Raw genomic sequence first — 57,671 nt, 5'->3', positions numbered from 1 at the left:
GATACGCTTTTCGCTTTTGACGTTCGGCTTTATCGCTCACGGCTTGTCATCCTCCAGCAGCGAACGATCGTTAGCCAGCTCCTGGCGCGTGTGGCGCAGGAAGGTAGACCTGCGTGCTTTACGCATTGTCCAGATGCCGCCAATCAATGCCGCAACCAGTAACACCACCGTGGTGGCGATCATCGCGTTAAGACGATACTGCGGGTCGATAGCCCAGATGATTAATACCATCAGGCTCATCAGACCGAACGCGGCGAAGAGCATGGTGAGCCCGAGCATGAGCAGCATCTGGAAGAGATTGGCTTTCTCCTCTTCCAGTTCAACCACTGCCAGCCGGACGCGCGTTTCGGCAATGCCGACCAGCGTGGTTAATATACGCTGGCCGATACCGAGGACGTTATTAGCAGGCCCTTGTGCGTGACGAGGATCTTCCATAATCAACGACGCGTCAGCAGGACACCCAGCACTACACCAACGGCAGCGCCAATACCCACACCCGTCCACGGATTGTCGCGAACATATTCGTCAGCGCGCGCGGCGGCTTCACGGGTCTGTTTAGCTAACGCATCGCCGGTTTCACCGAGGCGATAACGGCTCTCTTTCAGCGCCTGCTCCGCTTTGCTGCGAAGTTTGCTGACCTCTTCTTTCGACTTATCGGCAGAAGAGCTAAGTACCTCTTCCAGGGTGTCCGCCAGTGATTTCAGTTCAGCGCGCAGGTTTTCTGACGTAGTATCTTTTGACATGATTCTCTCCTGTTGAGATTTCCGTTAACTCAATAATCGCGAGCTTCCAGCGCTTTCAGGTCGTCCTGCGCTTCTTTCAACTTCTTCTCGCGCTTGGCAATTTTTTCCGCATCCCCTTTCTCTTTCGCTTCCTGAAGGTCTTGACGGCGCTCGGCTATCTCGTCCTTCTGTTCAGCGATTTTTTTCTGGTGATCGGCACGCAGCTTGCTGTCGGAACAGTTGGCTTTCACTTCGCTTAACGCTTTCTTCAGGCCATCAACGCGGTGCTGATTATTATGCTTTTCGGCATAACCGATCTCGCGCTGAATATCCTGTTCTTTCTCCTGACAGAGAGAGGTGGCGTATGAAGCTGTGCTTAAAGACAAAAGGGCCAGAGCCAGGGTAATGCGGAATTTCATTATCGAAACCTTCCATTGTGTTACGGCGTGAGCCGTGATCCAGAACTATGCGGAGAACATCTGAGGGGTGCTCCGCGTACTTAAGCATAGTAAGTAAACGGCGTAATCACCAAAGTGAGTGAAAAGATTCGGAATCCTGGTAATTAACCAAACCGATGCGACGTATCGCGTAGCAGCGACATCCAGGAGGCAACATGGCTGTCGTCTTCCTGCTGCGCAATGATATAACCCTGCGGCAGCGTTCTGTCGAGCACGGCTTTTGCCGCTGCACTCTGCGCGCTGGAGTCAAATTTTATCAGCAGCACGTCGTCTTGCGGCGTAATGCTTTTAAAGCGGATCCCGTTGGCGTCCAGATGATGCCAGATGGAAAAACCATCCGGCACGCTGGCGCCCTGATTCACCGGACGTATTGCCAGCGTCGATTCCTGATGCTGCAGCGCAGCCCATGCCAGGATCAGGACGCTGAACATCATCAGCGCGATCATGGCGTAAGAGACGCGACGCAGGGCGAGCGGGGAGATAACCATGGTTAACCTCTGGCGCCGTATTTCTTTTTCCACAGGACAACCAGCGAGCCCACCAGGCCAAAGACCAGCAGGACCACCGGTAACAGCATCAGGCAGGACATCAACTGATCTTCATACTTCATGAAGACCGGGGTTTTGCCCAGCGCGTAGCCCAACGTGGTGAGGATCAGTACCCATAACAGGCCGCTCATCCAGTTAAAGAACTGGAAGCGAGTACTGCTCAGACCGGACAGCCCGGCGATGGTGGGCAGCAGAGTACGGACAAAAGCGATAAAACGGCCCATCAGCAGCGCCGAAAGCCCGTGCTTATGGAAAAGATGGTGCGCGCGCTGGTGGTAATGCGCCGGAAGATGCGAAAGCCAGTTTTGTACGATCCGCGTGTTGCCCAGCCATCGCCCCTGAATGTAGCTCACCCAGCAGCCCAGGCTGGCCGCAATGGTTAACAGCAATACGGTTTGCGGGAAGGCCATCGCCCCTTTCGCACAGAGTACGCCGACCAGCACCAGCAGACTGTCGCCCGGTAAAAAGGCGGCAGGAAGAAGTCCGTTCTCAAGGAACAGAATCATAAAGAGGACAAAATAAAGCATGCCAATCATGGAAGGGTTGGCCAGCGTTTCGAAATCCTGAGCCCACAGGGCATTCAGTAGTTGGGTCAAAAGTTCCATTCAGTGTTCCTGGAAATCGGTTAACGTCACGCCTGTAATCCGGGAAAAACAGCACGGCGACATTGTTGTGATTTCATTATGGTCGCTCGCGGACACATTGGTGTGTGGCCAACACTGTTCCCTGTTAATTGGCTGGTTAGCAAGCACTAACTTACAAAATAACGAAGTGAATCCAATTGTAACAAAGCCCGACGTTCTGCGTCACAGAATTTGCAGGGGTGAAGTGATTTTGGCGTAAGGCCTGGAAGGGAGCGAGGGATTTTACAAAGGCTGACACTATATATGTTTTGCTTACCCCAGTTCGCCATCAGGCGCAGCGAAGCGCCTGCCAGCAGAAAGGGAGACTATTTTGCCTGACTGGATGCGGTATCGAGGTGAACCACGGGATTATCGGCAAAAAGATAGCGGTCAGCGTTAAATTCGAAGTCGTCGCTGGTCTCGTTGAACAACATCAGTTTGGTGTTTTCCAGGTGCTGCCACATCGCCAGTTTTGCCGCATGCGGATCTTTGCGAATCAGTGCCTTAAGGATTTGATCGTGATCGTCGCACCAGTTATCCACGGTGCGCGAATCGATATGATCGTGCAGTTTCTTCCAGTACGGGTTATGAACGCGCTGAGTCCACATTTTTTCCACGATTGCGGCCAGCGCCGTATTCTGCGTAGCCAGCGCCACCTGGACGTGGAACTGAAGATCCCATTCTGAATCGCGGAAACATTTTTCTTTACGCGCGTTTTCCTGTATCTCCATCAGCTTCATGATGTCCTGCTTGGTGACCTGCGTAGCGGCGAATTCGGCAATATTACTCTCGATCAACTGGCGAGCCTGGAGCAGCTCAAACGGACCGTAGCTGGCAAACTCCAGATTTTCGTCCGGTGCCGGGGAGTGTTTTGCCTGGTTGGAGATCACATGAATGCCGGAGCCTTTGCGTACCTCAACGTAGCCTTCCACTTCCAGCATGATGATGGCTTCGCGTACGACCGTACGGCTCACGCTCTTTTCATCCGCAATAAAGCGCTCAGCGGGAAGTTTATCACCGACAAGATAGACGCCTTGCTCGATGCGATCTTTCAGCTCGGCAGCAAGTTGTTGATATAAACGACGTGGTTCGGTGATTTCCATATGCGCTCCAGGCAGGGTACGGCGGATGATTTGTTATACCACTTTTGCGAGCCAGTCTCCAGATTTCGCCATGAAAAAAGCCGCCCGGAGGCGGCTTTTGAGAAGATTTTGCCGGGTGGCGCTGCGCTTACCCGGCCTACGATTTTATTGGGTTTTGTAGGCCGGGTCAGGCGAAGCCGCCACCCGGCTCCCGGCACAACAATGCTAACTCTGCGTAGCCGGTCCCCCAAGGGACTCTTTCGCCAGTTCGTCTGCGGATTTACTTTTCAGCACCGTCCAGATAACCACCGCACCCATCAGGTCGAAGATAGCCAGCACCGCGAACAGCGGGCTAAAGCCAATGGTATCTGCCAGGGCACCGACCACCAGCGCAAACATGGTGCTAGCGGTCCATGCCGCCATACCGGTCAGGCCGTTGGCCGTTGCCACTTCGTTACGACCGAAGACGTCAGACGAGAGCGTAATCAGCGCGCCGGACAGGGACTGGTGCGCAAAGCCACCAATACACAGCAGGGCGATAGCCACATATGGGCTGGTGAACAGGCCGATCATGCCTGGGCCGATCATCAGCAGGGCGCCCATGGTGACGACCATTTTACGGGAGACAATCAGGTTCACCCCAAACCAGCGCTGGAACAGCGGTGGCAGGTAGCCGCCCACGATACAGCCCAGGTCTGCGAACAGCATTGGCATCCAGGCGAACATCGCGATCTCTTTCAGGTTAAAGCCGTACACTTTAAACATGAACAGCGGGATCCAGGCGTTGAAGGTACCCCAGGCCGGTTCTGCCAGGAAGCGCGGCAGGGCGATACCCCAGAACTGACGAGTGCCCAGGATCTGCCAGACGGTCATTTTTTTGCCGTTGTTGGTCTGATGCTGAGATTCCTGACCACCAATGATGTATTCACGTTCTTCTTCAGAGAGTTTTTTCTGGTCGCGCGGGTGTTTATAGAACACCAGCCACGCCATTGCCCATGCAAAGCTCAGTACGCCAGAGATAATGAACGCCATCTGCCAGCTGTGCATCACGATGGCCCAGACCACCAGCGGCGGCGCAATCATCGCGCCGATAGACGAGCCGACGTTGAAGTAACCTACAGCGATGGAACGCTCTTTTGCCGGGAACCATTCGGAGCTTGCCTTCAGGCCCGCCGGGATCATGGCGGCTTCAGCCGCACCGACCGCACCACGCGCCAGCGCCAGGCCGCCCCAGCTGCCTGCCAGTGCGGTTGCACCGCAGAAAATCGCCCATGCTACGGCGAAAAAGGCATAGCCGATTTTGGTACCCAGAATATCCAGAACATAGCCTGCAACAGGCTGCATGATGGTATAAGCCGCGGAATAAGCCGCAATGATGTAGGAGTATTGCTGCGTGGTGATGTGCAACTCTTCCATCAACGTTGGAGCCGCTGCTGCCACTGTGTTACGCGTCAGGTAGCCCAGCACGGTGCCGAGCGTCACCAGTGCGATCATATACCAACGTAACCCTTTAATTTTACGCATGTAAAACCTCATCGTTATGTTATTTCCGTGCCAGCACACGGTAACAACTCAACCGTTGCCGGGAGTTGTTCAGTAACGGGAGGGGCATAACCGGGAGATGTCCCGGAACGGCCCGAACCTTGCCATAAGTCATCGTGCATAAGTCGGTTTCCGTACCGTTAAATCTGATGTTCTTGACACCAGCAATGCATTCCGTCGGCGTAGTGTTTGCGACGGCGAAACGATAACTTGTCATACAACTTTAAAAGGTGAGTGACATCACAAATGTGTGAATCTTTGTAGGGATATTCCGCGGTGCGAGCAAAGCCAGCATTGGCGCGGTCTGTGAGAGGGTTTACTCCATTTGGGGTAATTTTTTTGTCGACGTTTATTGATCTGACTCACGAAAAAAACTTCGGTGGGTGGAAATTGGTGTGATAACTTTGCAGCATATGAACATACGCTTTCTGACGCTCCCGTAATGAGGAAGACGATAATGACGCCGTTTATGACCGACGATTTTCTGTTAGATACCGAATTTGCTCGCCGCCTGTACCACGACTACGCAAAAGACCAGCCGATTTTCGACTACCACTGCCATTTACCGCCGCAGCAGGTTGCCGAAAATTACCGATTCAAAAACCTGTATGATATCTGGCTGAAGGGTGACCACTATAAATGGCGCGCGATGCGCACCAACGGCGTCGCTGAGCGCCTGTGCACCGGCGATGCCACCGATCGCGAGAAGTTTGACGCCTGGGCGGCCACCGTTCCGCATACCATCGGCAACCCGCTATACCACTGGACGCATCTTGAACTGCGTCGTCCGTTTGGCATCACCGGTAAACTGCTTTCTCCCGCGACTGCGGATGAAATCTGGGATCAATGCAACGCGCTGCTGGCGCAGGAACAGTTCTCCGCACGCGGCATCATGAAGCAGATGAACGTGAAGATGGTCGGCACCACCGACGATCCTGTCGATTCGCTCGAGCACCACGCCGTCGTTGCGAAAGACACCTCTTTCGACATTAAAGTGCTGCCAAGCTGGCGTCCGGATAAAGCCTTCAACATTGAGCAGTCCACCTTCACTGACTACATGGCGAAGCTGGCGGAAGTGTCCGATACCGATATTCGTCGTTTTGCTGACCTGCAAACCGCGCTGACCAAACGCCTGGATCACTTTGCGGCGCACGGCTGTAAAGTCTCTGACCACGCGCTGGACGTGGTGCTGTTTGCGGAGTCAAACGAAGCCGAGCTGGACAGCATTCTGGCGCGTCGTCTCTCCGGCGAAGACTTGAGCGAGCACGAAGTGGCGCAGTTTAAAACGGCGGTGCTGGTGTTCCTCGGCGCGGAATACGCCCGTCGCGGCTGGGTACAGCAGTACCATATCGGCGCGCTGCGCAATAACAACCAGCGCCAGTTCAAACTGATCGGTGCGGATGTGGGCTTCGACTCCATCAACGACCGTCCGCTGGCGGAAGAGCTGTCCAAACTGCTGAGCAAACAGAACGAGCAAAATCTGCTGCCAAAAACCATCCTCTACTGCCTGAACCCGCGCGATAACGAAGTGCTGGGTACCATGGTCGGCAACTTCCAGGGCGAAGGGATGCCGGGCAAGATGCAGTTCGGCTCCGGCTGGTGGTTCAACGATCAGAAAGACGGCATGGAGCGTCAAATGACGCAGCTGGCGCAGCTTGGCCTGCTGAGCCGCTTTGTCGGCATGCTGACCGACAGCCGCAGCTTCCTGTCCTATACCCGCCATGAATACTTCCGCCGCATTCTGTGCCAGATGATTGGCCGCTGGGTGCACGCGGGCGAAGCGCCAGCGGATATCCAGCTGCTGGGCGAAATGGTGAAAAACATCTGCTTTAACAATGCGCGTGACTACTTCGCCATTGAACTGAACTAAGGCCGTCTGAGGTTGATATGCAATACATCAAAATCCATTCGCTGGATAACGTGGCCGTCGCGCTGGCGGATTTGACCGAAGGAACGAACGTCACGTTCGACGGTCAGTCGGTCACGTTGTGCCAGGCCATTGGGCGTGGACACAAGTTTGCCCTGATCCCCATTGCGAAAGGGGAGAACGTGGTGAAGTACGGTTTGCCCATCGGTCATGCGCTGGCGGATATTGCACCGGGTGAATATATTCACTCCCACAATACCCGCACCAATCTGAGCGATCTGGACGAGTACAGCTATCAACCTGATTTCCAGGCGGAAGCCGGACAGGCGGCAGATCGTGACGTGCAGATCTTCCGTCGCGCCAGCGGCGAGGTGGGGATCCGCAACGAGCTGTGGATCCTCCCGACCGTCGGCTGCGTGAACGGGATTGCGCGTCAAATTCAGACGCGCTTCCTGAAAGAGACCAACGATGCCGAAGGCACTGACGGTGTGCATTTGTTCAGCCACACCTACGGCTGCTCTCAGCTGGGTGACGACCACATTAACACCCGCACCATGCTGCAAAACATGGTGCGTCACCCGAACGCGGGGGCGGTGCTGGTGATTGGCCTTGGCTGCGAGAACAATCAGGTTGACGCTTTCCGCGACACGCTGGGGGAATTCGACCCTGAGCGCGTGCATTTTATGGTGTGCCAGCATCAGGACGACGAAGTGGAAGCGGGCGTGGAGCAGCTTCATCAGTTGTATGACGTCATGCGCCATGACAAGCGCGAGCCGGGCAAGCTGAGCGAGCTGAAGTTTGGTCTGGAGTGCGGCGGATCTGATGGTCTTTCCGGCATTACCGCTAACCCGATGCTCGGACGTTTCTCCGACTACGTCATCGCTAACGGCGGCACCACGGTGCTGACCGAAGTGCCGGAAATGTTCGGCGCGGAGCGTATTCTGATGAGCCACTGCCGCGACGAAGAGACGTTTGAGAAAACCGTCACCATGGTGAACGACTTCAAACAGTACTTCATCGCCCATAATCAGCCGATTTATGAGAACCCGTCGCCGGGCAACAAGGCGGGGGGGATCACCACGCTGGAAGAGAAATCCCTCGGCTGCACCCAGAAAGCGGGCGCGAGCCAGGTGGTGGACGTGCTGCGCTACGGCGAGCGCCTGAAAACGCACGGGCTGAACCTGCTCAGCGCACCGGGCAACGATGCGGTCGCCACCAGCGCGCTGGCGGGTGCGGGTTGTCATATGGTGCTGTTCAGTACCGGTCGCGGTACGCCGTACGGCGGGTTTGTGCCGACGGTGAAAATCGCCACCAACAGCGAGCTGGCGACGAAGAAAAAACACTGGATCGACTTTGATGCGGGCCAGCTGATTCACGGCAAAGCGATGCCTGAATTGCTGATGGAGTTTGTGGACACTATCGTGGAATTTGCCAACGGTAAGCAGACCTGCAACGAGAAGAACGACTTCCGCGAGCTGGCGATCTTTAAGAGTGGTGTGACGCTGTAAGTTCTTTGTCGGGTGGCGGCTACGCCTTACCCGACCTACTAAACCCTGTAGGCCCGGTAAGGCGTAGCCGCCACCGGGCTTTTTTTTACCCGCGCAATGCGTTCTTCGCTAAACGCGCGTCTTCCGCCTGACAGGCCGCTGCGGTGAACAGCACGTCGGTAGAGGAGTTCAGCGCGGTTTCGCAGGAGTCCTGCAGCACGCCGATGATAAAGCCAACGGCTACCACCTGCATCGCGATCTCGTTCGGGATACCGAACATATTACACGCCAGCGGGATCAGCAGCAGCGAACCGCCCGCCACGCCCGATGCGCCACAGGCACACAGCGACGCCACCACGCTCAGCAGCAGTGCGGTCGGCAGATCCACCGGAATACCCAGCGTATGTACCGCCGCCAGGGTCAGCACGGTGATGGTGATTGCTGCGCCCGCCATGTTCACGGTTGCACCCAGCGGGATCGACACGGAATACGTATCGCGGTCCAGGTTCAGCTTCTCCGCCAGCGCCATGTTGACCGGAATGTTCGCCGCCGAACTGCGGGTGAAGAAGGCGTACACGCCGCTCTCGCGCAGGCAGGTCAGCACCAGCGGATACGGGTTGCGGCGGATCTGCCAGAACACCAGCAGTGGGTTAATGACCAGCGCGACCAGCAGCATACAACCGACCAGAACAACCAGCAGTTGCGCGTAGCCCCACAGCGCGTCGAAACCGGTGGTTGCCAGCGTCGAAGAAACGAGACCAAAGATCCCGATAGGCGCAAAGCGAATCACCAGTTTCACCATAAAGGTCACGGCGTTCGACAAATCGTTGACCAGGTGTCTCGTGGTGTCGTTACCGTGGCGCAGCGCGAAGCCCAGACCAATCGCCCAGACCAGGATGCCGATGTAGTTTCCGTTCATCAACGCCGTGACAGGGTTAGAAACCATGCTCATCAGCAGGCCGCGCAGAACTTCCACAATGCCGGATGGCGGCGTGATATCACCGGCCGCGCTGGTCAGGTGCAGCGTGGACGGGAACAGGAAGCTAAACACCACGGCCGTTAAGGCAGCAGAGAAGGTTCCCAGCAGATACAGGAAGAGAATAGGGCGAATGTTGGTTTTTTGTCCGTGCTGGTGGTTAGCGATTGACGCCATCACCAGCATCAGAACCAGTACCGGTGCGACGGCCTTCAGTGCGCCCACGAACAGCGTCCCGAGCAGTCCCGTGGCTTCCGCAGCGGGTTTTGACACCATCGCCAGCAGAATACCCAGTACCAACCCGACCAGAATTTGTTTTACAAGACTGCCCTGCGCCAGGCGCGCGAACAGACCGCGTGATTGTGTGCTCATACGTTATTCCTGAGTGAAATTGCGTTCCATCCTGGATGTGCTCTAAGTCACATTTGTGTCCGGATGTAAGTATTTGTTTGCCTGGTTGAGTATCAGGGAAAGCAGCGAAAGGCGGAAGCGTAAAATGCTGGATTTTACGTGTTGCGTCATGTTTTTTAACTATTGGTTAACGAAAATGCCGGGTGGCGCTGCGCTTACCCGGCCTACGGAGTGACGTTGTAGGCCCGGTAAGCGCAGCGCCACCGGGCAAAACGCATTAAGCCTGCTGCTTCTTATCGTGCTGGCGGTTAACCCAGGTATTGATAATCAGCGTCACGATCAGAATGCCGAACACCACGCCGAGCGAAATGGCGATCGGGATATGGTAGAAATCGACGATCAGCATCTTGATACCGATAAACACCAGGATCACCGACAGACCGTACTTCAGCATCGAGAAGCGCTCCGCCGCGCCCGCCAGCAGGAAGTACATCGCACGCAGGCCGAGAATGGCGAACAGGTTAGAGGTCAGCACGATGAACGGGTCGGTAGTGACCGCAAAGATAGCCGGGATGCTGTCCACCGCAAAAATCACGTCGCTAAGCTCAACCAGGATCAGCACCAGCAGCAGCGGGGTGGCAAACAGCAGGCCGTTTTTGCGCACGAAGAAGTGCTCGCTCTCAATCTTGTCCGTCATGCGCAGATGGCCGCGGATCCACTTCACCAGCGGCTTATCGCCGATACCGGTATCGTCTTCTTTCGCCAGCGCCATTTTGATACCGGTGAACAGCAGGAACGCGCCGAAGACATACAGCAGCCATTCGAACTGGGTAATCAGCCAGCTGCCGGCGAAGATCATGACGGTACGAAGGACAATGGCACCCAGCACGCCGTACACCAGCACGCGACGCTGCAGGGCTGCAGGCACGGCAAAGTAGCTGAACAGCATCAGCCAGACGAAGACGTTATCAACCGCCAGGGCTTTTTCAATCAGATAGCCGGTGAGGAAGGCGAGCGCCTGAGGATCGGCCACCGCGCGGCCTTCGGTCGAGGCCAGATACCACCAAAAAGCGGCGCAGAAGAGGAGTGAGAGGGTAACCCAGACCAGCGACCAGACGGCGGCCTGCTTAACGCTCATGCCGTGCTCGCCACGACGACCCTGCAAAAAGAGGTCGATCGCCAGCATGATGAGCACGACAACCGCGAATCCGCCCCACAGCATTGGAGTGCCGACAGAATGCATACTATTTTCCTTACACATAAAAAACAAAAACGGCCATGGTCAGAAGACGATAGCCGTTAGCTTTTTATGCATAGACCTCGCCTTCCGGCAAGGTCTCACTTACAACCACGAGGGTTGCCCGGCGACCGGATGCGTGTTTAACGCATCGTAATGACGATCCACCGGCGAAGAAGTTACTCCCCTTTGCAGGTAACAAAATATGTCAGACCATTGGTTTCGTCAATGGTCTGCACGGTTTCATTACACAGTTTTACGCGATAGCTTCCGCGCTCACGTCGTCTGCCGGAAACACCACGCCGGTCTGACGGCGGATCTCCGTTTGCAGTTTCGCCGTGGTGCGGCTCACCGCGAGGCCCGGGTGATTCACTTCGTTGTCTTCCACCAGACGGGCGAAGACCTCTGCCTCATAGAGCATAGTGTTAATATGCTGAGGCTGCGTCAGCTCCTGCGCTTTACCGCCGCGCGGCACAAAGCTCACCTTCTGGCACTCGGAGATCTTCTCGATAACCAGCGAGCCCGCTTCGCCCTGAATTTCGCTCGGCAGCACCGAATCGCTCACCTTGGAGTGCTGCAGCGTCACGCTGAAATCGCCGTAGTCCAGCACCGCTAAACCGTGCGCATCCACGCCGCTTTCCAGCAGGCTGGCGGTGGCCGTTACGCCATGCGGCTCGCCCCACAGCGCCACGGCGGAGGCCAGACAATAGAAACCGATATCCATAATCGAGCCGTTAGAGAAGGCCGGGTTAAAGGTGTTCGGGTTCTCGCCGTCCAGGTAGCGCTGGTAGCGCGACGAGTACTGGCAGTAGTTGATAAAGGCTTTACGCACTTTGCCAATTTTCGGCAGGGACTGCTGCAGCAGCAGGAAATTCGGCAGGCTGGCGGTTTTAAACGCTTCGAACAGCACCACCTGGTTTTCGCGGGCAAGCGCAATGGCCGCTTCCACTTCCTGAATATTCGATGCCAGCGGCTTCTCGCAAATCACATGCTTTTTATGGCTGAGGAACAGCTTCGTTTGCGGGAAGTGCAGGGAGTTCGGGCTGGCAATATAGACCGCGTCAATGGCGTCGCTTTGCGCCATCTCGTCGAGCGAGGTGAAGAGATGCTCAACGAGGTAGTCGTTAGCAAAACTCTGCGCCTGCTCGAGGCTGCGGGAATAGACCGCGGTAAGCTTATATTTGCCGGTTTCGTGGGCGGCGTCGACGAACTGGCGCGTGATCCAGTTCGTTCCAATGACTGCGAAACGTATCATAAACGTTTACGTACTCCGTAGCGGGGAACCTTTAGCCACTGTAGCACGTCATCATGACAATTCGCGTGCGCTATTCCGCATTACTATTTAACGATAAATGCGTAAGCCATAGCCGGGTATCAAACTCCAGCTGGTGGTACTGCGGCTCCATGTGGCAGCACAGGGAATAGAACGCTTTGTCGTGCTCTTTCTCTTTCAGATGCGCCAGCTCATGGACGACGATCATCCGCAGAAAGGCTTCCGGCGCGTTACGGAAAACCGTCGCGACGCGGATTTCGGCCTTCGCCTTCAGCTTGCCGCCCTGCACGCGGGAGATGGCGGTGTGCAGGCCGAGCGCGTTTTTCAGCACGTGGATCTTGTTGTCGTACATCACCTTGTTGATCGGCGGCGCGCTCTTGAGATAACGGCTTTTCAGATCCTGCGTATACTGCCAGAGGGCTTTATCGGTCGCGAAATCGTGCGTGCCGGGATAGCGTTTTTCCAGCACCGCGCCGAGCTTCTGCTCGGCAATCAGGCTGCGAACCTGAGTCAGTAAATGCTCCGGATAGCCCTGGAGATAAGTAAGTTGGTTCATCAACGCCCCAAATCGACAATAAAACGGGTATACTCACGCACCCTTTTCAGGGATACGCCAAATTTTACCATTCAGGAGGGCCGATGAGCCACTTAGACAACGGTTTCCGTTCACTCAACCTTAAACGTTTCCCGGAAACGGACGACGTTAACCCGCTCATGGCGTGGGAAGCGGCGGATGAATATCTGCTGCAGCAGTTGGATGAGACTGAAATCCGCGGCCCGGTTTTGATCCTGAATGACGCCTTTGGCGCGCTGGGCTGTGCCCTGGCGGAGCACACGCCATACAGCATCGGCGATTCCTACCTGAGCGAGCTGGCGACGCGTGAAAACCTGCGCCATAACGACATCGAAGAGTCCAGCGTGAAGTTCCTCGACAGCACCGCGGATTACCCGCAGGCACCGGGCGTGGTGCTGATTAAGGTGCCAAAAACCATGGCGCTGCTGGAGCAACAGCTTCGCGCGCTGCGTAAGGTCGTGACGCCAGAAACCCGCATTATCGCGGGTGCCAAAGCGCGCGATATTCACACCTCGACGCTGGAGCTATTCGAGAAAGTCCTCGGCCCGACCACCACGACGCTGGCGTGGAAAAAAGCGCGCCTGATCAACTGCACCTTCAGCGCGCCGGAGCTGGCCGACGCGCCGGAGACCCTGAGCTGGAAGCTGGAAGGCACCGACTGGACCATCCACAACCATGCGAACGTCTTCTCCCGTACCGGGCTGGATATCGGCGCGCGTTTCTTCATGGAACATCTGCCGGAAAATCTGGAAGGTGAGATTGTCGATCTGGGCTGTGGCAACGGCGTGATTGGCCTGACGCTGCTGGCGAAGAACCCGGACGCCAGCGTGGTGTTCAGCGACGAATCGCCTATGGCGGTGGCCTCCAGCCGTCTGAACGTGGAAACCAACATGCCGGAAGCGCTGGACCGCTGCGAGTTTATGATCAACAACGCGCTGTCGGGCGTAGAGCCGTTCCGCTTCAACGCCGTGTTCTGCAACCCGCCGTTCCACCAGAAGCACGCCCTGACGGATAATGTCGCGTGGGAGATGTTCCACCACGCGCGCCGCTGCCTGAAAATCAACGGTGAGCTGTACATCGTGGCGAACCGCCACCTGGACTACTTCCACAAGCTGAAGAAGATTTTCGGCAACTGCGTCACCATTGCGACCAATAACAAGTTCGTGGTGCTGAAGGCGGTGAAGCTGGGGCGTCGTCGTTAAGATTGTTTTGCCTGGCGGCGCTTCGCTTGCACAGGCCTACGTAGTGTGCGGTCTGATGCCCGGTGGCGCTTCGCTTACCGGGCCTACAATGGCCTCGGACTCGTAGGCCCGGTAAGCGAAGCGCCACCGGGCGATGCAGTTAAATACTCAGCGCCAACTTCGTCCCCTGCGCAATTGCCCGCCGCGCGTCCAGCTCCATCGCCACGTCGCATCCGCCAATCAAATGCACCGTTTTACCGGCTTCGCGCAGCGGATCCGCCAGATCGCGCTTCGGCTCCTGCCCGGCACATAAAATGACATGATCCACGCGCAGCAGATGCGGTTCGCCGCCGATCGTGACGTGCAGCCCCTCGTCGTCGATCTTCTGGTAGCTGACCGCCGGGATCATCTTCACCCCGCGTGAGAGCAGGGTGGCGCGGTGGATCCAGCCCGTGGTTTTGCCCAGCCCTTCGCCCGGCTTGCTGGCTTTACGCTGGAGCATCACGATCTGGCGCGGGCTTTTCGGCAGCTGCGGCCCTTCCGGGCGTAGCCCGCCGGACTGGCTCAGGCTGGTGTCGATACCCCATTCCACGCAAAACTCGGCAATGTTCTGGCTGGTGGCCTCGCCCGGCTGGCTTAAATACATCGCGGTATCAAAACCGATCCCGCCGCAGCCGATAATCGCCACCTTCTCGCCAACCGGCGCTTTGTCGCGCAATACGTCCAGATAGCTCAACACCTTCGGATGATCGATACCCTCGATCGCCGGCATGCGCGGTACGATCCCGCTCGCCAGAATCACCTCGTCGAAACCGATCAGATCCGCCGCGCTGACAAACTGGTTAAGCCGCAGATCGACGCCTGTAAGCTCGATCATCCGGCGGTAGTAGCGCAGCGTTTCATAGAACTCCTCTTTGCCGGGGATCTGTTTGGCGATATTAAACTGGCCGCCAATCTCCGCCAGCGCATCAAACAGCGTCACGCTGTGCCCGCGCGAGGCGGCATTCACCGCAAACGCCAGCCCTGCCGGGCCTGCGCCCACCACGGCCAGGCGTTTTTTATTGACCGCCGGAACGACCGGCATTTTGGTTTCATGGCAGGCGCGCGGGTTAACCAGGCAAGAGGTCACCTTGCCGACGAAAATCTGATCCAGACAGGCCTGGTTACAGCCGATGCAGGTATTAATCTCATCCGCACGACCGCTTTGCGCTTTGGAGAGCAGTTCGGCATCTGCGAGGAACGGACGCGCCATCGACACCATATCGGCATCGCCGCGTGAAATCACATCGTCCGCCACCTGCGGATCGTTAATGCGGTTGGTGGTGACCAGCGGAACAGACACTTTGCCCTTCAGCCTGCGCGTTACCCAGCTGAACGCCGCGCGCGGTACCGGCGTGGCGATGGTCGGGATGCGCGCCTCGTGCCAGCCGATGCCGGTGTTGATAATCGTGGCACCAGCGGCTTCAATCGCCTGCGCCAGCTGCACGGTTTCCTCGAACGTCCCGCCGCCTTCCACCAGGTCGAGCATCGACAGGCGGAAAACGATAATAAAGTCCGCGCCCGCACGTTCGCGCACCGCGCGCACCACCTCCACGGCAAAGCGCATCCGGCGGGCATAGTCGCCGCCCCATTCGTCGTCGCGCTGGTTGGTGCGGGCGGCGAGGAATTCGTTGATCAGGTAGCCTTCTGAGCCCATCACCTCAACGCCGTCGTAGCCCGCCTCGCGCGCCAGCGCCGCGCAGCGGGCGAAGTCGTCAATCAATGCCAGGATCTCGTCGTGGGTGAGAGCGTGAGGTTTAAAGCGGTTAATCGGCGCCTGAAGAGCCGACGGCGCGACCAGGTTCGGCTGATAGCTGTAGCGTCCTGTGTGCAGGATTTGCAGGGCGATTTTACCGCCCTCGCGGTGTACCGCGTCGGTCACAATGCGGTGGTGCGCCAGCTGTGACGCATCGTTCAGGACCGCGCCGCCCTCCATGCCCACACCGGAAGGAGCCGGGGCCACGCCGCCGGTGACAATCAACGCCACCCCGTGGCGGGCGCGCTCGGCATAGAAGGCCGCCAGACGCTCGGCCCCGTCCGGATGCTCCTCCAGCCCGGTGTGCATCGAGCCCATCAACACGCGGTTTTTGAGTGTGGTGAACCCCAGATCGAGGGGGGCGAATAACGACGGGTAGCGGCTCATAGTCTCTTCCAGTGTAAAATTATTGTTATGTGGTCGGATGAGTTACTAATTTAGCCAGCGGCAGCGGAAAGGTAAAAGCGGGATCGAATGATTGTGATAGATCTCAAAGAACTTCCCCGGTGGCGCTGCGCTTACCGGGGCTACAAAACCGTAGGCCGGATAAGCGCAGCGCCATCCGGCGTTTTTTACGGCGCCGTTGCCCGCACCAGCCCCGGCGCCTGCCACATCGACGTCGTCAGCCCGCTGTCCACCAGCCCCAGCTGGTCGGCGTACACCGCCTGCCACTTCTGCATCATGCCGTCGTACAGCTCGCGGTGCTGCGGGTTCGGCGTGAACTCGCGGCTCCATTTCACCAGCCGCTCGCCCGTCGAGGCCATATCCGCAAACAGCCCCGCGCCCGCGCCTGCCGCAATTGCGCAGCCGAGCGCTGTCGCCTCTTTCACCTCCGGCACGCGCACCGGCAGCCCGGTGACGTCGCTTAATATCTGGCTCCAGAGGGCGCCATTAGCCCCGCCGCCTGCAAACACCAGGCTCTCAAACGTCACGCCGGAGAAGCGCGAGATCTGCGCCAGGTTGCAGGCCGAGACAATCGCCGCGTTCTCTTCCAGGGCGCGGAACAGCGTCGCTTTGTTGCACTTTTCCGGGTCGATGGAGAGATTAATAAACGACGGTGCGGCGTGGTACCACTGCTTAAAATGCATCGCGTCGGAGAAGATCGGCATCACCCCGTGTGAACCCGCCGGTACGCGGCTCGCCATCTCTTCCAGCAGGGAATAGGTGTCCATCCCCATCCGTTCGGCAATCAGCTTTTCCTCGGCGCAGAAGGCGTCGCGGAACCAGCGCATGGTCAGCCCGGTAAAGAAGCTGATCGACTCCGCCTGCGCCATGCCGGGGATAACGTGCGGGTTCACGCGGATGTTCATGTCGGGGTCGGTACGCACCTGCGGCAGGTTCACCACCTGCTGCCAGAAGGTACCGCCCAGCACCGCCGTTTGCCCGGCGCGAACCACGCCCAGCCCCAGGCAGCCCAGCTGCACGTCGCCGCCGCCCATCACCACCGGCGTGCCTTCGCGCAGGCCGCTCTGCTGCGCGGCCTCTTTGGTGATAGCGCCTAGCACGGTGCCGGTCTCTTTCACCGGGGAGAGGATATCGGCGCGCAGGCCGGCCATGTCGAGCAGCGCCGGCCGCCAGTCGCGGGAGAAGAGATCCAGCATGCCGGTGGTGCCCGCATTGGACGGATCGACCGCCAGCTCGCCGGAGAGCTTCGCCGCCAGCCAGTCGCTGATCATGGTGATGGTGGCGGCCTTGCGGTAAATATCCGGGCGATGGTGTGCCAGCCACAGCAGGCGCGGCATCGCGCTCAGCGCCAGCGTCTGGCCGGAAACCTCATACACTTCGGATTCAAAACGGTCGTCGTGGATCTCTTTGAGTTCAGCCACCTCGCGGCTGGCGCGGGCGTCGACGTTGGCGCAGGCCCAGATGGCCTCGCCGTTGCGGTCATACAGCACGATCCCTTCGCGCATGGAACAGCAGGCGACGGACTGAATATCCGCCGCGCTCAGGTGCGCACGTTCCAGCGCCTGATAAATACACTGGCAGGCCAGCCGCCAGTTGGTCTCCAGGTCGAACTCCATTGACCCCGGCACGTTCTCCACGCTCAGGTGCTTCCACTCGGCCTGGCCGACGGCAATCTGGTTGCCCTGTAAATCGAAAATAACGGCGCGAACGCTGCCTGTCCCTGCATCTAACGCTAAAAGGTAACTCATGAGCTTGCCTCATTGTTAGCGCAGGGCAGACTCTTATCCGGCCAGAGCCAGCACCGCGCGGGCTGTCGTCTCCTCCGTCACCAGGCCATTGATACGGCGGCCCTTCAGTGCGGCATAAATCGCATCGGCTTTCTCTTCCCCTCCGGCCACGCCAACGATGGTGGGCAGCTGCGCCAGTTCATCGAGCGTGACGCCCAGCAGTTCTTTGTGGATCTCCAGTTCTTCAACGCATTCGCCCTCGGCATTGAGGAAGTAGCCGAGAATATCGCCGACCGCGCCTTTGCGGGCGTACATCAGCTGCTCGCCTTCGCTGATATAGCCGGAGCGCAGTATCGTGGCGTCACGGCGCTGGTTCACCGAACCAATGCCGACTACCGCCACGTCGGCGGCGGTGGCGGCGAGGATCACGTCCCGCACGCTGGTCTCGCGTTTTAAGATCCCGGCCACCTCGGCAGATGACACGCGAAGCGGGGCGGGGATCATGCTCACGCTGCAGGCCGCGTCCAGCTGGCCGATACCGGTCATATACGGCCCCACGCCGCCGGAGAGCGTCACCAGGCGGATCTGCTGCGAGCTGATAAAGCCGCTCAGGTGCTGCAGGCTGCTCATGGTGGTTTCACCAAACCCCACCGCCAGCAGCTGGCCGGGCTCCAGTACGCCCATCAGCGACTGCGCCGCGCCAATACCCAGCCGCACGTTCATCGGCGGCGTATTTAACGCGGGCATCACGCGCACCATCTTCAGGCCAAAGCGCTGCTGGAGCTCGGTTTCCAGCGCCAGGCAGCCCTCGTAGCGGGAGTTGATCTGCACGCGGATCACCCCGGACTGACGGCCCTTCTCCAGCAGGCGGGAGATCTTCAGGCGCGGCAGCCCGAGCCGCTCGCCGATGTCGTTCTGGGTCAGCCCGTCGTGGTAATAGCACCACGCCACGCGCGCCACGAGTTCCTCTTCCGCCAGTGCCAGCCCGGCAAACCGTCCTTCTTCCGCAATGCGTTTATCGCTCATAGTTGAACTCTTATAAAAATTTAGATCATATGTTCGTGATGGCGCGGAGGGAAAGTGTGAGCCACGCGACAAAACGGATCTTTTAGATCGTTTCTGGTTTATCTGTATCTCAATCGATAAAACTGTGATCCCTGCACGGTTGTAAATATAGTTCACCGTCTACGCTTTTGAACATTATTAAATCTAAAAATCATTTGTTCAATAGCGGAGCGATGATGACACCACTTCTCGACGCGCGAAATATCAGCAAGCAGTTCTCAGGCGTGCCGGTTCTGAAAGGCATTGATTTCACGCTGCTTGCGGGCCAGGTGCACGCCCTGATGGGCGGAAACGGCGCGGGAAAATCGACGCTGATGAAGATCATCGCCGGGGTGGAAACGCCGGACAGCGGTGAACTTTCTGTCGAGGGGCAGTCATATGCGCGGCTCACGCCCGTGCAGGCGCACAGGCTAGGCATTTACCTGGTGCCGCAGGAGCCTCTGCTGTTCCCCAACCTGACGGTGAGGGAAAATATCCTGTTCCGCCTGCCGCGCGAGCGCGATCTGGAAACGCGGCTGGCGGAGAAGCTTCAGCAGCTGCAGTGCCCGCTTAACCTCGACGCCACCGCCAGCACCCTGGAAGTGGCGGATCAGCAGATGGTCGAGATCCTGCGCGGCCTGATGCGCAACGCCAGGATTCTGATCCTCGACGAACCCACGGCCTCCCTCACGCCCGGCGAAACCGAGCGGCTGTTTCGCCAGATCCGCGCCCTGCAGGCGCTCGGCGTCGGGATTGTCTTTATCTCGCATAAGCTGCCGGAAATTCGCCAGCTGTCGAGCCACGTCTCGGTGATGCGCGACGGCGCGGTGGTGCTGAGCGGCGAAACTACGCAGTTTGACGACAGCGCCCTGATTGCTGCCATGACGCCGGTAAGCCGGGAGAAATCCCTCAGCGATACGCAAAAGCTGTGGCTGGCGCTGCCGGGCAACCGCCGCACCCAGGCTCAGGATTTCCCGGTGCTGCGGGTGGACGAGCTCACCGGGGAGGGGTTTATCGATCTCAGCCTTGAGATCTACGCCGGGGAGATCGTCGGCCTGGCCGGGCTGGTGGGATCCGGGCGCACCGAGTTTGCGGAAACGCTCTATGGTCTGCGGCCTGTGCGCGGCGGCCGCGTCTGGCTGGAGAACCAGGAGATTACCGGCGATCCGGTAAGTTCACGCCTGGAAAAAGGGCTGGTCTACCTGCCGGAAGACAGGCAGGTGTCCGGCCTGTTCCTCGACGCGCCGATCCGCTGGAACACCGTGGCGCTGAACGAGCCGTCTCTCTGGCAGCAGCGCAAGCGGGAGTCTGCGGTGGTGGAGCGTTACCACCGGGCGCTGGGGATCAAGCTCAACCATGCGGATCAAACCGTACGCACGCTCTCCGGCGGTAATCAGCAGAAGGTGCTGCTGGCGCGCTGTCTCGAGGCCAATCCTTTACTGCTGATCGTCGATGAACCGACGCGCGGGGTGGACGTCTCGGCCCGCGCCGACATCTACCAGCTGATAAAAAGCGTGGCGGCGCAGAACGTGGCGGTGCTGATGATCTCAAGCGATCTCGACGAGTTCCCGGGCCTTGCGGACCGGGTGCTGGTGATGCATCAGGGCGTGCTCAGCGGCGAGCTGCCGCGTCACGCCGTCAGCCTCGACAAGATGATGGCGCTGGCGTTCGGAGGGAAATCATGAAGACCTTACTCAAAAACCGCGAGCTGAGCGCGTTTCTCGCCATTCTGGCGCTGTTCGCCGTGCTGGTGGCGTTGAACCCGTCTTACTTCAGCCTGCAGACGCTGGGGATGATCTTCGCCAGCGCGCAGATCCTGATCCTGCTGGCCATCGGTGCCGCGCTTGTGATGCTGACCCGCAATATCGACGTGTCCGTTGGCTCCACCGTGGGGCTGTCCGCGATCGCCGTAGGTGTGGCGCTGAACAGCGGCTACAGCCTGCCCGTTTCCATTCTCTTCGCGCTGTCGACTGGCGCGCTGGCCGGGGCGTTCAACGGGTTTCTGGTGGTGGGGCTGCGCATTCCGGCGATTGTCGCCACCCTCGGCACGCTGGGGTTGTACCGCGGGGCGATGCTGCTCTGGACGGGCGGGAAGTGGATTGAAGGACTGCCGCCAGCACTAAAATCCCTCTCTGAGCCTGCCGCCATCGGCATTTCACCGCTCGGAATAGTCGTGTTGATTATCGCGGCCACAGGCGCGTGGACGCTGTCGCGCACCGCGTTCGGTCGTGATTTCTACGCGGTGGGGGATAACCTCGCCGCCGCGCGCCAGCTGGGCGTGGCGGTGAACCGCACCCGCATGATTGCCTTTACCCTGAACGGCATGCTGGCGGCCTGCGCCGGAATTGTCTTTGCCGCGCAGATTGGCTTTGTGCCGAACCAGACCGGCAGCGGGCTGGAGATGAAGGCCATCGCCGCCTGCGTGCTCGGCGGCATTTCGCTGCTGGGCGGCACGGGCACGCTGGTTGGCGCGCTGCTCGGGGCCTTCTTCCTGACGCAAATCGATACCGTGCTGGTGCTGTTCAGGCTCCCGGCGTGGTGGAACGACTTTATCGCCGGGCTGGTGCTGCTTGGCGTGCTGGTGCTCGACGGGCGCCTGCGCCAGGCGCTGGCGCGTCACCAGCGGGCGCTGAAGTATGGCCGCTTCCAGCCGGGCAACAGAGGGGGAAAGCACGTCACCCCTTTTCCAAAACGCAAAAAAGAGGTGGCGTAAATGAGGCTTAACTGGGAAAGCGCGCTGCTCATTTTACTGGTGCTGGAGATCCTGCTCTTTGGCACCATCAACCCGCGCATGCTTGATATCAACATGCTGCTGTTCAGCACCAGCGACTTCATTTGTATTGGCATTGTGGCGCTGCCGCTCACGCTGGTGATTATCAGCGGCGGGATCGACATCTCCCTCGGCTCGACCATCGGCCTGTGTGCCATTGCGCTGGGCGTCATGATGCAGGCGGGGTGGCCGATGGCGTTCGCCGTTCCATTGACGCTGCTGCTCGGCCTGCTGTGCGGATTATTTAATGCCGCGCTTATTCACTATACCGGCATCAGCCCGTTGGTTATTACTCTCGGCACCCTCTACCTCTACGGCGGCGGCGCGCTGCTGCTCTCCGGCATGGCGGGGGCGACGGGCTACGAGGGCATCGGCGGCTTCCCGGACAGCTTCACGGCGTTCGCTAACCTCACGGTGTTGGGCTTGCCGATCCCACTGGTGCTGTTCGCGGTGATTACGTTTTTTTTCTGGCTGATTACCCATCGCGGGCGCTTTGGTCGTCACCTGTTTTTAATCGGCCAGAATCCTCGCGCGGCGCGCTATGCGGCGCTGTCGGTAAACGGCATGCCCTATGCGCTGTACGGCCTGGTGGGCGTGGCCTCGGCGGTTGCCGCGCTGGTGATGGTCTCCTATTTCGGCTCCGCGCGTTCGGATCTGGGGCGCGATTTACTGATGCCAGCGCTCACTGCCGCCGTGCTCGGCGGGGCCAATATCTACGGCGGGTCAGGTTCGGTTGTCGGTACGGCGCTGGCGGCGCTGCTGGTGGGCTACCTGCAGCAGGGTTTACAGATGGTCGGCATACCTAACCAGGTGTCGAGCGCGCTGTCAGGGGCGCTGCTGGTTGTGGTGGTGATGGGACGTTCGCTGAGTCTGCACCGTGAATGGGTGCGTTCTCTCTTTAGAAAACTATCCGGAGCGTAAGATGAAAACAAAACTGTTCGTCCTGGCAATGGCCCTCAGCTTCGCCTCGGCGCAGGCGGCGGACCGCATTGCCTTTATCCCGAAGCTTGTGGGCGTGGGCTTCTTCACCAGCGGCGGCAACGGCGCGAAAGAGGCGGGGAAAGATCTCGGCGTGGACGTCACCTACGACGGCCCGACCGAGCCGAGCGTCTCCGGCCAGGTGCAGCTCATCAATAACTTCGTCAACCAGGGCTTTAATGCCATTATCGTCTCCGCCGTGTCGCCGGACGGCCTCTGCCCGGCGCTGAAGCGCGCGATGCAGCGCGGGGTCAAGGTCCTGACCTGGGATTCCGACACCAAACCGGAGTGCCGCAGCATCTATATCAACCAGGGAACGCCGGAGCAGCTCGGCGGCCTGCTGGTGGAGATGGCGGGCAAACAGGTCACCAAACCGAACGCCAAAGTGGCGTTCTTCTACTCCAGCCCGACCGTCACCGACCAGAACCAGTGGGTGAAAGAGGCGAAGGCCAAAATCGAGAAAGATCATCCTCAGTGGCAGGTCGTCACCACCCAGTTTGGCTATAACGATGCCACTAAATCTCTGCAAACCGCCGAAGGGATCTTAAAAGCGTATCCGGATCTGGATGCCATCATCGCCCCGGACGCCAACGCGCTGCCAGCAGCGGCGCAGGCGGCGGAAAACCTGAAGCGCGAAGGTGTGGCGATTGTCGGCTTCAGCACGCCGAACGTGATGCGTCCGTACGTTGAGCGCGGCACAGTAAAAGCCTTCGGCCTGTGGGATGTCGTACAACAGGGCAAAATTGCGGTCAATGTCGCCGATCGCCTGCTGAAAAAAGGCGATCTTAACGTCGGCGACAGCGTGAACGTAAAAGACATCGGCGCGCTGAAGGTCGAGCCGAACAGCGTGCAGGGCTACCAGTATGAGGCGAAGGGCAACGGCATCGTGCTGCTGCCGGAGCGCGTGGTGTTCACCAAAGAGAACATCAGCAAATACGATTTCTGACGGGGGAGCAAATGGCTGATTTAGACGACATCAAAGACGGCAAAGATTTTGGTATCGGCACGCCGCAGCAGAATGTGCCTTACACCCTGAAGGGCTGCGGCTCGCTGGACTGGGGTATGCAGTCCAGGCTTTCGCGCATCTTCAATCCGCAGAGCAACCGTACAGTGATGCTGGCCTTTGACCATGGCTACTTTCAGGGGCCGACCACCGGCCTTGAGCGTATCGATCTCTCCATCGCGCCGCTGTTCGGCGAAACCGACGTGCTGATGTGTACCCGCGGCATCCTCAGGAGCCAGGTGCCTGCCGCGACGAACAAACCGGTGGTGCTGCGCGCCTCGGGGGGTAACTCGATTCTTGGCGAGCTGTCGAACGAGTGCGTGGCGGTGGCGATGGAGGACGCGCTGCGCCTGAACGTCTGCGCGGTGGCGGCACAGGTGTATATCGGCAGTGAGTTTGAGCATCAGTCAATCAACAACATCATCAAGCTTGTCGATGCGGGCGCGCGCTACGGCATGCCGACGCTGGCGGTGACGGGTGTGGGTAAAGAGATGGCCCGGGACGCGCGCTATTTCTCGCTGGCCAGCCGCATCGCCGCCGAAATGGGGGCGCAGTTCGTCAAAACCTACTATGTGGACGAGGGCTTTGAAAAAGTGACCGCCAGCTGCCCGGTGCCGATTGTGATCGCCGGAGGCAAAAAGCTGCCGGAGCACGAGGCGCTGGAGATGTGCTGGCGCGCGATTGACCAGGGCGCATCCGGCGTGGACATGGGACGCAACATCTTCCAGTCCAGCGCGCCGCTCGCCATGCTGAAGGCGGTGAAGAAAGTGGTTCACGAGAACTGGAATGCCCGCGATGCGTTCCAGTTCTGGCAGGAAGAGAAACAGGGAGAAGCAAAATGAACGTGACGCTGGTTGAGATTAACATCAAGCCCGAGCGGGTGGACGAGTTTCTGGAAGTGTTTCGCGCCAACCACGAGGGGGCAATCAAGGAGCCGGGGAATCTGCGCTTTGACGTATTGCAGGATCCGAGGGTGAAAACCCGGTTCTTTATCTACGAGGCCTATAAAGACGAAGAGGCAGTGCTGGCGCATAAGCAAACGCCGCACTATCTGGCGTGCGTGGATAAGCTTGAGGAATTGATGTCGGAGCCGCGTAAGAAACGCAGTTTTGTGGGGTTGTTGCCGGAGTAGCGGCTTTGCCCGGTGGCGCTGCGCTTACCGGGCCAACGGATGGCGGGACGGTGCGGTAGGCCGGGTAAGCGTTAGCGCCACCCGGCGTTTTTCAGGCCAGCTCAAGAGCCGCAAGTATCCCGGCGAGCGCTTCACGCGGCTCACCCTGAACCGCCTGTAACGGGAACGGCAATGCAGGTGCAGCTACTTTCCCCATCATCTCTGCTGCCGCCGCGATAACCCGTAAGCTGCCGTATCGACGGAACAATTCCCACAGCGGCTCCAGCCGCTCGGATAGTGCCGCCTCTTTCGAACGGGCAATCGCCAGCGCTGTTTGCGGAAACAACCCGCCGACCACCGAGTACCAGACGTCAAACCCGGTATGCAGGGCGGAGGCCGCTCGCCAGTCACCGGCGATGCCCAGCGTGATGGTATCAGGAAGACGAGCGCGTACCTGCGACAGGTCCTCCGGCACGCGGCCAAGCTTTATAGACCCTACATTCGGCAGGGCCGCGACGGCAAATAACAGTTCATCGCTAAACGAAAAACCGGTCGTAGCGGGATTATCGTAAATGCACAGCGGTACGGAGATCTGGCGGGTCACCGTTTCATAGAGATTAAACACTTCGTCTTCCGTTAATCGCTGGTACGACACGGGTGCCAGCAGCACGCCGGAGACGCCTGCCGCCTGCGCGTCGTCAGCCAGACGCAGAATATCGTCCAGCCGCAATGCGCTGATGCTGACGATGACCGGAATGTCATCAGCATGCGCCACCGCGCAGCGTGCGATCCGGCCGCGCTCTTCTACGGTCAGATAGGCATAACTTCCCGTTGAGCCCAAAATGCCCAGTGAATCCACGCCAGCGTCGACCACGGGGCGCAGAAGATTGATGAAGGACTGCTCGTCAAACGTCCCCTCTTTCAGGGGCGTTAACGGAAACGCGCTTAACCCGTGAAACATCGTGTTGTCCTCTTACAGCGTCAGCAGCTGAACCTGAGCCGTGGCTCCCGGCATCAGCCGCTGCAGGTTGTTGACCAGCTCTTCTCCCGCCTCTTCCAGTGCCTCAAGCGGCATCGACGGCAGGCTTTCAAGAATAAACCACATAGATTGCGCCCGGCTGTCCAGACGGGTACGCACTCCCTGTCGCCAGTTCCAGCGGCGGCAGGTGACGCCGAGGTCGTCGCGCCAGATAACCTCGCCAGCATCCGGGTATTCCACCACCGGCTGGCCCTCTTTAAAGGTATCAAACGGCTCGCTGCCGTCGGCCAGCGTCAGGCGTGGCGCACCCGAGTACGCCGCCAGATTTTCCCCACCCACCGGAATGGCGTAGCGAATGCTCACCGCGTTATAGATATCCACGACCGGATCCAGCGATGGCAGCGAACCGTCTTTCAGCACCCTCTTGCGCAGGGCCGCGGCGGAACAGGGCGTGCGTTTCGGTTTCGCGCCGAACGCTTTAAACACCTCATCCCAATTTGAAAGGTGCGCATCAGCCCACGGCACATCATCATTCAACATCTGCTGGCAGGCCTGCGCCAGCGCGGCGGGCGCAACCTCCGGTTGGGTAATCGGCGCGGCTTCAACCAGAATGCTCAGCGCCCGAAAGCCGGGCGCAATGTCGGCAAGTCGCGAATCTATTGACGGCGTAACGAGAGACATAAATAATCCTGTATTGACTGTTTTATACTATGGTAGTGACCAATGACTGGTAAAGTCAATATAATGACTGATTCGGGTGCCGATGTTGCCCAGGTAAGCCTGGCCGTGGCGAACCGCATCCGCAACTGGCGTAAAGAGAAAAAGCTGTCGCTGGACGAGCTGTCCCGTCGCGCAAGCGTCAGCAAAGGCATGCTGGTGGAGATCGAAAAGGGCGCAGCCAACCCCAGCATCGCCATTTTGTGCAAGCTGGCCGCCGCGCTCGGCATCTCGGTGGCGGATATCGTCAACGTCTCCAGCGAGCCGCTGGTGCACATTATTGAAGAAGCGGCGATCCCGGTTCTGTGGCAGGGCGCACAGGGCGGTTACGCCAGGCTGCTGGCAGGCACCGCGGGCCCGGACATGATTGAATTATGGCAGTGGGAGATGCAGCCGGGGGAGCGCTTTACCTCTTCGGGGCATCCGGCGGGAACCTTTGAGCTGCTGCACGTGAACGAAGGCGTGTTGACGCTGACGGTGGACGAGACGGTTACGCAGGTGAATGCTGGCGCGTCGGCGGTGGCGAAAACCGAAGCGGCGCACGGTTATGCGAACGAAGGGGAGAGCGTACTGCGCTTCACTATGACGGTGGCGGAGTTTCACCGTTAAAAAGCAGCCCGGTGGCGCTACGCTTACCGGGCGAACGTCTTTCAGGAATGATGATTCTGCAACGTAGCGAGCAGGCTGTCTGCACTGTATTGTCTGAGGAGTTTTTCATCTCTTGCAGGCAGGTCGCTTTGAAGAAATGCGTCCAGACCCTCGGTATCGACTCCGTTATAAATAAAAATACGGGCGGGATCGTACAGCGCCATCGTTTTAATCGACGCATTGGTGGTGATCAGCTTCTTATTCAGAACCAGTGCTTCCAGTGCGCGGAGTGTTAAACCATTTTGCTCAGGTTTGTTTATTTCCAGCATAATTGAGCAGTGTTTGGCTTTTTTAATATTGTCCAGATAGCTGAGTTTTTTATTCTGACAATTACGGGGATAGTTATCCTGATTATTGTACTTATCCAGCAGGTAAAAATCTGTCTCATAACCGCTATTTTCAAGTACCGGTGTCAGGGTACGAAGAACATCTGCCCGAATGGGTTCATAGCCACCGACAAAAAAGCAGCTTTTATTTTCAGCTGCGCTCTCTTTTTGAAATTGCTGGATTTCTTGCCAGCTAAACGGCAAAAACTGCTCGATAGCACGCAAGTTATAGCGCTCGCAATCAGCAGGATCAAAGCTATAAATAGCATCAAAGACGGGCCGAACGGTCTCGATGTAATCCGCATCCTGCGCCAGTTGCCCAAGAAGACGACGTTTGCGCGTCAGGGCATCCACGGAGTCGCGCAGAATCAACACTTTTTTACATGGCATGCTGGCGACATAATCCAGGAAAGGAAAGACGCTGTAGCCATTACAAATCGCGATATCATCCTGTTTGATTGCCGATAATTTAACGGCACAGTGCGTGCGTTTATGCCATTTTTTTAACGCCTCGCCTGGCAGTAGGGCATTGATCGATTTGTAGCGTCGCATAATGCGATTAATTTGCTTTACGGGATGATCCTTAGCAAGCGAGTTAAGCATCATGATTTCGAAAGGATTGACCCATTCCAGGAAAAAATAGCGCATGGTCCCTCAGGAGAAGATAGCCGATATTGCAGGAATGATATCGTATTCTGCCAGACGGGTCATTAAACACCCCCTCCCGCGGAGGGGGTGTTTATATTACGCCTCTTCCACACTCACCCTGAGCGCTGCCAGCGCTTTGCGCGCCGCTTTCAGCACCTGCTCACACTGCTCAATCGTCAGCGTCAGCGGTGGCTCAATGCGGATGGTTTTCGAGTTGTTGAGCGTCCCGGCCACCAGTACCCGCTGGCGGAACATCTCGCTCGCGAAGCTGTAGCCGATTTCGTTGTCGACAAACTCGATTGCCATAAGCATCCCTTTACCGCGCGCCTCCTGCACAAGGTCCGGATATTCCCGGCCCAACTGGCGGAAGCCGTCCAGCAGCATGTCGCCTTTCTGCTCCGCCTGCGCGGGCAGGTTTTGCTCCAGCAGCACGTTGATGGTCGCCAGCGCCGCCGCACAGGCCAGCGGGTTGCCGCCAAAGGTGGTGGTATGCAGGAACGGGTTGTCGAACAGCACCGAGAACACCTCTTCCGTTGCTACCGTCGCGCCTATTGGCATCACGCCGCCGCCGAGCGCCTTCGCCAGGCACAGGATGTCCGGCTGAACGTTTTCATGCTCGCAGGCAAACATCTTGCCGGTGCGCCCCATGCCGGTTTGCACTTCGTCGAGGATCAGCAGCGCGCCAAACTCATCGCACAGCTGACGCACGGCGGGCAGATAGCCCTGCGGAGGCAAGATCACGCCGCCTTCACCCTGGATAGGCTCCAGGATCACCGCTGCCACATCGTCGCCGGTTTTACGGCATTCACTCAGCACGGTGCGCATGGCGTTAATGTCACCGAACGGCACGTGGCGGAAGCCCGGAAGCAGCGGCATAAACGGTTTGCGGAAGGTGGATTTGGCGGTCGCCGACAGTGCACCCAGGGATTTCCCGTGGAACGCGCCGCTGGTGGCGATAAAGGTGAATTTCCCGCGCGGCGACTGGTACGCTTTGGCGAGTTTAATCGCCGCTTCGACCGACTCCGTGCCGCTGTTGCTAAAGAAGCTGTACTTCAGTTTGCCGGGCGTTAAGGCCGCCAGCGTTTTCGCGAGCATGGCGCGAAGCGGGTCGAGCAGTTCCTGGCTATGGAGAGGTTGTTTCGCAAGTTGATTCTGTACGGCGGAAACCACAACTGGATTACGGTGCCCCACGTTGAAAATACCAAAACCCCCCAGGCAGTCGATAAATTCCTGTCCCTGGGTGTCGACAAGCGTGTTCAGACTTCCCGCTTGCCACTCTACGGCTCCGTAATCCCCGCCGGCGGTAACAGATTTGCGATACTCAAGAAAACCAGGATTCACATGCTCTTTAAAGTAATCGATGACCTCTCGGTTAAGTTGTTTCATCTCCTCATGATCGAGCGTTCGCTTCTCAATGAGATTCAGTGCGTGCGCGGTACAGGCAAGAGCCGAGGCGCTGGAAGGTAACCTGTTCAAAATGTGCTCCCGGGGATCGCGTATCACATGATACTGCGTTAAGTATTGCAGGGATTACGCCACTTCAGCGGACTTAACGAAAATCGGGATAAACACCAGGTTAAAATTATGTTGCGCAATATTTAATCATGCCGATACCAGCCTGATGGGATGAAGGGGAGAGGGGAGAGCGCGATGGATGAGGTCAATTGCACCGGAGTGGTGCGAAAGATGCCACTTAAGTGGGCGTTAATAGATCATGCTTTGCGGGTAATTTCTCTACGAAAGTATTTTAAATCAATCGATTAGAAAAGCGTACAGAAAGTGCGGTTTACCCGAAATTTGCGATCTCGATCGGATTTAACAACTAAAGATAAATTTGTAACCGCCGAAAAAACAATAAACCACAAAATTAACACTCGAATAACCTGCAAGGAATGCCCGCCATGTCCTCTCCATCCTTTGTCACCCAGAATGAATTCCCTCTGGATAGTGACACCACGCTTATGTCTACCACCGATCTCCAGAGCTACATGACCCATGCCAACGACACCTTTGTGCAGGTAAGTGGCTATACGCTCCAGGAACTGATGGGACAGCCTCACAATATGGTGCGTCACCCCGACATGCCGAAAGCGGCCTTCGCCGACATGTGGTACACGCTGCAACAGGGGGAACCGTGGAGCGGGATTGTCAAAAACCGCCGCAAAAACGGCGACCACTACTGGGTGCGAGCGAACGCCGTGCCGATGGTGCGCCACGGTAAAATGACCGGCTATATGTCGATTCGCACAAAAGCGACGGCTGAAGAGATTGCGACCGTGGAGCCTTTATATAAGGCGCTCAATGAAGGCCGTTGTAAAAAACGTATCCATAAAGGGCTGGTGGTGCGCAAAGGCTGGCTCGGGAAGTTACCGGCTATGCCGCTGCGCTGGCGGGTTCGTAGCGTCATGGCGGCGCTGTTTGCGGTGATGGCTGCCACGCTGGCGTTCACTTCTGCGGGGTGGCCATCGCTGGTGGCTGCTGCCGTCGTAATGGTCGTCGGGACGATGCTGTTCGAGCAGCAGATTGTCCGACCGGTGGAAAATGTCACGCGTCAGGCGCTGAAGGTCGCGACCGGTGAGCGTAACAGCGTGCAGCATCTGAACCGCAGCGACGAGCTGGGGCTGACGCTGCGCGCGATCGGACAGCTGGGGCTGATGTGTCGCTGGTTAATCAATGATGTCTCAAGCCAGGTGGTGAGCGTGCGCGATGGCAGCGATAAGCTGGTGCAGGGGAATGACGATCTCAACGACCGCACGCGTCAGACCGTCACCAATGTGCAGCAGACCGTGGCGACGATGAATCAAATGGCCGCCTCGGTACAAAGCAACTCTGAAACCGCTGCCGAAGTCGATAAGCTCTCCGTGGCGGCCAGCAACGCGGCGACCAAAGGCGGAAATGCGATGCAGACGGTGGTGAAAACCATGGATGATATTGCTGACAGCACCCAGCGGATTGGCTCGATCACTTCGCTTATCAATGACATCGCTTTCCAGACCAATATTCTGGCGCTGAACGCGGCAGTGGAAGCGGCACGCGCAGGCGAACAGGGCAAAGGCTTTGCGGTCGTGGCCGGTGAGGTTCGTCATCTCGCCAGCCGCAGCGCCAGTGCGGCCAACGATATCCGTAAGCTGATTGACGCCAGCGCCAGCAAGGTACAGTCCGGCTCCGATCAGGTTCACGCGGCAGGCCGCACAATGGATGACATTGTTGAACAGGTGAAAAACGTCACGCAGCTTATTGCCCAGATTAGCCACGCTACGTCTGAACAGGCTACCGGGCTGTCCGAGTTAACCCGGGCCGTTGCCGAACTGGACAGTATCACCCAGAAAAATGCGGACCTGGTAGAGGAGAGCGCGCAGATCTCCGCCATGGTGAAGCACCGTGCGGGACGTCTCAAAGATGCCGTGACCGTGCTCCATTGAGCCAGTAATGTTCCAGAAAAGCCGTTTATGCCACCAGGTATAAACGGCGTTTTAATGTGATTATTTTTAATGTTTATTGTTAATGTGATATTAAATAACTAAAAAAATCCGCTCAGTTATTTATGCCTGCCTAAGTCAGTTTTCCCCGATGCTATTTCAGAAATGCCCTCTCTGGTGGTTACGCAACGATCGATGCGCCAAAATTAATAGACTGTACCTATCCATTGTGATGGTTATGAAATAAAAAAACGATCAAAGTCATAAAGTTAGCGCGTTCGTTACCGATAACGGTGATCGTCTGAGAAATAATCACATCGATGGAGTAAATATGTTCTTACATGACGTAAAGATCGGCACGAAATTATTTCTGGCGTTTGGGTTCTTTATTGTTCTGATGATCGTCAGTGCGAGTGTCTCCTTGCTGAGCCTGAATCGGGCGAACAACGGGATGCAGACTATCATTACCCACGATTATCCCACCACGGTAAAAGCCAACCAGCTAATCGACAACTTCCAGGAATTTATAAGCACGCAGCAGCTTATGCTGCTGGACGAGCAGGGCACCTACACGGGGCAATCTCAGCAGCGTCTGAAAGAGATCAGCGAGCACATTACGGTGATCCTGGGCGAGCTGAACAACGCGTTGCAGGATCAGAAGTCTCAGCAGGTGCTGGCGGATATCCGCAGCGTGCGCCAGCAGTATCTGGACTCGCGCTACCGCATTTTACAGGCGGTACAGAACAACAACCGTGCGGGCGCTATACAGGAGATGATGACCAACACCCTCACCGTGCAGCAGGCTTACAAAGCGAAGGTGCAGGCGCTGATCGCCATCCAAAACAACGAGATGCAGAGCGCGGGCGCGCAGGTGGACGGTGATTTCCGAACCAACCGCATGCTGCTGCTCCTGATCACGCTCTTCAGCGTGGCTGCGGGCAGCCTGATCGGCTGGTTTATCGTACGCTCCATTACCCGTCCGCTGGGCGAGGCGGTGAGCTTTGCAGAAGCCATTGCCGATGGCGATCTGACCGGCAGCATTATGTCTCACGGTAAAGACGAAACCGGTCTGTTGTTGCATGCGCTGATGGAGATGAAAACCCGTCTGCTGGAGATTGTGCAGCAGGTGCAAACCGGCTCGGAAAACATCTCCAGCGCCGCCGCGCAGATTGTCGCAGGCAACCAGGATCTGGCCGCGCGCACCGAAGAGCAGGCCAGTTCCGTCGAGCAGACGGCAGCCTCGATGGAGCAGATCACCGCGACGGTGAAAAACACCGCGTCGCACACTGGGGAAGCGACCACCCTCTCTGCCGATGCCGCCACGGTGGTGAAAAACAACGGTGAGATGATGAAACAGGTGACCAGCAAAATGCGCCTGATTAACGAAACATCCAACCGGATGTCCGACATTATCGACCTGATCGACGCCATTGCCTTCCAGACCAATATTCTGGCGCTGAACGCAGCAGTCGAGGCGGCACGTGCGGGAGAGCACGGGCGTGGCTTTGCGGTGGTCGCGGGCGAAGTGCGCCAGCTGGCGCAGAAGAGCGCCTCTTCGGCGAGTGAAATACGCCAGCTGATTGAAAGTTCCACCAGCCAGACCCAGGACGGGATGAACCTGGTGGAAAAAGCCAGCGGGCTGATCAACGGGATGGTCGGCAACGTGGAGGAGATGGACGTGATTCTGCGTGAGATCCGTCAGGCCAGCCATGAGCAGACGGAAGGCATCTCGCAGATCAACAGTGCGATTGGCCTGATTGACGCCACCACCCAGCAGAACTCTGCGCTGGTGGAGGAGTCCGTTGCGGCGGCGGCATCGCTGAACGATCAGGCGATGCACCTGAAAGAGCTGGTAAAAGTGTTCCGCGTGAGCGAACGCGCGCTCGCTTAATCCAGCTGGGAGATCTCCAGCGCCGCGCGGTCGATCACCCCGACGATCTGCTTGAGCTGCGCGTCGCTGAGTTCTCCCTGATTCACCTTCAGGTCCAGCACCGCTTTGAAGTTTTCCAGCGCCCGCTTCATCTGCGGGTTTTTGCGCAGCTGGAAGCCGACGCTGCGCGCTTTGATGCGCACCTGGATCTGTTCCAGCTGTTCCCCGTTTTCATCCAGCCAGTTTTGTCCTTCAGCGGTTATCGCAATCTTCTTACGACCGCTCTCTTCTTCCGTAATGGTGATAAACGTCTGATCCTGCAGATAATCCAGGGTTGGGTAGATCACGCCCGGGCTCGGCGTGTAGTTCCCCTGCGTCAGGTTCTCGATCTCTTTGATCAGCTCATAACCGTGACTGGCATTGCGGGTCAGAATATCCAGGATCACCAGCCGTAGATCGCCGTGGCCGAAAAAGCGCGGTCGGCGTCCGCCGCCATCATGTTCGTGTCGCATAGTGACTCTCTTTATTTGATATATCTAAACTATATCTTAGATATATTCAGATGCAATCTAAAAGATCTTGCATTCCTGGTTAATAGCAATCATTATCATTAAAAAATCAATTTCGATATATCGTATTCACCTGAGAAGGGCATAAAAATGACATCAACCCGTTACCCTCAACGTGTCCGCAATGACCTGCGCTTTCGCGAGCTGAACGTGCTCCGCGTCGAGCGCGTCAGCGCTGGCTTCCAGCGCGTTGTCCTCGGCGGTGAGGCGCTGGAAGGCTTTAGCTCCCGCGGTTTCGACGACCATACCAAGGTCTTTTTCCCTGCGCCGGGCGCGACCTTTGTTCCGCCCGTTGTCACCGATGAAGGCATCGAGTGGGGCGATGGCGTGCGCCCGCAGGCGCGTGACTATACACCCCTGTTCGATGAGGAGAATAATGAGCTGGTGCTGGATTTCTTCGTTCATGATGGCGGCGTTGCCAGCAGCTGGGCGGTCGCAGCCAAACCTGGCGACAAACTCACTATCGGTGGGCCGCGCGGATCGCTGGTGGTGCCGGAAGATTACGCCTGGCAGCTGTACGTGTGCGATGAGTCCGGGATGCCCGCGCTGCGCCGCCGTTTAGAAGGCATCGCAAAACTGCCGGTACGCCCGGACGTTCATGCGGTCGTGACCGTGGGGGACGGATCTTATAAGGACTATCTGGCGCACCTGAGTGAATTCAACATCACCTGGATTGTGGGCCACAACCCGCAGGCGGTGGCCGATCGTTTGGCGACGCTGGCCGTGCCCGAAGAGGATTACTTTATCTGGCTGACCGGGGAAGGGAAGGTGGTGAAAAACCTGAGCCGCCAGTTTGAAACCGACGCGATTGACCAACAGCTGGTGCGTGCCAGCGCATACTGGCACGCTAAATAGTCAGGCTGCGGACTCCAGCTGCGCTTCGCTCACCTGATGTTCGAGCGAGGCGCGGACCTCATGCAGCGCCTTCTCCTGCTGGGCAAAGTAGGCTTCCATATTGTTCAGCGACGACACCAGCAGCCAGGATTCTTCTTTCTCCAGTTCCGCCAGCTCGTTCACTAAGGTGTCGATTTGCTCGCGCACCTGCGCCATTTTTTTGCGGATACGCTCCAGATCGTTCAGCCTGTCGCTCGCCATCATTGGCTCAAAGCCCTGCTGCAGGCGCGCCACCAGTGAACGGATCGCTTTCACATCCCCGCGCTGTTTGGCCTGGTTAAGCTGCACCATCATGGTGTTAGCTTCTTCTTTCAGATCGTCTGCCACCAGATCCGGGTGGCAGAGCTTGCTCGCCTGACGCCACAGGCGTTTCAGCTCGTTCCGATCCTCTTCCGAGAGATCTTTCCCTTTGCGCAGACGCACTTCGGCATCGTGATGCTGCTCGCGATACTTCTCGTACTCTTCGTTAGCCTCATCGCGCGCCTGGCGCGCGGGCTCTTCTTCACGCGTTAAGCCGCTCTCCAGTTCCAGCGCTTCGGCCAGAAGATTGGCAATCAGGTTGCTTTGCTGCTGCAGCTGTTTACGCGCTTCGGCAGCCTGTACGGAATCGGCCGGGAGATCGCGCCAGCGCTGGGTGAGCGTTGCCAGCACCTCCACGGCCTGCGCCATATAGCGCTGACAGCGGCGATAATCTTCTTCGCGACGACGCGCCTCCGCCTGCTGACGACGCAGGTTTAACTCCGCCAGCGTTTTACGCAGGGCGAGGATCTGCTGCATCAGCGGCCCGAGACGGGAGAAATAGAGATCGTTGAACTCATCAAGCTGCTGCACGCGGGCGTTGCGGCGGTCAATCAGATCGCGCAGACGCTCTTCCAGCGCCTTCAGCTCCAGCTTGCTGGCGGCCACCTGCGGGTCACGCCACGGGGCCACGGCGCGCTGGCCCTGCAGCCACGCGGTGATGGCCCTGATGGCTGCGGTGTAGTTCTTATTCTCAAGCGCCACGACGATTGCCTGTAGCTCCTCGTCAAACGCTTCATTTTTCAGCCGCGTCAGCTGGCTCTGGATGATGTCGTCATCTTCCAGTTCGATGGCATTTTTTATGATTTCTAGCCGTTTGATCGGTGTGCTCATGATGCCTTTCGCTTTGGCGCTTAAGTATTTGAGTTAAGGTTAGTTGTTGTAAAAGCTACAGGAAATAATACACACGGATGATGATCGGCGCGACAGGGGATTTCTTTAATCTTGCTTCAGATATACCCCTACAAAATCTGAAAATGCGCCAGAAATATCCTTATTCTCTTTGTTGATATTTACACTATTTACTTTTTGAAATAAGTTGCTCGTTTTTTAACAGTCAAGTTTGAAAACGGACTTTAAGCGGAGAGTAAAGAGTGTTAGGGAAAACATCAGCATGCGCGCTGTTGGCGGCCATCCTGTTACTGGCGCCAGGGATCGCACTCGCCGCCCCGTTGTCACCGACTGACCGTAATACCATCCAGCAGCAACAGCAGCAGCTGCTGGATGAGAGCCAGCGTCAGCGTGAATCGCTGGAGCGCAGCGTGGTGGTACCGCGTCCCGTTCAGCCCGACAGTACCGCGACGCCACAAGGCCCCTGTTTTGCTATCTCGCGCATCGAACTGACGGGTGCCAACCTTCTGTCTCCGTTAGCTAAAGAACGGCTGGTTGCGCCGTGGCTGAATCAGTGCCTTGATATTGCTGGCTTAAATACCCTGACTAACACCGTTTCCGACTGGTACATCAGCCGGGGTTATATCACCAGCCGCGCGTTTTTAACCGAGCAGGATCTCTCCGGCGGCGTACTCCATCTTGCTGTGCTGGAAGGAAAGCTTCAGCACATTCGCCTCGAAGGTGTACCGGACCGCACATTGAAAATGACCTTCCCCGGGCTTGAGGGGAAGATCCTTAATCTGCGCGATATCGAACAGGGCATGGAACAGCTCAACCGGGTACGTCAGCGGCCCGTTGAGATTGAAATTTTGCCCGGCGACAGGCAGGGCTACTCGGTGGTTAATCTGACCGCCACGCCAGAGTTCCCCCTTAGCGGCTCCGTCAGTTTTGATAACAGCGGACAAAAGAGCACCGGGACCGGGCAACTTAGTGGCGCGTTGTACGGAAATAACCTGCTGGGTCTGGCGGATAAGTGGTTTATCAGCGGCGGGCGCAGCAGTGATTTTTCCAACAGCAAGGATGCTCAAAATTTTGCAGCAGGCGTCAGCATCCCTTACGGCTACGCACTGCTGGACTACAGCTACAGCTGGAGCAACTACCTCAGCACTATCGATAATAACGGCTACCTCTGGCGGTCGACGGGGGATACCGAAACACACCGTTTGACGGGCTCCTGGGTATTGTTCCGCAATGGCAATATCAAAACCGGTCTGTCGGCGGGCATCACTCACCGCATTAACCGGAACTATCTCGATGATGTTTTGCTGGCCACCAGCAGCCGCAAACTCTCCAGTGTTTCATTGGGCATTAACCACACGCAAAAAATCGCCTCGGGCGTGGCGACCCTGAACCCAACCTTTACGCAGGGCGTGCCGTGGTTGGGGGCAGAAGACGATAACGACAAACAGGGTGATGTGCCAAAAGCCGAATTCCGCAAATGGAGCCTGAACGGCAGCTTTCAGCGTCCCGTGGCGGACAAACTCTGGTGGCTCACCAGCGTCTATTTTCAGTGGTCGCCGGACAGGTTGTACGGCAGCGAGCGTCTGACGCTGGGCGGCGAAACGTCCGTTCGGGGCTTTAAGGAGCAGTACATCTCCGGGGATAACGGCGGCTACTGGCGAAACGAGCTGAACTGGTCGCTCTTTACGCTGCCGTGGGTCGGCGATGTTGGCTTACTTGCCGCAATTGACGGCGGCTGGCTGAAGAAGGACGGCCAGGATCGTTACGCCTCCGGCACGCTGTGGGGAACCGCGTTGGGGCTTACCGCGACGAATCGCGGGTACTCCAGCCAGTTTACCGTCGGCACACCGGTGGACTATCCGGACTGGCTGGCACCGGATCACCTCGTGATCTATTACCGTTTTTCAGTGGCTTTTTAAGGGACAGGGATGATGGAAAAGGATCAGGTTCGTTTTTCACAGCGTGCGCTTAGCGCGTTACTGAGCGTATTACTGGCAACCCAGCCGCTGCTGCCTGCGGTAGCCGCCACGATCGCCCCGTCCGGAAATACGCAGATGGATAAGGCGGCCAACGGTGTTCCGGTCGTGAACATTGCCACGCCGAATCAGTCCGGTATTTCCCATAATAAATACCATGATTACAACGTCGGCAAAGAAGGGCTGATCCTGAATAACGCCACGGGACAGCTGAACCAGACCCAGCTTGGCGGGATTATCCAAAACAACCCCAACCTGAAAGCCGGACAGGAAGCCAAAGGGATCATCAACGAAGTCACCGGCGCGAACCGCTCACATTTACAGGGCTACACCGAAGTGGCGGGCAAGGCGGCAAACGTTATTGTGGCGAACCCCTACGGTATCACCTGTAACGGCTGCGGATTTATTAATACGCCGAATGCGACGCTCACCACGGGGAAACCGGTGCTCGACGCCAGCGGTAAGCTGCAATCGCTTGATGTGACTAAAGGTGCGGTCACCATTGAGGGCGCCGGGCTGGATGGCAGCCAGAGTGATGCCGTATCGATTATTTCCCGCGCGACCGAGATCAATGCCCAACTGCATGCGAAAGAGATACGTGTGGTCGCCGGGGCGAACCGCGTCGCGGCGGACGGCAGCGTCAGCGCGTTGAAAGGGGAAGGTGACGCGCCGAAGGTGGCGGTAGACACGGGTGCGCTGGGCGGGATGTACGCCAACCGTATTCGTCTGGTGTCCAGCGAAACAGGGCTGGGGGTAAACCTGGGGGATCTTAACGCGCGTCAGGGCGATATTACGCTCAGCAGCGCGGGGAAAGTGGTGCTGAAAAACACGCTTGCCAGCGGCAGCACCCGCGTTTCTGCGAAAGAGGTGACGTTAACCGGCGACCATAAAGCAGGGGGTAACCTCACTGTCTCCGGGCAGAGCGCCCTGACGCTCGACCAGGCCCATATCGCCGCCGAGAAAAATCTTCTGTTAGCGACCAACGGTACCCTCACGCAAAACGGCGGCGCGTTCACTGCGGGAACCGACACCACGTTGACGGCAAACGCCCTCACCCAGAGTGCGGATGCCCAGGCCGGTGCCGGTCGTAACCTTGCCGTGAACGTGGCAGAAAACGCGGCGCTTAAGGGGAAAAACATCGCCGGGCAGGATGCCACGGTTAACGCGAAAACGCTGGAGACCGGGACACAGCTGACCGCATCACGCCATATTTCGCTGGAGGCGTCGCAGCGTGCCGCGCTTAACGGCTCTGTCGTCGCGGGTCAGCAACTGTCGGTGAAAGGCGGTGAGCTGACGCAGCGCGGAAGCGTCAGCGCCTCAGATATCTCGCTCAGCGGTCAGGCGCTGACTCAGGAGAGCAGCAGCAGAACCAGTGCCAGCGGGAATATCGCGCTCTCCACGTCAGGGAACACCCTGCTGAAAGGCAGTACCATTGCCGGAAAATCTCTTGCCATAAACACGGGGAACCTGATCAACAGCGGGACGCTGTCCGCAGGGACGGATGCCACGCTGAAGACCGGGACATTCAGCAATACCGGCACCGTTCAGGGCAACAGCCTGAACGTTTCAGGGACCGACATCACCAGTTCCGGCACCCTGAAAAGCGCCTCCACGCTGGGTATCAACGCGCGCAACGCCACGCTGTCTGGTGACACCGGCGCGAAAGGTAAAACGACCGTTATCGCGAGCGGTAAGCTGGATAACAGCGGCGCGCTCGTCAGCGATGACACGCTGACGCTGAAGGCTGCACAGGTGACAAACAGCGGCACGCTTTCCGGTGCCCGAGGGCTTGCTGGCTCAGCAGACGCGTTCATCACCACCGAAAAGTCAGTGACCCACAGCGATGGCGATCTGGCGCTGAACAATACGGCTACCGCCCTTGCAGGCGAAACCAGCGCGGGCGGCTCCGTGAGCATTCGGGGTCAAAGCCTGACGACCACGGCAACGGCACAGACGCAGGGTAACAGCGTCAGCATGGACGTACAGAATGCGCAGCTTGATGGGACGCAGGCTGCGAAAGATGGGCTTATCCTGAACGCCACTGACGCTCTCAGTCACGGGGGGAAATCTTCTGCGTCAGCCCTGAAGATTGAAACCACGAATCTCAATAACAGGGGGACGCTGACGGCGTCTTCGCTCGCCATCAGCAGTCCTGCGGTCATTAACAGTGGTTTGATCCACGCGGGGCAGACGCTGTCACTGGTTACCCGTCTGCTGGATAACCGCAGCAGCGGCGTGCTGTACAGCCCGGCGGCACTCACCCTTTCAGTTTCTGACGTGAAAAACAGCGGCATTATCACCAGCGATGCCGGGCTGTCCCTTTCCGGTTCGCGCCTGTCCAACCGCGGTGAGCTGAGTGGCGCGTCACTCCTTGTTGATTACGATACGCTGAATAACAGCGCGGGAGGCCTGCTGCTGGCGCAGGGGGCAAACCGCATCACGGCACAATCGGTGTCCAGCACGGGCAGTATCGTGGGGAACACGCTGACGCTGAATGCCGATCGCCTCGACAGTCGCGGTCTCTTGCAGGGGGATACCGCGTTATCCGTGACCGCCGGAGTGCTGGATTTAGCGGCAGGCTCGCGCACGCTTACGGGCGGGAACCTCACCTTTTCAGGCACCACGCTGACCACCGCTGGCCAGCTGCAGGGGCAGAACGTCAGTCTTCGCGGCCGCGACTGGAATAACAGCGGAAGCTCGCTGGCGACCGGCTCCTTTAATGCCTTCACCACCGGGACATTCAGCAATACCGGTGAACTGATGAGCCAGGGCGACATCACGCTGAATGCGGGCAATACCGTTAACAACGGCAATCTGTTATCGGCTGGCACGCTCTCGCTCACGGGGAATACGCTGCGCAACAGCGGAGCGGTTCAGGGGAACCGTGTCACCGCGCATCAGGACAGTATCACGAACAGCGGCACGCTCACCGGGATCGCTGCGCTGACGCTGGCTGCTCGTCTGGAGATGGCTGCACCGCTCCTCTCGCTGGTGAATGAAGCATCGGGATCGCTGCTGACGGCGGGTGAGTTGACGGTGACGGCCGGTGACCTCAGTAACGCCGGGCAATGGCAGGGTAAACGGGTACTTATTCATGCGCAGGCGCTTACGAACGGCGGTGCGATCCAGGCGGCAGATGTACTGGATGCGCAGATCGACACAAATCTTATCAGTACGACGGGCAGCAAAATCACCTCAAACGGAGAACTGGCGCTCTCAGCACTGACGCTTGCAAACAGCGGGCAGTGGATAGCCAAGGATCTGACGCTGAAGGCGAATACGCTGACAAACAGCGGTGAAATCACCGGGGTTGATGCGCTTTCCGTCGCGCTGAACCAGACGCTGACCAACCAGGCAGGCGGGAAATTACTCACGGCTGGCGTCCTGTCGATGAATGCCGGTAATGCGACGAACGCCGGACAGATTCAGGGTAAAACGACCGCAATCACAGCCGGGCAACTGATCAACAGCGGACGGCTTCAGGGTGAAGCGCTGACGCTGGATGTTTCCGGAGCGCTGAACAATACCGCTGGTGGTGTTTTGTTGAGCCAGAACGCGCTGAAGGCGTCGTCCGCCACGCTGAATAATCAGGGGACGGTGCAGGGCGGCGGTGAATCCACGGTGAAAGCCACCACCCGTTTACAGAATGACGGCAAAATTCTCTCCGGTGGAAAGCTCACGCTGACCGCGCCAGAGCTGGCAAACGGTAGCGGCGGGCTGGTTCAGGCCGTCACGCTGCTGCTGGATGTGGTGAACGCCGTGAATGGCGGAAATGTCCTGGCGACGGGCAGCGCTGAGCTGCGTGGCAGCTCGCTCGATAACCGCGGCACGCTTCAGGGTGCGGATTTGGGGGTGAAATACCGGAACATCACCAACAGCGGCACGGTGCTGGGTACGGCCTCGCTGACGGTAGCGGGTGACGCTCTCACCGATACCGTCAGCGGTAAACTCTACAGCGGGGGCAACCTGCTGCTCGATGTCGCCAACTTCAGCGGTCATGGTCAGGTGGTTTCCCTGGGCGACGCGACGCTGAAGCTGGTTAATGCGCTTGTTAACACCGGTACGCTGGCCGCAGGTAAAACGCTGTCGGTCTCCTCGCAAAACGCCATCACCAACAGCGGCGTTATCCAGGGCAATGCCATCGCCCTCAGCGCGGGCGGAGCATTCACCAACAGCGGTGCGCTCACCACCGGTAACGGCAGCAGCACGTTCAGCGCGCAGAGCCTGTTGCTGAATGCGTCCGGCTCGCTTCAGGCGGGCGGAGACGTGCAGCTTACCTCGCGGGAAAATATCACCATCAACGGCTTCACCGGTACCGCGGGCAGCCTGACGATGACGGCTGCAGGTACGCTGCTTAATACAGCGCTGATTTATGCGGGCAATAATCTCTCCCTGTTTGCTGCGCGTATTCACAATATTTACGGCGACATTCTTGCTGATAACAGCCTCTGGATGCAGAGGAATGCTGTCGGTGAGGCAAATGAAGAAGTGATTAACCGCTCCGGTACGATTGAGACCACACGCGGCGATATCACCGTGAATACCCGCCATTTGCTCAATGAAGCCGATGGGCTGACTGTCAGCCAGTCAGAACGGGAATACCCTGATGCCATTCCTGCCGCAGATGAACACTACATCAGTTATGACCTCAACGGCAGACCTTCGGATTTTGTCCTCTTGCTTGAAGACTGGAAAAACGATGGCAGTAAGGTTGTTTTTGACAGGTATGAGCGTTGCGCCGGAAGTGGTGCAAATGGCAGTGGACAGTGCAGTGACAGGGTTGATTACCGCCTCACAGGGGAAGATATCCGGCAATTCCTGCTGAGTGAGTCCGTTGTGTCCGTATCAGCCACCGGCAGTTCCGCCCGAATGGCTGCCGGACGCGACATCATAATCAATGCAGGGACGCTGGATAACCGTGCTAGCCATATTCTTGCGGGACGTAACGCCGTTCTTACGGGAGGGACGCTGAATAACCTCTCTGCCGAAGGTGGACGTCGCGTTACCTACGTTCAGGCTGAATATCGTTGTGAGTGGTTTTATCAGGACTGCAACGACAGCAAATGGCAACCTCTGACGCACTATGCAGACGGAAGTTGGGGCTGGTTTGATGAGGACTATGGCTGGTATGGCTGGGTGCCTTATCTCCTCGGTGAACGGACGACAGAATTTGTGGCCGATGGCGGAGTATACCGCTCGGTTATCAGTGCTGGCGGTAACGTCAGTGCGAACTTTAAGAGTGACATCAGCAATACCAACGTCACTGCCAACGCGGGGGGATTCAATAACACTATTCATGCCCCAACGCTGAATACACTTACGCCTAAAGCTATCGGTGAGGGGTTGAACAGTGAGGCATTGACTCCAGGTAGCAGCACAAACATGAGTGCCCCCGACCTTCTGGATAATCTCACCGACGCCCTGAAAGACATCGTCGGCGGTTCATCCCTTTCCGACCAGAACGGCAGCAGCGGTAACTATCCGCTGCCGTCCGGTGATAACGGTTACTTTGTGCCATCTACCGACCCCGATAGCCCGTATCTGATAACGGTGAACCCTAAGCTTGATGGCCTCGGGAAGGTGGATAACAGCCTGTTTGATGGACTCTATGGCATGCTCGGCATCAAGCCTGGCGATGCACCGCGTGAGACCAACAGTGCCTACACCGATCGGAACCAGTTCCTCGGCTCGGCGTACTTCCTCGACCGTCTGGGGTTGAACCCGGATCGCGATTACCGTTTCCTCGGCGACGCGGCATTCGATACCCGTTATGTCAGCAACGCCATTCTGAACCAGACCGGCAGCCGGTATATCAACGGCATCGGTTCCGACCTCGATCAGATGCGCTATCTGATGGACAGCGCCGCCACGCAGCAGCAGGCGCTGGGCCTGAAATTTGGCGTGGCGCTGACGGCCGCGCAGGTTGCCGCGCTTGACCACAGCCTGCTGTGGTGGGAAGCGGCGACCATTAACGGCCAGACGGTGATGGTCCCGAAAGTTTATCTGTCACCGAAGGATGTCACCGTTCACAGCGGCAGCGTGATCGGCGGTAATAACGTGCAGCTGGCGGGCGGCAACGTCACCAACAGCGGCAGCACCATCACGGCGCAGAATGTCCTGTCCATCGACAGCAGCAACAGCATCAGCAACCTCAACGCCGGGCTCATCAGCGCGGGCGGCGGGCTGAACCTGAGCGCGCTGGGGGATATCAACAACATCGGCTCCGCCATCAGCGGTAAAACCGTCGGGCTTGAGAGCCTTACCGGCAGTATCAACAATGTCACCCGTACCCAGCGGTGGAATGTTGATGCGGGGAACGTGCATGTTGGCGGTACGGATGTGGGCACGACGGCGTCCATCACCGCGATAGACGGGCTGGTGATGCGCGCCGGACAGGATATCAACGTGACGGGCGCAAACGTGTCGGCGGGCGGTAGCCTGGGCATGGCGGCAGGGAACGATATCATCATCACCGCCAACGAGATGGCGACGAGCGAGGGACGTTCCGGGCGCAACCGCACGACAACAGAGACGGCGTCCGTCACGCATCAGGGCAGCACTTTGACCGCAGGCGGCGACCTCACCCTGCAGGCGGGTAACGACTTGAATGCCCGCGCGGCGGCGATGGCCGCAGAGGGTGATGTGGGCATTCAGGCCGGACGCGACGTGAACCTGCTGGCGGAAGCCACCACCACGCGCAGCAGCCAGGGCGGTAAGAAAACCGTTATCGATGAGTCCGTACGCCAGCAGGGCACGGCAATCGCCAGCGGCGGTAACACGGTCATTCTTGCCGGGCGGGACGTGACCGCACAGGCGGCAGAGGTGACGGCGCAGGGTGATATCGGCGTGGCGGCAGGTCGCGACGTGAACCTGACCACGGCGACGGAGAGTGACTACCACTTTAAGGAAGAAACCAAAACCAAAAAAGGGTTCCTCAGCAAAAAGACCACCCACACCATTGAGGAAGACAGCGCGACGCGGGAGAAGGGCTCGCTGCTGAGTGGCGACAACGTGACGGTGTCGGCAGGGAACAACCTGCTGGTTAAAGGTTCGGCGGTCGCCGGAGACGGTGACGTTGCCCTGTCCGCAGGTAATAACGTGGACATCGTGGCGGCCACCAACACCGACACCTCATGGCGCTTTAAGGAGACCAAAAAGTCCGGCCTGATGGGCACGGGCGGTATCGGCTTCACCATCGGCAGCAGCAAAACCACCCACGACCTGCGGGAGCAGGGCACGACCCAGAGTGAAAGCTTCAGCACGGTCGGCTCGACGGGCGGCAGCGTCAGCATCACGGCGGGCAAACAGGCACATATCGGCGGGGCGGATATCATCGCGCAGAAGGATATCCATCTTACCGGCGACAGCGTGGTGATTGAGCCGGGGCACGACAAACGTACTCGCGATGAGAGGTTCGAGCAGAAGAGCAGCGGGCTGACGGTGGCGCTGTCGGGGGCGGCGGGGAGCGCGGTGAATAACGCGGTCACCACGGAGCAGAGCGCGAAGCAGAGCAGCGACTCGCGCCTTGCCGCGCTTCAGGGCACGCAGGCGGCGCTTTCCGGCGTGCAGGCGGGTCAGGCCGTGGCGCTGGATCAGGCGAAGGGCAGTTCTGACAAACGCAATAACAATACGGTCGGCGTAAGCGCGTCGCTGGGGTCGCAGTCGTCCAAATCCTCCTCACACAGTGAGAGCGAGACGACGACGGGCAGCACGCTGAGCGCGGGGAATAACGTCACCATCAAGTCCACCGGAAGCGACATCACCGTGGTGGGGAGCCAGATTAAGGCCGGGAAAGACGTGACGCTTGACGCAGCGCGGGACGTCAACCTGATTGCCTCGCAGGACACGCAGCAGACGACGGGTAAAAACAGCAGCAGTGGTGGCAGTCTTGGCGTTGGGGTGGGTGTCGGCTCCGGCGGTGCGGGCATCAGCATCTCGGCGAACGCCAACAGCAGCAAAGGGCATGAGAAGGGCAACGGCGTCTGGCAGAACGAGACCACGGTGGATGCGGGTAACCGCGTGACCATCACCACCGGGCGCGACGCGACGATTGCCGGGGTGCAGGTGAGCGGCGACGCCGTGCTGGCGGATATCGGGCGTGACCTGACGATAGCCAGCACGCAGGACAGCGACCACTACAACAGCAAGCAGAACAGCGTCAGCGGCGGTGTGGGTTACACCTTTGGTGCCGGCACGGCTTCGGGCAGCATCAACGTCAGTCGCGATAAAATGACCAGCGACTACGACTCGGTGCTGGAGCAGAGCGGGATGTTCGCCGGCAGCGGCGGGTTTGACGTGACGGTGGGCAACCACACGCAGCTCGACGGCGGGGTGATTGCCTCGACGGCGACGGCGGATAAAAACCGCCTCGATACCGGGACGCTGGGCTTCAGCGATATCCACAATCAGGCGGACTTTAAGGCCGAACATCAGGGCGCGGGCATCAGCTCGGGCGGCAGCATCGGCGAACAGTTTGCCGGGAATATGGCGAACGGACTGCTGGCCGGGGGCGGTCACAGCGGACACGCGGAAGGGACGACGCAGGCGGCGGTGAGCGAGGGCAACCTCATCATCCGCGACAAGGAGAGCCAGAAGCAGGATGTGGCTGACCTGAGCCGCGATGCGGAGCACGCGAACGGCAGCATCAGCCCGATATTTGACAAGGAGAAGGAACAGCAGCGCCTGCAGGAAGTGCAGCTGATTGGTGAGATTGGCTCGCAGGCGGTAGATATTGCGAACACTTATGGCGAGACGGAAGGGCTGAAGGCGGCGCGGGATGAACTGGCGAAAGAGGGCGTGACTGAGCCGGGAGCGGATGCCAGCGACTCACTGAAAAAGGCCTATCAGGATGCCCTGCGCGGGACCGATGCGTACAAAACCACGACGGCAAAATACGGCACGGGCAGCGACCTGCAGCGGGGTATCCAGGCGGTGACGGCAGCGCTTCAGGGGCTGGCGGGTAGTGACCTTACGGCAGCGCTGGCGGGGGCCTCGGCACCGGAGCTGGCAAACTATATCGGACATGGTTCTGGACTGAGCGATGAGGCTGCGGTGGTGGCGCATGCTATCCTGGGTGGTGCGGTTGCGGCGCTGCAGGGGAACAGTGCCGCAGCGGGTGCTGCAGGGGCGGCGACCGGTGAGCTTGCGGCGAAGGCGATAGCGGGTATGCTGTACCCTGACGTCAAAGATTTGTCGACGCTGAGCGAGGAGCAGAAGCAGACGGTCAGCGCGCTGGCAACGATATCGGCCGGGATGGCTGGCGGGCTGGCGGGAGACAGTGCGGGGTCAGCGGTTGCCGGGGGGCAGGCCGGGAAGAATGCGGCTGAGAATAACTCGCTGAGTAAGAACAAGCCGCCGGTCAATATCTTTGACATCAACCAGTTGAAACCAAATGCGCTGGATGCTGACGGGGATCCGCTTAAGGGCGGTGGTGGAAATTCGGGAAGCGCTTATAACCCGACTGGAAGAAGCGGTAATCCTATGAATACAAAAGGCTCTAATTCACCAGCGGTAATTGGTGAACGAACCTATTCAGCTCACGCAGTTGATCGTATGCAAGGGCGCGGTGTACCACCTTCTGCTGTAGAAAACACAATCAAGGCTGGAGTAACCTACCCAACAAATTCTGGAACTACAGGTTATTATGATTCGACCAACAATCTCCGTGTGATCATTAACTCTAAAACAGGCGATGTTGTAACAGTAATACCCGGAGCACCAACAAAATGAGTAATCGAATATTATATGAGCAGATTAGAGCTGTTTTACTAAACGAATGGGATCCTATAGGGATCAACGGTCTAATTGAAGCTAATGATGAATATGACGCATATGTACAGCCTATCTGCGAGTTAATATGCTCAGGAAAGGGCGTTGACGATATTTATTACTATCTACACTGGGTTGCTACTGAGTATATGTGCTTGGATGGCGATAGTGATTTGGATCGTAGGGTTGCCGAAAAGCTATTTTATTTACCAAAAACTCATTAGAAAGGAAGATCCCGGCCCCAGTTCCTGGATCTTTTGATCGTCAGTCTTTAACCGGCTCGATCACCAGTCTTCCCTGCTCAACGCTGACCGTGACCGGCGTGTCGGTGCTGAATCCTGCTTCTTCCAGCAAGTTGCCATTCAGGCGCAGGCTGGGGCTACGGGAATACCAGGTGGCGGTGTAGTTGTTGTGATAAAAATGCCGGATGCTGACATAACCGATTTTCATCCCCTTCTGTGCTCCAGGCGGACTTTAAGACGGAGCACCAGGGCGCTGGCATCAGTTCGGGCGGCAGCATCGGCGGGCAGTTTGCCGGGAACATGGAGAATGCCCTGCTGGCCGGAGGCGGCAACAGCGGTCATGCGGAAGGGACGACGCAGGCGGCGGTGAGCGAGGGCAGCCTCATCATCCGCGATAAGGAGAACCAGAAGCAGGATGTAGCTGACCTGAGCCGCGATGCAGAGCATGCGAACGGCAGCATCAGCCCGATATTTGACAAGGAGAAGGAGCAGCAGCGCCTGCAGGAAGTGCAGCTGATAGGTGAGATTGGCTCGCAGGCGGCGGATGTTGCACGTACTCAGGGCGAGATAAATGAGCTGAATACGGCCAGGGAAGAACTGGCGAAAGAGGGCGTGACTGAGCCGGGAGCGGATGCCAGCGACGCACTGAAAAAGGCCTATCAGGATGCGCTGCGCGGGACCGATGCGTACAAAACCACGACGGCGAAATACGGCACAGGCAGCGACCTGCAGCGGGGTATCCAGGCGGCGACGGCCGCGCTTCAGGGGCTGGCGGGCAGCGACCTGACGGCAGCACTGGCGGGGGCATCGGCGCCGGAGCTGGCAAACTATATCGGACATGGTTCCGGGCTGAGCGATGAGGCTGCGGTGGTGGCGCACGCGATACTGGGTGGCGCGGTTGCGGCGCTGCAGGGGAACAGTGCCGCAGCGGGGGCGGCCGGAGCGGCGACCGGTGAGCTTGCGGCTAAGGCGATAGCGGGTATGCTGTACCCTGACGTCAAAGATTTATCGAAGCTGAGCGAAGAGCAGAAACAGACGGTCAGTGCGCTGGCAACGATATCGGCCGGGATGGCAGGTGGGCTTGCCGGAGACAGTACGGGATCGACGGTGGCCGGGGGGCAGGCCGGGAAGAACTCGGTTGAGAATAATGCGCTGGGTGATAAGGATAAGAAGCTTCCGATAATAGATATCCGTCCGGGCTGGCTGAAACCGGGGGTTCTGGATGGGGATGGAGAGCCTCTTGGCGCAGGTGGTGGGATAGCTAAAGGTGGAAACCGTGCTGTTAGTTCCCTGGAAGGGGCGAAACTAAAAGAATACTATCGACAGGCTGAGAAATATGGGCAGGCTGGAGTTAAGGAGTTGGAGAATGGAAATTATCGCTTTTATGGTGATATGACGCCTTCCAGAACAACTGGAGAAATGGCAGGGGCCAGACTGGTTAGAGAGTGGGATCCAAAAACAGGCCAAACCAGAACCTGGTATGAAACACTCGATCATGCTGGAAATATTCGTAGTGTGGCTCCGAAACCTGTTACCAATGATAAGAACCACCATATTTTTGATGCTGATGGTAATTATCAAGGAAGGAGATAAGTATGAACGCATTTCCATCGCGTTATGAAATTGCTAGCGTAATTAATAAGTTAAAATCGGGTGCGCTAGACAGAACCAATGTTGCTCAATGGGCTTTTTCAATTATTGATGCGGATGATATTCGAATCACAGATCAAGTTGCCTGGAAAGTGATTCAAAGCTTAGGTGCTGTCGATCTTCCTTCCTCAGATCGAGATTACTTGTATGGTATTGATGATTTTGATGATTGGTTGCGATTATTAGAATCATGATGTTAGAGATCCCGACCACCGAGCCGGGATCTTGTTTTTAATCGTCAGGCTTACCAACAATGTCCGTTCCCGTGCTTAATTATTGGCAGATAGCCGGTGTTGTTACGTGCTCCCGGAAATCATCCTGCTACAGGTGTCAATGGTACACATGGTGAAACATATGTACCACCAGAGCAGACTCTATGCTGCCAAAAAGGTAAGAGCAAAATGATTACTGATGTTGAGCTTCATGAATTTGAACAATCCATATTTACCGGGGTAACGGTGGGTGTGGGATCTTTAGTTTTGCTGTTTTCATCAGGCGCTAGAGTAATGATCCAGTGCCCATTTCAGTGTTGGGAAAAAGATCGTTTGCTTACAGGGCATGGTGAGGACTTATCAACCAGTAAGTTTTTATTTCCCTTGCTTAACCAGGTAGTCAGGAGGTGTTCTGTTCTTGATGGTGAAATATTGAGTCTATTTTTCGATAATGAAAAATATATAAATATCTATCCTGAAAATAACGGATTTGAGTCTTATGTTATTACTACCAGTCACGGAGATTATCCGGTAATTATTTACTGATAGTGATCCCGGTACTTACGCCGGGATCTTCTTTTAAACGTCACTTACTCTCGCTTAATCACCGGCACATCACCCAAATCATTCAGCGCTCCAGGAAATGTCTTCAACCACTGCGCCACTTTCTTTTTATTGATATTCACCACACTCATGCCTTCAAGGCATCCCCATAACTCACGCGTATGTTGCGGCGTAATGACAATACAATCCTTCATGACCCGGATTTTGACTGGCATGCCGTTGATAAAACCTGCATTTGCGAGCCATTTTCCACTAAGGGGAAGGTATCTACAGTCCACCCGTGAATAAAGCTCACAACAGGCAGAACTGTCTTCCTGCGTTTCCGCACGAGGATGAAAAGGGGCAGCATCAGTCCGGTTGCCGTGCGAACGGCAGATATCATTTTTGCGTATCAGATCGCGGACTAAATAAAATTCAGTAGATGATAAAAAGTTAATTATGGAGAATTCGAGGCAGCTTCAGGAAATTTAATTGTCTACCGTCGCCTTACTCGATAAATATCAATAACACCCATTTCGTACTGTCCATCTATCCTGGCAGTGCTACCTTATCACCGTTAATCGAATCTTGTAACTGATTGAAATAGCAATAAACAGAGTAAAAAATGAGACAAATCCCTACGTAAAATTACCAGGTAAAACGCGTATTCATCCTAATAGTTTGCCCTTTCGGGACTGTCTATGATTCGTCTCACTGAGTGTGTTTTCCTGGCATCGGCGAACGAGGGTTCGACGAGCGGAATAATTTTCCAACGGAGTGAAGATGAATATGAAAGCGATTTTAGTAGCCCTGCCGATCGCAGCAATCCCGGTTACCGTTATGGCGGCAAATACTGAAGCAGGCTATTACGGTTCTGCAAAATACCTGCAGATCGAGCAGCGAGCGAAAGAGATGGATACCAGCGCTCGCCCGGGTGTCGGGCAGTTCACCGGCGGTAAAGAAAAAGAGCATTTTGGCGGAGCGGCGATTGCTGCGGGCTATCAGTTTGGTAACGGCTGGCGCACCGAAGGTGAGTACACCTTTAAGCAGAAAACTGAATACACCAGCGGCTCCAGCACATTCGCTAATAGCTATAACCATCTCCAGACCGAAACTGAGCTTCTGATGCTCAACGTGTATCGCGATTATGAGCTGGGTTACGGTGTTTCCGTGTACGGTACCGCAGGGCTCGGCGTGAGTAAGATCAAAGCGGGCGGCTGGCAGGGCAACGCCGGACGTGAATACGCCTCAACGACACAAAGCAACCTGACCTACGCGTTAGGCGCGGGCGTCAGCTATATGCCGGTTGAGCGTCTGTATGTTGATTTGGGCTACCGCTATATCGATATGGGCAAGATCGAAAGCGGATATAATAACTTCACTAATGCGCGTGGCTTAAAAGACGAACAGATGAAAGCACACATCGTCTCTAATGAATTTACCCTTGGCATGCGTTATGTCTTTTAACCTGTTGTAAGCGTCACTGCCTTAAAAACAGGGCCAACGCCGCGGGAGTGCGGGGTTGGCTTTTTTTCTTGCGTGCAAATACCTGCACGCCCTCAGTTAACCTCGCTGTAAATCCCCACCACGCGACCCACCGTTTTGATCTCGTCGATACCGCATTCAAAGGGAACCTTGCCCCCCGCCACGTGGAGCTTTTTACCCGGCAGCAGCGTTAAGTCGCGGATGCTGGTGGTGCCTTCAATCTCAACCAGCCACAGACCGTCGGTTAACGACGCCTCTTTCTCGATAAAGTGCAGCTTGCCCTCCGCCCGGACGGCGATGCCGCGCGCCAGCGGTTTGCTAAAGACAGCAGAATCGATACTCAAAATAGTATTTTCTTCCAATCTTCCATCACTAAGGGTGAACGTGGAAACCGAAACGGGATCTCCCGGCGCGGGGTTACCTTCAAACTGCGCACCTTGCCCGGTCATTAGCCAGCGAAGGCTGGCACCGGTGTCCAGTGCACACTGAACCGCAAAGTCGTAAGAGACGGTACCGCGCGCGTAGCGGTTCTGAAGCGAGCTGGCGGCGATATTAAAGTGCCGGGCCAGCTGGATTTTCTGCGTGAAACCATATACCTGACAGATTCTATCGAGTAACTCTTCATTATTCACTTGAGAATCTAAAATCAAAATACGTTCCTTTGGGTGTTTACTAATACTCATTTGGGTATTAATATCATTACAAATTCGGGCAATCAGCGGCAGACGTTGGCAAACAGAGGCTAATGATTGCAGACAGTATCAAAATGGGAATCATGCAGCATGGCTTGTGAAATCGCAATCCTCAAACGGCGGAAAAAGCCGTGCTGTGCCCGTTATCAGCGCATTAGCGTGCGTGAGTTTACGCGAGGGGAAATATGGCGATAGAAGCTGCCCGTGCAAGGGTTCCACTTAGCGTGGGGGCGCGTCTTAGCGGGCTTAACCACGTCGCTGAACTGCGCGCCCGATACGGGAGCGATAGCGGAAAAGAGCTGGCGCGGTTTATGGCCGAGCTGCGCGATAAGCGCGATCCCTGTTTTGAGGAGAACTGCAGGGCGCTGGCCGCCATCTTTTTCCTGGCGAGATTGCCCGTCGCCCGCCACGATTGTGATATCAGCGAGCTGACGACCGAGGAGAAACGGGCGCTGATTACCGCCATGAACCATTTTCGTGCTGTTGTGAGTTTATTTCCTGAACGGCTGACCATGCCGATGTAACCCAACCCAAAAACGAATGGCGTAAACCCGCCGGGCACCCTATTGCCTGAAATTAAGGAGAACGCGTGATGCGAAACAGTGAAAACCACCCTTATCCGATCGGAAATGAAGAACTGAAACGCCTGCTGAAGGAGGCAAAAACAGAGGAGCGATGCGCGCGAGCCCGCGCGGTCTCCCTGCGCCTGGAGGCGCTGGCAAGCCATATCTTTAAAACCGGCATGAGCGGAGAAGACGTTGCCGAACTGCTGTGCCTCGAAGCGGCCCGCTACGAGCGTGAATCACAGGAGCTGCACTGATGGCCGATTTTATCGATCTTGCGCAGGCGCGCGAGCAGGAAGACAGAGAGCGGCACATTAATCACGCCCGCAGACGGCCCGCATCACCTTCGCGTTTCCTCTGCGAGGACTGCGAGGCCCCGATACCCGAAGCGCGCCGCATGGCGGTGCCCGGCGTGGCGCTGTGCTTCACCTGCCAGGAGATCGAGGAGATGAAAAATAAACACGTTCGGGGAGGATGAGTTGGCTACGTCATTTGAGTATCCATGGAACGCTCCTCGGTCGGCCGTTGTCAGCCCCTACCTTACCCATGCCCAACTGCAGCGCCGCGATCGCCTTTTCGCGGCGCTGCAGCAGGCAAGAATTGCCCTCTCACAGCAACCTGACTGCGTGCGCGTTGACGTCTGGCGCACGGTCGACGCTCTCGAACAGCGTCGGGGCAGCCCGCAGGCCAATGCCTTTTTGATCCGCTTCTGCAACAGGATACTGCCCCGCCTGCGGCAGGTTTCTGAACGCTATGCCTGCGCGGGCCTGCACGATGCGGTCTCCCGGGCTGTATTTGAAGGCCATTTCGACACCCGACTTCTGCAATACCTTGCCTCGCGGATGGTCGAGCTGGTTGCCCGCTATAACCGACTTCCCGATATGTCCCGTGCGGATATCGACCTGCTGGCCGCCGATATCGCCAGCTTTATTCGCGGCGAGCTGGCGAATATTAACGATGCTGACATGGGTGAATACCAGACGCTGTACGTCTGGTATCAGCGCGCCGGACTGATCGCACGGCAGTTTAACGTATCGCCCCCGCACTGGGAGCGGGTGACGACGACGTTTTTCAACAAAGATGATGTTGCCGCGGCGGTGATCCGCCTGTTTTCCGAGGCGTGGTGGCGCGGGCGATTGCGTCGGATCGCGGCCGCCTGGCGCGAGCATGTGCAGATTGCCCTCGGCAACGTCAGCAAAAAGAGAACGGCGTATGCGAGCAAGCGCTGCGTGACGGAATGGCGCGAGCAGAAGCGCCGCACCCGCGAATTTCTCAAGGGCATGGAGCTGGAAGATGAAGAGGGCAATCGCATTAGCCTGATTGATAAATACGACAGCTCGGTAGCCAATCCGGCGATACGTCGCTGTGAACTGATGACCCGCATTCGCGGCTTCGAAAACATCTGCCAGGCGCTGGGCTATGTGGGCGAGTTCTATACGTTAACCGCGCCCGCGCGGTATCACGCGACCGTGAGCGCGGGCTACCCCAACGCGAAGTGGGACGGGGCGAGCCCGGCGGATACGCAGCGCTACTTCACGCGGCTGTGGGCGCGCATTCGCGCAAAGCTGCACCGGGAGGGGCGGCGCATTTTTGGTATCCGCGTTGCGGAACCCCATCACGACGGTACGCCCCACTGGCACATGCTGATGTTTATGCTGCCGGAAGATGTCGAATGTGTACGCCAGATTATAGGGGACTACGCGCGGGAGGAGGATGCCGCTGAGTTGCAGAGCGAAAGCGCCAGACGGGCGCGCTTTCACGCGGAGGCGATCGATCCGCAAAAAGGCAGCGCTACCGGCTATATCGCCAAATACATCTCAAAGAACATCGACGGCTATGCGCTGGATGGCGAAACCGATAATGAAAGCGGCGGGCTGCTAAAGGAGACGGCGTGCGCCGTGTCGGCCTGGGCAGGGCGCTGGCATATTCGCCAGTTTCAGTTTATCGGCGGCGCGCCGGTAACCGTCTACCGCGAGCTTCGCCGACTGTCGGACACCGAGGCCGCGTGCGGTCTGAGCGTCGAGTTTGCCGCCGTCCATGACGCGGCGGACGCCGGGGACTGGGCGGGTTACGTCACCGCACAGGGCGGGCCGTTTGTGCGTCGCGATGATTTGCAGGTGCGCACGCTGTATGAACCGCGCGCCGAATGTAACCAGTACGGCGAGGAGACCGTTCGCATCCGCGGCGTGTACGATTCCGCCGTCGGTGCGGGCAGCCCGGTGTTGACCCGGCTCACGCAGTGGAAAATTGTGCCGAAGCGGGCCGCTGAGCTGAAGGATGCACCTGCGCCTCCTCGGAGTTCTGTCATTAACTGTACGGTGAGCGATCCCTCTCAACCCCTTAACCGGCGTGCGAGACGGGCATTAACCGAACGCATCAAACGCATCCGGCCCGGCGCAGCGGCACCCTTTGTCTATGAGCGGGATCCGCAAAACGGGGTCCCGGAGAGGGTGATTGACGAGATAAGGCTTGCCACCGGCATAGCCATCTCCCGGGGAGAGGCCCTGCATCTGATGGCGGGCGGCGTGAGCCGCTTTAACGACAAATGGTGCAGAGGCGCCGCTGACGGATCGCTCTTTCCGGCGGCGCGTTCTTATCAGGAAAAGGCGCGAAAAATCCTTGAACGTATTGGGCATTTAACGGAACTGCTCACCCAGCGGGTGCGCTAATCTCCATCGATATCATGTACATACCGTGAAGGGTTTTGATTTTTCGCTTCACTCTTTTTATGAATACGTGATACTGTATGTTTATACAGTATCTCGTGGTGGAGGTTGTGTGGACAGAGAGTTGAACGAGCAGGTCATGATTGAACGAGTCGAGATGATTGCGCGACTGACGACAGAAGGAACCTGTCAGGAAAGAGATCGTGAAATTGCCCTGAATTTAATTGCTGAGATTGCGAGAGGGAATTTAATCAAAAACAATGCGTTTACCGTTGTTTTCTCGGCATCGCCTGTTCCAGAACGAATCAAAAAAGAAAGCAATGTGCGGGTTAATATCACGCTGGATAAAGATCAGCACGTTGGCCCGTCCATCGTGGCGGCATTCCAGTGCGAACTCACCCGCAGGATTAGGCCCCTGTTCCCGTCAACGCGGGTGACGGTGAAAGAAGGCTCCATGACCGGCGTTGAGCTGCTCGGCGTTGACGGCGAGGCCGAACGCGAAGCGCTGGACACCATTCTCCGCGAAGTCTGGGAAGACGAGAGCTGGCGCTAGCCTCAGCCTCTTTTACCGGCACGACGCGCGTCATTCAGATTTTGTGCTCGCCAGGCGGCCGCTCGCGGCTCGTGGACGGCCTGTTGTGTCCGCGATTGTCCATCCGCCAGCGCTAGCGGAAAGGGCGCTGGCTCTGGAAACTCTACCGTACCTGGTAATCCGGATGTTGGAGCGTCTGATGAAGATCTATGCAATGCAGGGCGATACGCTTGATGCCATCTGTGCCCGTTATTACGGGCGCACGGCGGGCGTCGTCGAAACCGTTCTGAAAGCCAATCCTGGCCTCGCTGAGTACGGCGTTGTTCTGCCTCATGGCTGCGAAATAGACATGCCTGAGGTGGATAGCGCACCCAGAAAAGAAACCGTGAACCTATGGGACTGAGTCTGGAGAAAATCACCACGTTTATTGCCTACTGGCTGGCCGTGGCGTTGGCCTGGTTTGGGGCGATGTCTCCTGAGAAAGTCGCGCTCTACGTGGGAAGTCTCTGCGCCATTTTTACCGCGCTGACGAATTACTGGTTTAAGCGAAAAACCTGGCGCTATCTCAAATCATTAGGCCTCGATAAGAAGAGCATTCGTGAACTCAATCATTAAGCGTTGCAGCATCGCCAGCGTGCTTGCGCTGGCGGTGCTCATGCCGGACTTTCGGCTACTGAAAACCTCGCCCGAAGGGCTGGCGCTGATCGCCGATCTCGAAGGGTGTCGTCTGTCGCCCTACCGGTGTAGCGCAGGCGTATGGACGTCAGGCATTGGCCACACGACCGGTGTCGTGCCGGCGAGAGACATTACCGAACGTGACGCGGCGGCGAACCTGATTGCCGACGTCATGAAGGTTGAGAAACGGCTTGCCGCCTGCGCACCGGTGGAGATGCCGCCCCGTGTCTATGATGCGCTGGTCAGTTTTGCCTTTAACGTGGGAACCGGCGCCGCCTGCCGTTCGACGCTGGTGTCGTTGATAAATCGCAAGGAGTGGCCGCAGGCGTGTGGTGAGCTGACCCGCTGGGTGTACGTCAACGGGAACAAAAACGCTGGGCTTGAAAACCGTCGCGCCCGTGAAAAGGCCTGGTGTCTGAAGGAGGGCCGATGAGAACGCTTCTTCTGATGCTGGCCGCGCTGGTGGCCATGACCCTGTGGTATCGACATGACAATCAGAACCTGTCCCGCTCCCTGACCAAAACCAACCAGATCGTCCGCGAACAAAAAAGCGCGATCAACATGCTGAACCAACAGCTTAACGTCTCGCAGCGGCTGGCCAGAGAAAATGAAAACGCGCAGGTCAGGCTCCGCGATGAGCTTGCCGCTGCCGGAGAAACGTTGGCCAGACGCGAAGTGGCCATTGGGAAGTTGA

The 57,671-nt window shown here is 57.6% G+C and carries 50 protein-coding genes and 2 pseudogenes (2 of these 52 cut by a window edge); 28 read left to right on the top strand and 24 right to left on the bottom strand.

Going from position 1 to position 57,671, the window contains the following annotated elements:
* From AC2T6E_RS13960 to AC2T6E_RS13925, 8 genes are all read right to left on the bottom strand, one after another.
* Window positions 1-40, bottom strand: partial view of a YqjK-like family protein gene (locus AC2T6E_RS13960; RefSeq protein ID WP_010435892.1) — the 5' end (the start) only. 257 nt of this gene lie to the left of the window's left edge; only the first 40 of its 297 coding nucleotides appear in the window; it begins with the start codon at window positions 38-40; the stop codon falls past the left edge of the window.
* Window positions 37-435, bottom strand: coding sequence for a phage holin family protein (locus AC2T6E_RS13955; protein WP_010435891.1), 399 nt, complete (start codon window positions 433-435; stop codon window positions 37-39). Before AC2T6E_RS13955 ends, AC2T6E_RS13960 begins: the two co-directional genes overlap by 4 nt.
* A 2-nt stretch (window positions 436-437) precedes the next feature.
* Window positions 438-743: an ElaB/YgaM/YqjD family protein gene (locus tag AC2T6E_RS13950; protein ID WP_010435890.1), complete on the bottom strand. Its 306-nt coding sequence runs from the start codon at window positions 741-743 to the stop codon at window positions 438-440.
* Between the two features lie 29 nt (window positions 744-772).
* The gene (locus AC2T6E_RS13945) at window positions 773-1,141 is read right to left on the bottom strand and encodes a DUF1090 domain-containing protein (RefSeq protein WP_010435889.1); all 369 of its coding nucleotides are present in this window, start codon (window positions 1,139-1,141) and stop codon (window positions 773-775) included.
* A 143-nt stretch (window positions 1,142-1,284) separates the two neighbouring features.
* Window positions 1,285-1,668: an EnvZ/OmpR regulon moderator MzrA gene (gene mzrA / locus AC2T6E_RS13940; protein WP_010435888.1), complete on the bottom strand. Its 384-nt coding sequence runs from the start codon at window positions 1,666-1,668 to the stop codon at window positions 1,285-1,287.
* Between the two features lie 2 nt (window positions 1,669-1,670).
* Window positions 1,671-2,333 carry a DedA family general envelope maintenance protein YqjA gene (gene yqjA, locus AC2T6E_RS13935; protein WP_010435886.1) on the bottom strand — a complete coding sequence of 221 codons (663 nt, stop codon included), beginning with the start codon at window positions 2,331-2,333 and terminating at the stop codon, window positions 1,671-1,673.
* 344 nt (window positions 2,334-2,677) lie between these two features.
* On the bottom strand, window positions 2,678-3,454 hold the full coding sequence (exuR, locus tag AC2T6E_RS13930; RefSeq protein ID WP_010435883.1) for a transcriptional regulator ExuR: 777 nt from the start codon (window positions 3,452-3,454) through the stop codon (window positions 2,678-2,680).
* Between the two features lie 204 nt (window positions 3,455-3,658).
* Entirely contained in the window at window positions 3,659-4,957 is a 1,299-nt protein-coding gene (locus AC2T6E_RS13925) for an MFS transporter (protein WP_174341484.1), read from the bottom strand.
* Between the two features lie 475 nt (window positions 4,958-5,432).
* Here AC2T6E_RS13925 and uxaC point away from each other — a divergent pair, with 475 nt between their 5' ends.
* Complete coding sequence (gene uxaC / locus AC2T6E_RS13920) at window positions 5,433-6,845, top strand: glucuronate isomerase (protein ID WP_325840090.1); 1,413 nt, start codon at window positions 5,433-5,435, stop codon at window positions 6,843-6,845.
* A gap of 17 nt (window positions 6,846-6,862) precedes the next feature.
* Complete coding sequence (locus tag AC2T6E_RS13915) at window positions 6,863-8,350, top strand: UxaA family hydrolase (protein ID WP_337256733.1); 1,488 nt, start codon at window positions 6,863-6,865, stop codon at window positions 8,348-8,350.
* An 85-nt stretch (window positions 8,351-8,435) separates the two neighbouring features.
* Here AC2T6E_RS13915 and sstT read toward each other — a convergent pair whose 3' ends face one another.
* The 4 genes from sstT to AC2T6E_RS13895 all read right to left on the bottom strand — a co-directional run bounded on the left by sstT (window position 8,436) and on the right by AC2T6E_RS13895 (window position 12,722).
* On the bottom strand, window positions 8,436-9,677 hold the full coding sequence (gene sstT, locus AC2T6E_RS13910; RefSeq protein WP_431643285.1) for a serine/threonine transporter SstT: 1,242 nt from the start codon (window positions 9,675-9,677) through the stop codon (window positions 8,436-8,438).
* A gap of 256 nt (window positions 9,678-9,933) precedes the next feature.
* Window positions 9,934-10,899 carry a TerC family protein gene (locus AC2T6E_RS13905; protein WP_174341486.1) on the bottom strand — a complete coding sequence of 322 codons (966 nt, stop codon included), beginning with the start codon at window positions 10,897-10,899 and terminating at the stop codon, window positions 9,934-9,936.
* 250 nt (window positions 10,900-11,149) lie between these two features.
* Entirely contained in the window at window positions 11,150-12,148 is a 999-nt protein-coding gene (locus AC2T6E_RS13900; RefSeq protein ID WP_010435866.1) for a Gfo/Idh/MocA family protein, read from the bottom strand.
* Between the two features lie 70 nt (window positions 12,149-12,218).
* Window positions 12,219-12,722 (bottom strand): YgjP-like metallopeptidase domain-containing protein, encoded by a 504-nt coding sequence (locus AC2T6E_RS13895; protein WP_047347756.1) that lies wholly within the window; start codon window positions 12,720-12,722, stop codon window positions 12,219-12,221.
* An 83-nt stretch (window positions 12,723-12,805) separates the two neighbouring features.
* Here AC2T6E_RS13895 and rlmG point away from each other — a divergent pair, with 83 nt between their 5' ends.
* Window positions 12,806-13,942, top strand: coding sequence for a 23S rRNA (guanine(1835)-N(2))-methyltransferase RlmG (gene rlmG, locus AC2T6E_RS13890; RefSeq protein ID WP_023333530.1), 1,137 nt, complete (start codon window positions 12,806-12,808; stop codon window positions 13,940-13,942).
* Window positions 13,943-14,081: 139 nt separating this feature from the next.
* Here rlmG and AC2T6E_RS13885 read toward each other — a convergent pair whose 3' ends face one another.
* The 3 genes from AC2T6E_RS13885 to lsrR form a co-directional block, all read right to left on the bottom strand.
* Window positions 14,082-16,103 (bottom strand): oxidoreductase, encoded by a 2,022-nt coding sequence (locus AC2T6E_RS13885; protein WP_486692199.1) that lies wholly within the window; start codon window positions 16,101-16,103, stop codon window positions 14,082-14,084.
* 185 nt (window positions 16,104-16,288) lie between these two features.
* A complete protein-coding gene (lsrK, locus tag AC2T6E_RS13880) occupies window positions 16,289-17,869 on the bottom strand; it encodes an autoinducer-2 kinase (protein WP_486692197.1) in 1,581 nt (526 codons plus the stop codon).
* Between the two features lie 33 nt (window positions 17,870-17,902).
* Window positions 17,903-18,874, bottom strand: coding sequence for a transcriptional regulator LsrR (gene lsrR, locus AC2T6E_RS13875; protein ID WP_486692195.1), 972 nt, complete (start codon window positions 18,872-18,874; stop codon window positions 17,903-17,905).
* Between the two features lie 215 nt (window positions 18,875-19,089).
* Here lsrR and lsrA point away from each other — a divergent pair, with 215 nt between their 5' ends.
* Genes lsrA through lsrG form a run of 6 tightly spaced genes read left to right on the top strand, consistent with a single transcriptional unit; the run spans window position 19,090 to window position 24,775 of the window.
* The gene (lsrA, locus tag AC2T6E_RS13870; protein ID WP_486692325.1) at window positions 19,090-20,577 is read left to right on the top strand and encodes an autoinducer 2 ABC transporter ATP-binding protein LsrA; all 1,488 of its coding nucleotides are present in this window, start codon (window positions 19,090-19,092) and stop codon (window positions 20,575-20,577) included.
* On the top strand, window positions 20,574-21,605 hold the full coding sequence (lsrC, locus tag AC2T6E_RS13865; RefSeq protein ID WP_089600198.1) for an autoinducer 2 ABC transporter permease LsrC: 1,032 nt from the start codon (window positions 20,574-20,576) through the stop codon (window positions 21,603-21,605). Before lsrA ends, lsrC begins: the two co-directional genes overlap by 4 nt.
* The gene (gene lsrD / locus AC2T6E_RS13860) at window positions 21,606-22,583 is read left to right on the top strand and encodes an autoinducer 2 ABC transporter permease LsrD (RefSeq protein ID WP_172701247.1); all 978 of its coding nucleotides are present in this window, start codon (window positions 21,606-21,608) and stop codon (window positions 22,581-22,583) included.
* 1 nt (window position 22,584) lies between these two features.
* Window positions 22,585-23,586 (top strand): autoinducer 2 ABC transporter substrate-binding protein LsrB, encoded by a 1,002-nt coding sequence (gene lsrB / locus AC2T6E_RS13855; protein ID WP_431139190.1) that lies wholly within the window; start codon window positions 22,585-22,587, stop codon window positions 23,584-23,586.
* 11 nt (window positions 23,587-23,597) lie between these two features.
* On the top strand, window positions 23,598-24,485 hold the full coding sequence (gene lsrF / locus AC2T6E_RS13850; protein ID WP_023333522.1) for a 3-hydroxy-5-phosphonooxypentane-2,4-dione thiolase: 888 nt from the start codon (window positions 23,598-23,600) through the stop codon (window positions 24,483-24,485).
* Window positions 24,482-24,775 carry a (4S)-4-hydroxy-5-phosphonooxypentane-2,3-dione isomerase gene (gene lsrG / locus AC2T6E_RS13845; protein WP_003862606.1) on the top strand — a complete coding sequence of 98 codons (294 nt, stop codon included), beginning with the start codon at window positions 24,482-24,484 and terminating at the stop codon, window positions 24,773-24,775. Before lsrF ends, lsrG begins: the two co-directional genes overlap by 4 nt.
* Window positions 24,776-24,866: 91 nt before the next feature.
* On the opposite strand, the gene AC2T6E_RS13840 is transcribed toward lsrG, so the two are convergent.
* Both AC2T6E_RS13840 and AC2T6E_RS13835 read right to left on the bottom strand, forming a co-directional pair.
* Window positions 24,867-25,715 (bottom strand): dihydrodipicolinate synthase family protein, encoded by an 849-nt coding sequence (locus tag AC2T6E_RS13840; RefSeq protein ID WP_486692192.1) that lies wholly within the window; start codon window positions 25,713-25,715, stop codon window positions 24,867-24,869.
* Between the two features lie 12 nt (window positions 25,716-25,727).
* Window positions 25,728-26,414 (bottom strand): B3/B4 domain-containing protein, encoded by a 687-nt coding sequence (locus tag AC2T6E_RS13835; RefSeq protein ID WP_486692190.1) that lies wholly within the window; start codon window positions 26,412-26,414, stop codon window positions 25,728-25,730.
* A 42-nt stretch (window positions 26,415-26,456) separates the two neighbouring features.
* On the opposite strand from AC2T6E_RS13835, the gene AC2T6E_RS13830 reads away from it, so the two are divergent.
* Entirely contained in the window at window positions 26,457-27,059 is a 603-nt protein-coding gene (locus AC2T6E_RS13830) for a helix-turn-helix domain-containing protein (RefSeq protein ID WP_460212742.1), read from the top strand.
* 41 nt (window positions 27,060-27,100) lie between these two features.
* On the opposite strand, the gene AC2T6E_RS13825 is transcribed toward AC2T6E_RS13830, so the two are convergent.
* A complete protein-coding gene (locus AC2T6E_RS13825; RefSeq protein ID WP_460212743.1) occupies window positions 27,101-28,072 on the bottom strand; it encodes a WaaS/CpsH family glycosyltransferase in 972 nt (323 codons plus the stop codon).
* Window positions 28,073-28,168: 96 nt separating this feature from the next.
* Window positions 28,169-29,548: a putrescine aminotransferase gene (gene ygjG / locus AC2T6E_RS13820; protein WP_042715413.1), complete on the bottom strand. Its 1,380-nt coding sequence runs from the start codon at window positions 29,546-29,548 to the stop codon at window positions 28,169-28,171.
* Between the two features lie 425 nt (window positions 29,549-29,973).
* On the opposite strand from ygjG, the gene AC2T6E_RS13815 reads away from it, so the two are divergent.
* The gene (locus tag AC2T6E_RS13815) at window positions 29,974-31,494 is read left to right on the top strand and encodes a methyl-accepting chemotaxis protein (protein WP_460212744.1); all 1,521 of its coding nucleotides are present in this window, start codon (window positions 29,974-29,976) and stop codon (window positions 31,492-31,494) included.
* Window positions 31,495-31,822: 328 nt separating this feature from the next.
* Window positions 31,823-33,382: a methyl-accepting chemotaxis protein gene (locus AC2T6E_RS13810; protein ID WP_126815508.1), complete on the top strand. Its 1,560-nt coding sequence runs from the start codon at window positions 31,823-31,825 to the stop codon at window positions 33,380-33,382.
* On the opposite strand, the gene AC2T6E_RS13805 is transcribed toward AC2T6E_RS13810, so the two are convergent.
* Window positions 33,379-33,873, bottom strand: coding sequence for a PadR family transcriptional regulator (locus AC2T6E_RS13805; protein ID WP_126815509.1), 495 nt, complete (start codon window positions 33,871-33,873; stop codon window positions 33,379-33,381). The two genes, AC2T6E_RS13810 and AC2T6E_RS13805, sit on opposite strands and share 4 nt — an antisense overlap.
* A gap of 147 nt (window positions 33,874-34,020) precedes the next feature.
* Between AC2T6E_RS13805 and AC2T6E_RS13800 the strand changes: the two genes are divergently transcribed.
* Entirely contained in the window at window positions 34,021-34,785 is a 765-nt protein-coding gene (locus AC2T6E_RS13800; RefSeq protein WP_126815510.1) for a siderophore-interacting protein, read from the top strand.
* On the opposite strand, the gene AC2T6E_RS13795 is transcribed toward AC2T6E_RS13800, so the two are convergent.
* Window positions 34,786-35,955: a coiled-coil domain-containing protein gene (locus tag AC2T6E_RS13795; RefSeq protein ID WP_126815511.1), complete on the bottom strand. Its 1,170-nt coding sequence runs from the start codon at window positions 35,953-35,955 to the stop codon at window positions 34,786-34,788.
* Window positions 35,956-36,242: 287 nt separating this feature from the next.
* Between AC2T6E_RS13795 and AC2T6E_RS13790 the strand changes: the two genes are divergently transcribed.
* Both AC2T6E_RS13790 and AC2T6E_RS13785 read left to right on the top strand, forming a co-directional pair.
* On the top strand, window positions 36,243-37,892 hold the full coding sequence (locus AC2T6E_RS13790) for a ShlB/FhaC/HecB family hemolysin secretion/activation protein (protein ID WP_460212760.1): 1,650 nt from the start codon (window positions 36,243-36,245) through the stop codon (window positions 37,890-37,892).
* Window positions 37,893-37,901: 9 nt separating this feature from the next.
* Window positions 37,902-47,678 (top strand): hemagglutinin repeat-containing protein, encoded by a 9,777-nt coding sequence (locus tag AC2T6E_RS13785; protein WP_486692185.1) that lies wholly within the window; start codon window positions 37,902-37,904, stop codon window positions 47,676-47,678.
* 303 nt (window positions 47,679-47,981) lie between these two features.
* Here the strand turns inward: AC2T6E_RS13785 and AC2T6E_RS13780 are convergent, their stop codons facing one another.
* Complete coding sequence (locus AC2T6E_RS13780; RefSeq protein WP_174341495.1) at window positions 47,982-48,167, bottom strand: SymE family type I addiction module toxin; 186 nt, start codon at window positions 48,165-48,167, stop codon at window positions 47,982-47,984.
* Window positions 48,168-48,181: 14 nt separating this feature from the next.
* Between AC2T6E_RS13780 and AC2T6E_RS13775 the strand changes: the two are divergent.
* From AC2T6E_RS13775 to AC2T6E_RS13765, 3 genes and pseudogenes are all read left to right on the top strand, one after another.
* Window positions 48,182-49,114 (top strand): annotated as a pseudogene (locus AC2T6E_RS13775) (VENN motif pre-toxin domain-containing protein); the annotation flags it as partial.
* Window positions 49,115-49,554: 440 nt separating this feature from the next.
* Complete coding sequence (locus tag AC2T6E_RS13770) at window positions 49,555-49,803, top strand: hypothetical protein (RefSeq protein WP_174341496.1); 249 nt, start codon at window positions 49,555-49,557, stop codon at window positions 49,801-49,803.
* A 96-nt stretch (window positions 49,804-49,899) separates the two neighbouring features.
* Window positions 49,900-50,367 carry a hypothetical protein gene (locus AC2T6E_RS13765; protein ID WP_447854288.1) on the top strand — a complete coding sequence of 156 codons (468 nt, stop codon included), beginning with the start codon at window positions 49,900-49,902 and terminating at the stop codon, window positions 50,365-50,367.
* A 44-nt stretch (window positions 50,368-50,411) separates the two neighbouring features.
* Here the strand turns inward: AC2T6E_RS13765 and AC2T6E_RS13760 are convergent.
* Window positions 50,412-50,786 (bottom strand): annotated as a pseudogene (locus AC2T6E_RS13760) (SymE family type I addiction module toxin); the annotation flags it as partial.
* Window positions 50,787-51,147: 361 nt separating this feature from the next.
* Between AC2T6E_RS13760 and AC2T6E_RS13755 the strand changes: the two are divergent.
* Window positions 51,148-51,831 (top strand): outer membrane protein, encoded by a 684-nt coding sequence (locus AC2T6E_RS13755; RefSeq protein ID WP_337256722.1) that lies wholly within the window; start codon window positions 51,148-51,150, stop codon window positions 51,829-51,831.
* A 92-nt stretch (window positions 51,832-51,923) separates the two neighbouring features.
* Here AC2T6E_RS13755 and AC2T6E_RS13750 read toward each other — a convergent pair whose 3' ends face one another.
* Entirely contained in the window at window positions 51,924-52,499 is a 576-nt protein-coding gene (locus tag AC2T6E_RS13750) for a phage repressor protein CI (protein ID WP_109081686.1), read from the bottom strand.
* A 227-nt stretch (window positions 52,500-52,726) separates the two neighbouring features.
* Here AC2T6E_RS13750 and AC2T6E_RS13745 point away from each other — a divergent pair, with 227 nt between their 5' ends.
* The 9 genes from AC2T6E_RS13745 to lysB all read left to right on the top strand — a co-directional run.
* A complete protein-coding gene (locus AC2T6E_RS13745) occupies window positions 52,727-53,065 on the top strand; it encodes a DUF5347 domain-containing protein (protein ID WP_337256721.1) in 339 nt (112 codons plus the stop codon).
* Between the two features lie 68 nt (window positions 53,066-53,133).
* Window positions 53,134-53,361, top strand: coding sequence for a DUF2732 family protein (locus AC2T6E_RS13740; RefSeq protein ID WP_089601083.1), 228 nt, complete (start codon window positions 53,134-53,136; stop codon window positions 53,359-53,361).
* Window positions 53,361-53,582, top strand: coding sequence for a TraR/DksA family transcriptional regulator (locus tag AC2T6E_RS13735; protein ID WP_010435809.1), 222 nt, complete (start codon window positions 53,361-53,363; stop codon window positions 53,580-53,582). The genes AC2T6E_RS13740 and AC2T6E_RS13735 overlap by 1 nt, the downstream gene beginning before the upstream one ends.
* A 1-nt stretch (window position 53,583) precedes the next feature.
* On the top strand, window positions 53,584-55,773 hold the full coding sequence (locus AC2T6E_RS13730; RefSeq protein WP_337256720.1) for a replication endonuclease: 2,190 nt from the start codon (window positions 53,584-53,586) through the stop codon (window positions 55,771-55,773).
* Window positions 55,774-55,882: 109 nt separating this feature from the next.
* Window positions 55,883-56,323 carry a DinI-like family protein gene (locus AC2T6E_RS13725; protein WP_089601086.1) on the top strand — a complete coding sequence of 147 codons (441 nt, stop codon included), beginning with the start codon at window positions 55,883-55,885 and terminating at the stop codon, window positions 56,321-56,323.
* A gap of 178 nt (window positions 56,324-56,501) precedes the next feature.
* Complete coding sequence (locus AC2T6E_RS13720; protein ID WP_010435799.1) at window positions 56,502-56,705, top strand: tail protein X; 204 nt, start codon at window positions 56,502-56,504, stop codon at window positions 56,703-56,705.
* Window positions 56,696-56,917, top strand: coding sequence for a phage holin family protein (locus AC2T6E_RS13715; RefSeq protein WP_006178624.1), 222 nt, complete (start codon window positions 56,696-56,698; stop codon window positions 56,915-56,917). The genes AC2T6E_RS13720 and AC2T6E_RS13715 overlap by 10 nt, the downstream gene beginning before the upstream one ends.
* On the top strand, window positions 56,901-57,410 hold the full coding sequence (locus AC2T6E_RS13710) for a lysozyme (protein ID WP_454539544.1): 510 nt from the start codon (window positions 56,901-56,903) through the stop codon (window positions 57,408-57,410). Before AC2T6E_RS13715 ends, AC2T6E_RS13710 begins: the two co-directional genes overlap by 17 nt.
* Window positions 57,407-57,671: the 5' portion of an Rz-like lysis system protein LysB gene (lysB, locus tag AC2T6E_RS13705; RefSeq protein ID WP_486692179.1), read on the top strand. 161 nt of this gene lie beyond the right edge of the window; the window shows 265 of its 426 coding nt (coding positions 1-265); it begins with the start codon at window positions 57,407-57,409; its stop codon lies beyond the right edge, outside the window. The genes AC2T6E_RS13710 and lysB overlap by 4 nt, the downstream gene beginning before the upstream one ends.

The sequence above is a fragment of the Enterobacter sp. B79-1 genome (genome assembly GCF_057444735.1).
The sequence above is the reverse complement of the archived record's forward strand: the minus strand, read 5'-3'. Positions and strand labels throughout refer to the sequence as shown.

What these genes read in the sequence shown, in the direction of transcription:
- AC2T6E_RS13955 (WP_010435891.1), bottom strand. Translation starts at nt 435, where the DNA reads ATGGAAGATCCTCGTCACGCACAAGGGCCTGCTAATAACGTCCTCGGT.
- AC2T6E_RS13950 (WP_010435890.1), bottom strand. Translation starts at nt 743, where the DNA reads ATGTCAAAAGATACTACGTCAGAAAACCTGCGCGCTGAACTGAAATCA.
- AC2T6E_RS13945 (WP_010435889.1), bottom strand. Translation starts at nt 1,141, where the DNA reads ATGAAATTCCGCATTACCCTGGCTCTGGCCCTTTTGTCTTTAAGCACA.
- mzrA (WP_010435888.1), bottom strand. Translation starts at nt 1,668, where the DNA reads ATGGTTATCTCCCCGCTCGCCCTGCGTCGCGTCTCTTACGCCATGATC.
- yqjA (WP_010435886.1), bottom strand. Translation starts at nt 2,333, where the DNA reads ATGGAACTTTTGACCCAACTACTGAATGCCCTGTGGGCTCAGGATTTC.
- exuR (WP_010435883.1), bottom strand. Translation starts at nt 3,454, where the DNA reads ATGGAAATCACCGAACCACGTCGTTTATATCAACAACTTGCTGCCGAG.
- AC2T6E_RS13925 (WP_174341484.1), bottom strand. Translation starts at nt 4,957, where the DNA reads ATGCGTAAAATTAAAGGGTTACGTTGGTATATGATCGCACTGGTGACG.
- uxaC (WP_325840090.1), top strand. Translation starts at nt 5,433, where the DNA reads ATGACGCCGTTTATGACCGACGATTTTCTGTTAGATACCGAATTTGCT.
- AC2T6E_RS13915 (WP_337256733.1), top strand. Translation starts at nt 6,863, where the DNA reads ATGCAATACATCAAAATCCATTCGCTGGATAACGTGGCCGTCGCGCTG.
- sstT (WP_431643285.1), bottom strand. Translation starts at nt 9,677, where the DNA reads ATGAGCACACAATCACGCGGTCTGTTCGCGCGCCTGGCGCAGGGCAGT.
- AC2T6E_RS13905 (WP_174341486.1), bottom strand. Translation starts at nt 10,899, where the DNA reads ATGCATTCTGTCGGCACTCCAATGCTGTGGGGCGGATTCGCGGTTGTC.
- AC2T6E_RS13900 (WP_010435866.1), bottom strand. Translation starts at nt 12,148, where the DNA reads ATGATACGTTTCGCAGTCATTGGAACGAACTGGATCACGCGCCAGTTC.
- AC2T6E_RS13895 (WP_047347756.1), bottom strand. Translation starts at nt 12,722, where the DNA reads ATGAACCAACTTACTTATCTCCAGGGCTATCCGGAGCATTTACTGACT.
- rlmG (WP_023333530.1), top strand. Translation starts at nt 12,806, where the DNA reads ATGAGCCACTTAGACAACGGTTTCCGTTCACTCAACCTTAAACGTTTC.
- AC2T6E_RS13885 (WP_486692199.1), bottom strand. Translation starts at nt 16,103, where the DNA reads ATGAGCCGCTACCCGTCGTTATTCGCCCCCCTCGATCTGGGGTTCACC.
- lsrK (WP_486692197.1), bottom strand. Translation starts at nt 17,869, where the DNA reads ATGAGTTACCTTTTAGCGTTAGATGCAGGGACAGGCAGCGTTCGCGCC.
- lsrR (WP_486692195.1), bottom strand. Translation starts at nt 18,874, where the DNA reads ATGAGCGATAAACGCATTGCGGAAGAAGGACGGTTTGCCGGGCTGGCA.
- lsrA (WP_486692325.1), top strand. Translation starts at nt 19,090, where the DNA reads ATGACACCACTTCTCGACGCGCGAAATATCAGCAAGCAGTTCTCAGGC.
- lsrC (WP_089600198.1), top strand. Translation starts at nt 20,574, where the DNA reads ATGAAGACCTTACTCAAAAACCGCGAGCTGAGCGCGTTTCTCGCCATT.
- lsrD (WP_172701247.1), top strand. Translation starts at nt 21,606, where the DNA reads ATGAGGCTTAACTGGGAAAGCGCGCTGCTCATTTTACTGGTGCTGGAG.
- lsrB (WP_431139190.1), top strand. Translation starts at nt 22,585, where the DNA reads ATGAAAACAAAACTGTTCGTCCTGGCAATGGCCCTCAGCTTCGCCTCG.
- lsrF (WP_023333522.1), top strand. Translation starts at nt 23,598, where the DNA reads ATGGCTGATTTAGACGACATCAAAGACGGCAAAGATTTTGGTATCGGC.
- lsrG (WP_003862606.1), top strand. Translation starts at nt 24,482, where the DNA reads ATGAACGTGACGCTGGTTGAGATTAACATCAAGCCCGAGCGGGTGGAC.
- AC2T6E_RS13840 (WP_486692192.1), bottom strand. Translation starts at nt 25,715, where the DNA reads ATGTTTCACGGGTTAAGCGCGTTTCCGTTAACGCCCCTGAAAGAGGGG.
- AC2T6E_RS13835 (WP_486692190.1), bottom strand. Translation starts at nt 26,414, where the DNA reads ATGTCTCTCGTTACGCCGTCAATAGATTCGCGACTTGCCGACATTGCG.
- AC2T6E_RS13830 (WP_460212742.1), top strand. Translation starts at nt 26,457, where the DNA reads ATGACTGGTAAAGTCAATATAATGACTGATTCGGGTGCCGATGTTGCC.
- AC2T6E_RS13825 (WP_460212743.1), bottom strand. Translation starts at nt 28,072, where the DNA reads ATGCGCTATTTTTTCCTGGAATGGGTCAATCCTTTCGAAATCATGATG.
- AC2T6E_RS13815 (WP_460212744.1), top strand. Translation starts at nt 29,974, where the DNA reads ATGTCCTCTCCATCCTTTGTCACCCAGAATGAATTCCCTCTGGATAGT.
- AC2T6E_RS13810 (WP_126815508.1), top strand. Translation starts at nt 31,823, where the DNA reads ATGTTCTTACATGACGTAAAGATCGGCACGAAATTATTTCTGGCGTTT.
- AC2T6E_RS13805 (WP_126815509.1), bottom strand. Translation starts at nt 33,873, where the DNA reads ATGCGACACGAACATGATGGCGGCGGACGCCGACCGCGCTTTTTCGGC.
- AC2T6E_RS13800 (WP_126815510.1), top strand. Translation starts at nt 34,021, where the DNA reads ATGACATCAACCCGTTACCCTCAACGTGTCCGCAATGACCTGCGCTTT.
- AC2T6E_RS13795 (WP_126815511.1), bottom strand. Translation starts at nt 35,955, where the DNA reads ATGAGCACACCGATCAAACGGCTAGAAATCATAAAAAATGCCATCGAA.
- AC2T6E_RS13785 (WP_486692185.1), top strand. Translation starts at nt 37,902, where the DNA reads ATGATGGAAAAGGATCAGGTTCGTTTTTCACAGCGTGCGCTTAGCGCG.
- AC2T6E_RS13780 (WP_174341495.1), bottom strand. Translation starts at nt 48,167, where the DNA reads ATGAAAATCGGTTATGTCAGCATCCGGCATTTTTATCACAACAACTAC.
- AC2T6E_RS13770 (WP_174341496.1), top strand. Translation starts at nt 49,555, where the DNA reads ATGAACGCATTTCCATCGCGTTATGAAATTGCTAGCGTAATTAATAAG.
- AC2T6E_RS13755 (WP_337256722.1), top strand. Translation starts at nt 51,148, where the DNA reads ATGAATATGAAAGCGATTTTAGTAGCCCTGCCGATCGCAGCAATCCCG.
- AC2T6E_RS13745 (WP_337256721.1), top strand. Translation starts at nt 52,727, where the DNA reads ATGGCGATAGAAGCTGCCCGTGCAAGGGTTCCACTTAGCGTGGGGGCG.
- AC2T6E_RS13740 (WP_089601083.1), top strand. Translation starts at nt 53,134, where the DNA reads ATGCGAAACAGTGAAAACCACCCTTATCCGATCGGAAATGAAGAACTG.
- AC2T6E_RS13735 (WP_010435809.1), top strand. Translation starts at nt 53,361, where the DNA reads ATGGCCGATTTTATCGATCTTGCGCAGGCGCGCGAGCAGGAAGACAGA.
- AC2T6E_RS13720 (WP_010435799.1), top strand. Translation starts at nt 56,502, where the DNA reads ATGAAGATCTATGCAATGCAGGGCGATACGCTTGATGCCATCTGTGCC.
- AC2T6E_RS13715 (WP_006178624.1), top strand. Translation starts at nt 56,696, where the DNA reads ATGGGACTGAGTCTGGAGAAAATCACCACGTTTATTGCCTACTGGCTG.